This window comes from Erwinia typographi (assembly GCF_000773975.1).
Taxonomy (GTDB): Bacteria; Pseudomonadota; Gammaproteobacteria; order Enterobacterales; family Enterobacteriaceae; genus Erwinia; species Erwinia typographi.
In genome coordinates this window covers 57,672-113,621 of sequence record NZ_JRUQ01000041.1, presented here as the reverse complement: position 1 = coordinate 113,621, position 55,950 = coordinate 57,672, and the positions used below count along the sequence as shown (strand labels likewise).

The window sequence follows — 55,950 nt, the reverse complement described above, 5'->3', positions numbered from 1 at the left end:
TGATGCGCTTCTTCACCGTTAGCGACGCCCGCGAGGCGCGAAAAAGCGTGTTCTACGCTACCGGCTTTATGGGCTATTTCTACTTCCTGACCTTCATCATTGGCTTTGGCGCTATTCTGCTGGTGGGATCCAATCCGGCCTTCAAGGACGCCAGCGGCCTGCTGATCGGCGGCAACAATATGGCGGCCGTGCATCTGGCTGATGCGGTAGGCGGAAGCCTGTTCCTCGGCTTTATCTCTGCCGTTGCCTTCGCCACCATTCTGGCGGTGGTGGCGGGACTGACGCTGGCCGGAGCATCGGCGGTATCGCACGATTTGTATGCCAGCGTGTTCCGCAAAGGTCAGGCAACTGAACGGCAGGAGCTGAAGGTGTCCAAAATCACCGTGGTGGTGCTGGGTTTCGTGGCCATCGCGCTGGGCATTCTGTTCGAGAAGCAGAATATCGCCTTTATGGTTGGGCTGGCGTTCTCAATCGCCGCCAGCTGTAACTTCCCGATTATCCTGCTGTCGATGTACTGGTCGAAGCTGACCACCCGCGGCGCGATGATCGGCGGCTGGCTGGGGCTGCTGACGGCGGTTGTACTGATGGTGCTTGGCCCGACGATCTGGGTGCAGGTATTGGGTAATGCAAAACCGATCTATCCGTATGAGTACCCGGCCCTGTTCTCCATGCTGGCGGCGTTTATCGGCACCTGGCTGTTCTCGGTGACCGACCATTCGGCGTCGGGCGAGCAGGAGCGACAGCGCTTCCAGGCACAGTTTGTTCGTTCACAGACGGGCATCGGGATTGAGGGTGGTAAGGCGCACTAACAGGATGAAGGGCGGATCGAACGATCCGCCCTGCGCATCAGAAATGAACTGAAGCGCCGATATAGGGACCGTCGGCAATCACGTTGTCTTTGCGACCGTCTTTGCCATTCATGGTCATGTATTTATAGCCCACCCGCACATCCACCAGTGAAACAGGCTGGAAGCTGACGCCGCCACTCGCTTCCTGATAGTTGTCGATATGGCTGGAGAAAGCGTCCGGAGAGTAGTAATACTCGCCAAACACGTTAAACAGGCTGGTCACCGGCACCTTCACGCCGCCACCGACCGCTACGGCATAGCCATCTTTGCTGTCCGTTGGGTTGGTAGACATCACTTTCGCGCCAGGGGTCAGGAACACATCGCCAATCGCGATGTTGTAGCCCAGCCCCAGGCTTTCTACGTTGCCGTCATGATCGCTGCGCAGCCAGTCGCCCGACAGGGCGAAGCCCGGAGAGTCTGTACCCAGGCCGACGCGTAGGTGGGTGTAATCCTGACCGACGTCAACGCCGCCATCGATTGCCTGCGCGGACCCAGCCAGCGCCAGAAGCGCCAGTGCGCCTGCGGTAGTTGCCACTGCTTTCATTTTTTATTCTCCTGATGATGTTACTCACGCCTTGTTCCGGCGGCTTCGCAGAGTAAACCAACTGCCAGCTGAATAATATGAGACAGCGCGTCAACAGCTCAGAATTTAGTTAACATTACAAACCGTGGGTAACAGGATGTGTCGCTCACACCGTTACCCACATCAAATGGCCGATAGCCGGGGCAATCACCACCGTTACGACGCCTGAAAGCATCATCACCAGGCTCGACACCACGCCCTATTCCTGGCCGATTTCATACGCGCGCGCGGTCCCGGCTCCGTGAGAAGCCGCCCCGAACCCAGCGCCCTTCGCCATCCCCTGTTTTACCGCCAGACGGATAAACAGCAGGTCGCCCACCGCCATGCCAAACACGCCGGTGATCACCACAAACAGCGCCACCAGATCTGGCTGCCCGCCGAGCTGTTTGGCCGCCGCCAGGGCAAAGGGCGTGGTGATGGAGCGCACGGCAAGGCTACGCTGGATCTCCTCCGGCAGCGCCATTAAGCGCGCCAGCCAGACGGAGCTGAACACCGCCACGGCGGTTACGGTAAGCACGCCCGCCGTCAGGGACATCCAGTGACGACGGATAATCGCCATGTTTTCATAGACCGGCACCGCAAAGGCCAGCGTGGCCGGGCCGAGCAGCCAGAGCAGCCAGTGGCTTTCGCCAATATAGTCCTGCCATGAAATATGGGTCACCAGCAGCAGCGCCACCAGCACCATCGGCGTCATCACCAGCGGCATCAGCAGCAGTCTGTGCCAGCGCCGATAGAGCCGTTTGTTAAGGAAGTAGACGCAAAGCGTGGCAATCAGGCAGAGCAGGCTGAGGGCAAAATCATTCATCACGGTTCCCCTGTTTCCGCTTTGCCAGCCAGATCTCAAAGCGATAAACGCGCTCGACGACCAGCGCAGTGGCGGCCAGCACCAGCAGCGTGCTGATGCCGATAACCAGCATGATGCGCCAGCCCTCCACCCGCAGAAGCTGCGAGTAATTGATCACCGCCACCACCGCCGGAACAAAGAACAGCAGCATTTCAGCCAGCAGCCAGCGCGACCCGGCTTTCACCCAGCCCAGCGGCAAAACCCGCAGCATAATCAGCGCCAGCAGCAGCAACATGCCGACGATGTTGGCCGGCAGCGGCAGGTGAAATCCGTCGACCAACAGCTGAGCCAGTAAAAAGAACGCAATATAAAGGACAACCTGTACTGGAACCTGAACACGTTGCAGCCAGCCCGTTCTTCGCGGACGTAATGCTAACGCCATGACGACATCTCCCCAAATAGTGTAGCCCTAGTATAAATCGGTAACAAAGAGTGAAAAAAATGACTTAATATTATTAAAACTATGCCTTACAGGAATGTTTATGGACGTCCGAGCCCTGCGTTATTTCGTCGAAGTGGTCCGCCAGCAAAGCTTTACCCGGGCGGCAGAGCAGCTGTTTGTTACTCAGCCCACCATCAGCAAGATGTTGCGCCAGCTGGAAGATGAGCTGGGCTGTACGCTGCTGATTCGTGAGGGCCGCAAGCTCCATCTGACTGATACCGGGCAGGCGGTCTATCAGCGCGGACTGACCATCCTCCAGGAGTTTAAGCAGCTGGAAGCCGAGATCAGCGATATCAATGACTTAAAAACCGGTGAGCTGCGACTGGGCATCCCGCCGATGGTGGGGATGCAGATCGCGGGGTCGATTTCCGCCTTTCGCCATCGCTACCCCGGCGTGGAGCTGAAGATTTCAGAGTTTGGCGGCTTAACGGTGCAGCAGGCGGTCCTCTCCGGCGCGCTGGATATTGCCATGACGGCACTGCCGGTGGCGGAAGACCTGCCGCTGAATGCTCTGCCGTTAATGAGCCACCCGCTGTGCGTGCTGGTGCCGCGCACTACCGAGTGGCTGCGGCGGTCGCATATTCCGATTGCCGAGCTGGCCGGACATCCGATCCTGATTTATAACGAAGAGTTTTCACTGAACCGACAGCTGATGCGTGCTTTCCAGGCCAGCGGCTTTGCGCCGCAGATTGCGGTGCGCAGCGGCCAGTGGGATTTTCTGGCAGCAATGGTTCAGGCCGGGATGGGCATAGCGATCCTGCCTGAGCCGATTTGCCAGCGGCTGGATAAGAGTCACCTGCTGTGGCTGCCGCTGGAGTCCGATCTGGTGTGGAAGCTGGGGTTGATCTGGCGGGAGGGGAGCTATCTGTCGAAAAGCGCCCAGGCATGGATAGCCTGCTGCCGTGAATTCTGGCCTGGCGAAGCGCCGAGGTTATCGGTCGGCTCCCGAACCTGAGGGCCCTGACAGCGCTCACACTTTTGGTTTTTCGCTGAAACTTGTCCTTGAGCGGACAAAAAACCATCGGCTAAGCTAGCGACATGCACAGGGCAATGACGCCCGTTCAAATCACATGGAGTGAGGGCATGTCACGGGATACTCAGGCTTTATGCTTTCCTTTTACCGTTTATCAGACGCAAAACCGCATGGACGATCGCCGGGCTGATGATATGTACTGCGGCGATCTGACTGAACGCCAGTTGAAAGAGGTCTTTCGTCTTGAGAAAATTTTTGGAAAAATCGATCCCTGGACTCTGGAAAGGACTGATTTCCCCATCAGCAATTTTGCCGTCATCCGCCATAAAATGACCCACGCCGAGGTAGCGCAGAGGCTTTTCGATGAGTTCCGTCGCGATTCCTGGCCCTTCAGCTTTTTAGGCTATCGCCAGCTATTCCTGGATATGGTCAATCATTTCCAGTGCGGCTGCGGCAGACCGTTCAGCAGCAGCCTGCTGAACTTTGCCTACAAGAATCAGATTGAAAGCGATCTTTCGTCGGTAAACAGTTCCTGGTTAAAAATAAAAAATGTACTAACTGCGAATATTGTGTGGGATAAAGGGTATTACCCTGACAAATTAAAAAATCAATTAACCCTTGCGGTAAGTAACAGTGTCCTGCCAAGATTTGACCGCTGGAAGGATAATATTAATGGATTAGGCATGTCAGTTCATGGAGTTTATGCAACGCACATAACGCTTCGTTCATTGCTGGTTGAAGAAAAAAACTACCGGGCAGTGGTACATTATAAGGGACAGGATCACTTTGGGCTGGACAACCGTGACATTATGAGTCCAAAGTTCCATCACCTCAATATCTTCAGAATCTGGTTCGTTTTACAACGTTGGCAAAAATTTGCTTACAGACCTTTCATGACCAATATGGAAGCAACGATAACCATTGAAGGTAAGCTGTGCTAAATGAAAAATTCAAAGAAAACAATAACACTACTCCTCTTGCTCGCCATTATTATTTCTGTTTCATTTATACTTCTGAGACCAACCAGAATTATTTCCGTACATACCGATGGCTCATCCAGTTTTATTGTAGTAGCGAACCCTCCGATAACCGATATGGGTAAAATAAACTGGTGGAGAGAAAACAAGAAGTTACTGCAAGAAAAATACGGCACGCCTGTTATTAGAGAAAATGGAACTTCGTCAGAGATAATTTGGGACTTTGATACAGGATATCAGCTAAAAAAAACCAGAGACAATGGATTTTTCCCAGACGATGACGTTGACTATTTATACTGTTTTGAAGATAAAAAGAGTGAAGCCAACTGCTTAGACAAAAAAAATCAAATTATGAGCATTATTAAGACCAGGAATGATGTTTACATCATCAATACCAACAATGCTGAATACCATGAAGTTAATGGTGTTTTAACTGAACAATGATCTCAATATCTTCAGAATCTGGTTCGTTTTACAACGTTGGCAAAAATTTGCTTACAGACCTTTCATGACCAATATGGAAGCGACAGTAACTATTACAGGAAAAAGAAATTAAAATGACAATTATCAAAAGGATGACTGTAGTAGCCATTGTCATATTTCTATTGTTTTACGTCAGTTACTGGATATTAATACCGACTGAAATCATAGCTGTTCATCCACATGGAACATCTCGAATCATTCTTGTAAAAAACTTCCCGTTAACCGTTAATGGCAAAGTTAAGTGGTGGAAGGAAAATAAAAAATTACTAAAAGATAAGTATGACACCCCATTCATTAGAGATGACGGCTCCTACTCCGTAACTATATGGGATATCGGGAAGGGCTATCAGATTAAAAAGCCAAGAGATAACACCTTTTTCCCTGACCATGACACTGAGTATTTATTTTGCTTTGAAGAAATGAAGGTTGAAGCTAACTGCGTAGACAAAGAAAATCAGATTATGTATATAGCAAAAACGCGAGAGGGTGTATTGATGGTTACGGCCAATAATGAGATGTACCAGGAAACCAACGGTAGGCTAATCAAGAGCAGCATAACCATTAAATAGTTTATCTGACTAACAGGGAGCCTCTTTATCTGCGCATATTATCGAAAGCCTGACGGTTTTATGGCCCAGCGGCAGAGGGTTCTGAAGCTTATGACGCAGGCATCGACTGGCAAATCAGGTATCCGCAGCACGAATGCTGCGGAAAAATTCAGGCGGGAGAAGTGACACAGCGTGCGTTCCCCCTCCCCGGCCTGATGACTAAAACAGCCAGATAGCGGCTTTCCCCTGCCCCTACTCTTCCTTCTCGATCAGCAGCGCTTCAAGCAAATCAAGATCGTGCAGCAGCTTCTGCATCGTCTCGTTGCTGATCTTTTGCGTGGCGCGCAGATGATACAGTTCGGCACGCTCAGCTCGCAGCGCGGTCAGGCGGAAGCGCCGTTCAAGATTTTCCGCATACAGTGAGCGCTCCATATCCTCTTTGCCCACCACCCGACGACGCAGGTTGCCGCTGACCCTGGAGCTGACCTCTTTCACCAGTTCCAGATCGATATTCTCTTCCGTGTCGGCGGCCAGACGCTCTTCCATTTTGTGCAGGCTCTCAATGGCCGTGCCTGCCATCACCGCTCTGGCCATCTGCACCTCATGACGATGAGCGGTTTTATCCATCCCCTGGATGCCGCGCAGCAGCAGCGGCAGCACCACCACGCCCACCAGCAGCGAAAACAGAATCACGCCGGTTGCCAGGAATACCAGCTCGTAGCGCGCCGGGAAGGCATCGCCATTGCTCATAAATAGCGGAATAGAGAGCACGCCCGCCAGGGTAATAGCGCCGCGAACACCGGCAAATGAGGCAATCAGCAGCTCGCGCAGCGAATAGCTGGTGAACTCCATCGGCTTGTTCTTCATCACACGCTTGCTGATCAGCTGCATCATCCACAGCCAGCCAAAGCGCACCACCATCAGCGCGGCGTAAATCAGCACCACCGACATCACCAGCATCCACAAGTCCACGTTCGGATCGGCATTAGCCTCAGTGACGGACATTTGCAGAATAACCGGCAGCTGTAGCCCTAACATCAGGAACACCATGCCGTTAAACACAAACTCCAGCATCTGCCAGACGCTGTTAGCCCGCAGGCGCATCGCCAGCGGCGCCTGGCGGATAATCCCGGAACGGGTGATGGTCATGCCCGCCGCCACCGAAGCCAGAATGCCGGAGACGCCGATATGTTCCGCAATCAGATAGGAGGCAAAGGGCAGCAGCAGCAGCAGCACGGTTTGCGTCGCCGGGTCGTCCCCGCTCCAGCGGCTGACCAGCCGCAGCGACTTGCCGTACAGCCAGCAGATAGCGATCCCGGCCAGCAGACCGCCAATCGCCACTTTCATAAACTCAATGGTCGCGCCCGAGACGGTAAACACCATGGTGCCCATCGCCACGGCCACCGCAAACTTCAGGGAAACCAGGCCAGACGCATCGTTCATCAGCGCCTCGCCCTGCAAAATAGACATGATTTTTTTCGGTATCCGCCCCTCTCCTACGATACCGGAGAGCGCCACGGCATCGGTAGGCGACAGCACCGCCGCCAGCGCAAAGGCCGGGAGCAGCGGAATACCCGGCACCAGCCAGTAAATCAGATAGCCAATTCCCACCACCGTGATCAGCACCAGCACCAGCGCCAGGCCGATAATCTCGCGCCCGTGGTGCAGGAACTCGCTGGTAGGGGTTTTCCAGCCGTCTGCAAACAGCAGCGGCGGGATAAACAGCACCAGGAACAGCTCGGGATCGAAGTCGACATGCAGGCCAAACGTCGGCCAGGCGAGCAGTGCGCCCATCGCGATCTGCACCAACGGCAGAGGAATTTGAAAGGGGATAATACGAGCGGCCACGCCGGAGAGCGACACCATCAGCGTTAAAATCAGAATGGTAAAGAAGATTTCCATGTTTTCCTTATCTGTCTTCCTGGTAAATACAAAAGGTCCAGACAGAATAAACGGCCTGTCTTAGTGGATAGTAAAACAAAAATGCAAAGGGTTTAAAAACAGGAAGTGCGTTAGCGGGGAAGAAATCAGAAAATCAGCAAAAAATCAGGGGCCGACTGGCGGCCCCTGAGCAGATCAGATAGCCCAGCCGCCCGCGTAGAAGGCCACCAGCGCTACCGCGATGATCACCGTACCAGCGTTAAGCTTGCGCCACTCGCCCGCAAAGATGCGGCCAATCACCAGTGAACCAAAACCAAGCATAATGCCGGTCACAATGTTGCAGGTCAGCACGATAAAGACGGCGGCCAGCAGGCCGGACATCGCATCGACAAAATCATTAAAATCGATTTTCGACACGTTGCTCAGCATCAGCAGGCCAACGTACATCAGCGCCGGTGCCGTGGCGTAGCCGGGTACCAGATAAGCCAGCGGCGAGAGGAACAGGATCAGCAGGAAAAGAATGCCAACCACCAGCGCGGTGAGGCCGGTTTTGCCGCCCGCTGCCGTCCCTGCCGCAGATTCGATATACACTGCCGCAGGCGCGCCGCCAACCAGACCAGAGAAGATGCTGCTGACCGAGTCGGTAGTCAGTGCTTTGCCGCCGTTGATGATCTGGTTGTCTTTGTCCAGCAGGTTCGCCTGCCCCGCAACGGCGCGGATGGTGCCGGTAGCATCGAAGACCGCCGTCATCACCAGCGCCAGAACGCTTGGCAATACCGCAGGCTTCAGAGCGCCAAGGATATCCAGGCTGAACACTAGCGAGTTACCGTTGGCATCGGACAGGGAAGGCATGGCGAACAGCCCCTGATACTTCACCGCCGGATCAAAAATCAGCCCAAGAATAGAGATAACGATGATGGTCAGCAGAATGCCGCCGGGTACGCGCAGTTTTTCCAGACCGAAAATCACCGCCAGGCCAATCATTGACATGATCACCGGAAACGAAGCGAAGTCACCGAGCGCTACCGGCAGGCCAGGCGCCGGGTTCTTCACCACCAGGCCCACGCCGTCGGCGGCAATCAGCAGCAGGAACAGGCCAATACCGACGCCAGTCCCGTGGGCGACGCCCATCGGCAGGTTGCGCAAAATCCACGCGCGAATGCCGGTTGCCGAAATGATGGTAAACAGGACGCCCATCAGGAATACCGCGCCCAGCGCTACCGGCACGCTGATATGCTGCCCCAGCACCAGGCTGAAGGCGGTAAATGCGGTCAGTGAGATGGCGCAGCCAATTGCCATTGGCAGGTTGGCCCACAGGCCCATAATCAGCGAGCCAAAGCCCGCGACCAGGCAGGTAGAAACGAAGACGGCCGTCGGTGGAAAACCGGCTTTACCCAGCATAGAGGGTACGACAATCACCGAATAGACCATGGCAAGGAAGGTGGTAAGGCCGGCTAAAATTTCCTGGCGGACGGAACTGCCGCGCGCGGAAATTTTAAACCAGCTGTCCAGTGAACCACCGGGCTGATGAGAAGGAGTCGACATAGTGAAAAATCCCCTGAGATTTCTTATGAGTTATTAATGCGTGGCGCATGAAGCAGAGCTCGTTCAACGTTCAACCATCCCAGGACGCACTGTTCACAGACCGCAAAAGCCCCCAAGCCGGGAAGCGATCGGAAAAAAGGCAAACGTTTACTACACCACGCATAAAGCTGCACTGTTTTAAAGGCAAACGATTATCCAGCCTTTATTAGTGCATTTTCAACTCCTGTTGGTGCATATATTTGCACTAACCCTGAGCCAGACCCTGGCGACTAACGCAACGTCGCCTGCTGTGGAGACTCTACCCATCCGGCCTGCGCCGCCGTAATAGCAATTTCTTATGGTTTTAGCGGCCAGCGCTGAGCCTGAAACGAGGAAGCAGGGTGCGGAAAAAATATTTCACTGCAACTCGACTGCGCCTCCCTTCTGCAGGGCGCGCTGCCAGGCCGCACGGCTTTGCACCTTTGCCAGCCAGGCTTGAATAGAGGGGGAGTTTGCCGCACCGCCGCGGGCGCTGAGCGCCTGTAGTGGAAAGCTCATCTGCACATCGGCAATGCTGAACTGTGGGCCAGCGAACCACGGATGGCTGACCAGATGCTGCTCGATAAACTCGCGATGAGTAGCCAGCTGCTTATTCAGATAGCCCTTCTGCACGCCCTTGCCAAAGGCGTTGCCCACCGGGCGCAGCAACCAGGGAACCGGCGGTTTGCCCATCCGGCTGAAGATCAGCTTCATCACCAGCAGCGGCATCAGCGACCCTTCGGCATAATGCAGCCAGTAACGAGACAGCAACCGGGCCTCTTCATCAATAAGTTTCAGCCTGCTTTCTGCGTCATATCGTTCCGTCAGGTACTCAAGGATCGCGCCAGATTCGGCAATCACCAGATTTTTGTCGGTGATAACCGGGGATTTACCCAAAGGATGTACTTTTTTTAGCGCTTCCGGAGCCAGCATCGTCGCTTCGCGCTGATAGAGTTTAATTTGATAAGGCACTTCCAGCTCTTCCAGCATCCAGAGCACCCGCTGCGATCGGGAGTTATTCAGGTGGTGAACGGTGATCATACTCTACCCTTCTGTTAAGCGGAGAATGAGTAGTATAGACCTCCACGCACATGCCGAAGAGAAACCGCCAGCGTTTCACTCCTCCCCGGATTTCAGCAGGATAGCGCCGGTTCCACGCTCGCTCAGTCGGTCGTCCGGGTTACGCAGCGGGCAATCCTGCATCGACAGGCAGCCGCAGCCAATGCAGCCGTCCAGATCGTCCCGCAGCCTGATCAGGGTTTCAATCCGCTGGTCAAGCTCTTCACGCCACTTCTCCGACAGCATCTTCCACTCCCTGGGCGACATGCGATGACCGGCTGGCAGCTGCGTCAAATGCTCACCGATAGTCGCCAGCGGGATGCCGATGCGCTGAGCGATTTTGACAATAGCCACCCGACGCAGCACGTCACGATGGTAGCGCCGCTGGTTACCGGCGTTACGGAAACTGCTGATTAACCCTTTGCTTTCATAGAAATGCAGAGCGGAAACCGCCACGCCGCAGCGCTGGGCCACGTCACCAGGCGTCAGTTCGCGCTTGCTGGAACCGCTGAGACTTTTTTTCATTTAGCTCTTTACCTCAAGTTAACTTGAGGAATTATACTCAGCAACCATTGAGAAGACGACATGAAATTTCTCACCAGGGAGAAGACCTGTATGCATGACGATATCATCCACACCCTTACCGACTGGATTGAAGGCAACCTTGATAAAACGCTGTCGATTGATGAAGTGGCGGCAAAATCGGGCTATTCGAAGTGGCATTTACAGCGGATGTTCCGCACGGTGACCAAACAGACGCTGGGCGACTATATCCGCGTACGTCGCCTGACGCTGGCGGCTGAAGCACTGCGCCAGACGCAGCGCCCGGTTTTTGATATCGCCATGCAGTATGGCTACGATTCGCAGCAGACGTTCTCCCGCGTGTTTCGCCGCCAGTTTTCGCAAACGCCGACGGCCTATCGTCACACCATGCGCCGGCAGTCGCTGAGCCGTCAGCCGGGCTACAGTTTTGACTGTAGCGATTTTGCCCACGCCGCCTTCCCTAAAGCAGCGGATAAAAGCCACTGTCCCACCCAGCTGTAATCAAGTTCAGGCCAGGTTGCGGATTGGCGGCCCGGCCTTTGGACCTTGCCCCCATAAAGACGGCGAGAAATACCAGCCGCCGCCCAGTTCCTTAATGTGGTACATCGCCGCATCGGCCTGAGCGATCATCGCCTCTCCTGAACTGTGGTTTTTTGCCAGCGCCACGCCGATGCTCAGCGACTGCGCCACCGCGGTGCCGTTATCCAGCCGGACAGGTTCCCGCATCGCTTCAATAACGTTTCCGGCGACTCTGGCCGCCTGTTCGCCGCTCTCAATGCCTGACAGCAGGACGGCAAATTCATCGCCGCCCAGGCGGGCAACCAGATCGCCTTTCCGCAACCTTGCACGCAGGCGCAAAGCCGTTTCCACCAGCACTCGATCGCCAGCGGCATGACCATAGGTATCATTGACTTCTTTAAATCTGTCGCCATCAATAAACAGCACCGCTACCTGACAGGCCGTCTGCGGGCTGCTCATCATTTTTTTCAGCTCCAGCTCAAACGCCCTGCGGTTAGGCAAGCCGGTTAGCTCATCGTGCAGCGCCTGATGGACCAGGCTATCGTTTTCACGCTGTAAATGGTTCTGCCAGCTCGACAGTTCGTTCAGCAGGCTGTTGAAATCACCGCTCAGCTTATCCAGTTCGGCAATAGAGGAGGAAGGCACTCGCCGCGAGAAAGAGCGGCGTTTGCGGACATCATGAGCCACGGAAGTGATATTTTGCAGGCCAGCCAGGATGCCGGAATGCATCCGATGCGACAGCCAGAACGCCAGCAGCGCGGTCACCATCAGGCTGCCGCTCAGCCATTTCACCGCCCGGCTCAGAAAGTGCAAAATCCGGCTGGCATCGCCGGTCAACCACACCTGACCGATCTCGCGCTGGCCGTCAATAATGGGGACTTTCAGCGGCTGTGGAAACAGCCAGTGGGTAACCAGCTTTGCAATGCCTTCAGGGCTTTTGGCGCCGGGTGAAGGCCAGTTAATCAGTACCCGGTTATGGGCATCAATAATTCTGGCACGGCTAAACTGCGCGGTAGCACCGATATTCCGCACTATTTCAGCGGCGGTCCCGGTATCCCCGGAGCTGACAGCCCGCTGCACGCTGTAACCAATAGTGGTCGCTACCAGCTGGAGATTATTTTCCGCGTAACTGCGTAGGGCAAACATTGAGAGCGCCGACAGCGAGATGCCGCTGAACGTCATCGACACCAGGATGATCACCAGATGGATGCGCTGCAAACTTTTCCGCAGCGTTGGCAGCGTTTTTTTGGCGCCTCGCCCAGGCGTCGCTCCCTCTTCAGCATCGTCAGACATGCTTCTACCCCCTCTCCCGCCCCTGGCGTTAGCTTTGCGCACGCATTCTCTGGGTAAAAGCAGCCAGCATTAATCATTAAAAATTGATATTAGCTGTCATTTACCGTCTCAAAATTCAGCTAACTTACTTATATTAAATATAAAATGACTCTTTATTTTTCATAGCCACCTCATTAACTGACGAGAATAAGAACGGTATCGACTGGCTGGTAGCAGATATAAGGATTATTCCTGATAATCCTGAATGGCTTTGTAAACCTCAGTAAATAAACGAGTAATAATGAAGCGCGGCAAAAACTACCATACCAGGTCTAAATTTTGTTCAAATTTTAAAATCGAGTGATATAATGTGACCGACATCACACTTCTATGACCTGTTACGTCAGTTCAGATGAACAGCAACCTGGCAACTTTTCGTCTGTCCCGGTGATGCCACGACCTCTTGTCAGGGCAGAATTTCTCGGAGTTTTAAGAATATGGGTACCTTAACCGCTAGCCTGGTGATGGCAAGATGGGAACTGGTTAGTGCAGTCATGATGTTCTTTGCCAGTACCGTAAATGTGAAATGCCGTCAGGCAAGCCACCGCGGCATCGCCTTTGTATTCACGGGCGTAGGCATCGGTATGTCATGCTGGTTCGTCACCGGACTGTTGGGCATCACTCTGAGCATGGAAAACCTGTACAACTTCTGGCATATCACGAAAGACGTGTTTGTCGAAGTAATGAGCCACACGCCGCCCGATTACCCAATGCCCTGATAACAGATGAGCCGTTCTCCCTGAGGAGATACGGCTCGTTAGTGCTCAGACTTTTTTGAGCGCTGCAGGCAGCGGCGTCACCTCACCAGACCTTTCAGGCAGCATGGCGGCTTTACGATCCTGCACCCACATATCTCCCATCATTTTATCCAGTCCCATATCCAGGCCTGTCACCATCCCGGCGCCCGGCGTAAAGGTCAGCTCACCGAAGTAGATCTGCCCCTCGTCGATATACCAGTCCACGCGCACATAGTCGAAATCGCTGGCCAGCTTTTTGCTCAGGCCCAGCGCTTTTTCCAGCGTTTCCCTGTCACCACTGATATCCAACCCTGTATCGCGTATCTTGTAGAAACACTGTTGCAGGCTGTTCACATAGAAATTCATCGACAAAGGCGCATTGCCGCAGCGGTTATAGATAACCTGAAGCACATACTCAAAGTTGCCATCTTTCTTATTAAACATATGGAACTTGTAGTCGGTAGCGGCTAACTTGCCGTCACCCACATACTGCTCAACCAGAATACGCGGCTTAATATAGCGGTAGTGGATCTCCCGCGACTGATTGGAGAAGTCCCGCTTCAGCCACTCCTCGCAACGCCTGACCAACAGCTGCTTCTGGATACAGTCCGGCTCTTCGAGGAAAATTTCAACCATGCCGGAACCGTGGTTTGCCTTAATAACGGTATTTTTTAGGGATTTAAGCCCCAGCAGGGTCATCGGATCGGCCGACTCATGCAGCAGCGGAATTAAATACTCGTCACCGATCGTTTTTGCTATGTAATCACGGACCAAAATTTTATCTGAAAGGTTGCCGTAACGAATGTAGTCTCCGGTGACAAATTTCCGATACATAATCTTCTCGTTAAAAAGTTTTGGCTGATGAATATTGGGTAACCGCTTAAATTTATGAAAATAATGTATTCTGTCCTGATAAGACCAGGGCATTTTCTTGAGCAGGTATAAGAGGCCTTTTCTCAACTCTGCCTTTAGTTTTAACATTTTCAACCTCATCTGTAGGTTTTGTAGTTGAGTGAGGAAAGCTGCAGTTTAAGAATGACGGCATTCTTAAAGAAGTAGTTCATTACGGTCAGGGAGAGCAGTTCTGTCACCAGCACGCTCCAGGCTGCGCCTGTTAACCCCCAGAAACGGATAAAGATCCAGTTGGTCGCCACGCTAATTACCACCAGTACAAGAACCTTGACCAGCAGATAATTAAAACCACCTTCCTTTACCATATAGCGGTAAGCTACTGTTCCCATTGCCGAAAAACAGGTTGCTAACGACAGTACCGTAACGAGATTTCCCGATTGTGTGTAGTCATGCCCATAGAGAGTAGTGACGATCTTTTCGCCATACAGCGCGACGATAAGCAGCATCAAAAATGAGACAGTCATTACATAGCCATTCAGCCTTGCGGCCAGTTTTACAGCCACATCCGAGCGCTCTCTGAAAATCTCAGAGAAACTGGAAGTGATGATCGCTACCGGGATAAAAATCCACGAAGCGGAAATAGTATTGACGGCAGTAAACAACCCAAGGTCATGTACTGACCCCACCCCGAGCAGAAAAAATTGCGACAGCTTGACCTGTATGGAGATGAACACGCTGGAGATAGCCAGCGGCAATCCGGCGTGGAACAGGTAGCGCAAATAGTTTCTGTGCTTACGCTTAGGCGGTTTACTGATGCTGTTAAGCTGGTAAAACCGACTGCGCTTAATCATGTAAGGCACCAGGGTCACCGCAACGATGGAGAATGAGAGCAGCAAAGGACTCAGTTTTAGCCAGGCAACAAGGAAGCTAATGGCAAAGCTGATGACCATTCCCGTGGCGTTCGCTATCGTGTTCATCCGCGATTCCAGTCGCGCATTGTTATAAACACTGAAAATATCCTGGGTCACAAACATCGCTGACAAAAAAGACGCGATGGCGAAAATCAGGAAGTTTTCCCGCATTTCGAGCCAGACATAGATTAATACCGGTACGGACAGACATAACAACAGTGCCATACGCAGCTGTTTGGCGACGGCCATCAGCCGAATCCCTTTTGGCGCACTTTTGCTGATACTTTTAAACAGAATTGTTTCAGTACCGAAAATAGCCACAGTCTGCACAATGGAAAAAAGTGATGCAGAAAATGCTATTTGCCCGAATATGGAAGGGCCAAAGGACTTTGCGACATAGGATGTGACAAATATCACACCGAATACGGAAATGACTTTTTCCAACATCATCCATATGGCGTTAGACATAGCGCTGTGATTCATCTGAGCATCCTTTTTAAAACTAATCACTTATTGCAGTAACTCTGCACATCCTTGTCGAAACGGGAAAGTCATCCGCCAAAATAACTCGACGAAAAAATGGAACTGATTTTTTATAATGCGGAATATTCTTAATCCGCTGTTATTTTAAATGTGTTTTTTTCCAATTTACGAACGTTGAGAAATCTCTGATTTAAACCGGTCTTAATTTCTTGTAATCAATTCCACCCATTGCTCTTCAACGATGGTTATCATGACACAGTTTCTGCGACCCACCTGCTGGAGAATTCTGAATTACTCGCTGGCCTTGCTGCTGCCATGAAACGAATTTATAACAAAAACTCGCATATCGAAAGCTCGCCAGGGGCTTTAGAAATAAAATAGGAGAATTCCCATGATGATATTTCTTCATAATCACTTAACGTAATCCTTGCAATTCAAATCGCGTACTTAACAACACTGCTCTAATTTATGGGGTAATCAGATCCATCAATTATTGCAGTTATTCTCATCACATTACAGTTAAGAAAGGGAAGAGCATTTATGAGAAAGTCACGTTATACAGAAGATCAAATCACCAGTGCCATTAAAGCATCTGAATGCGGTGTAAAGGTGAAAGAAATCTGCGATGAACTTGGGATCTCAGAGGCAACCTTCTACAGCTGGAAGAAGAAATACTCCGGACTTTCATCTGAAGACGGTAGAAAAATCAAGGAATTAGAAGACAAGGTGCATAATATAGAGCGCGAGCTCCAGACCCTCAACTCGGACAAAGAGATGTTGCAAAGCGTAGTGAAAAACTTCTTTACTACCAATGACAAACGCCAGGCAGTTAATTACCTACAGGATACCTTTGAGATCGGGACTCGCCGCAGCTGCCGCCTGCTGGATATTAGTCGAAGCGTTTACCATTATCCGTACAATGTGGAAAATCATTAATTGAGATCTACTGCACATCGCTATTTTTCTTGCAGGTCCAATTAAAATATTCCCATTGCTAATTGAAAATTACGGATCGATTTCAGGAAAACATTTTTCCTTGATGAATTAATTGCCATCATTGTCCCCTTTTAAGCTGTATCTTTATTAGACACCAGCTGAAAACACATCTATTTCAATCCCTTCTGAGCGCATTTATCTTTGTCCGCAAAGATAAATGCCCCTTTTCTAACATTAAGCCCACTTACCGATAGAGCAAAAAACAGACAGAGTGCTTCACGTTTCGTAAAACTGTTCCATTCATCACTGGTTCATGAACTTCACCTTTCGGCAAATTACGTCTGTCTGACAACGGCCAGCCATTTGGCTTAAATCGCACATTCTGGCGCCTTTTAGCTTATCTACGTATCATCTCGCTGCCGGCCATCCTGTAGCAATGCTTAACGTTAGTAATAGAAATGCCTGGAAAACGTTAACGATCTTCATCCTGACTTCGCTACCACTAATGCTTTTGACCTTTTCCAGTGGCTTTACTCAGGTTTCGCTAAACCGGGAATTTGAGTTAATCGTGGCTTTCTATTTAAAAAGCCGTCTCAAAATTGCGCTATTTCCCTTTCAGTAGCGCCGGTACACTGTCCAAAAAGTCGCACAATATGTTTAGCGATTATTCTTATAGCGGAACAATAACGGACTGTGCCAGGACAAATAGCCGACAACAGGGGCAGAGTATGATTCGGCATAGTCTTAAAAAGGCGGTTTTTATCACAAAATTGACATCATAAAGGCCAGCTTTACGGCCAGCTCAGAAAGAAGTTTTGCAGGAGAAATAGGTGAATCTGTCAGGCAATCAATTCATTTGCTGACAACCACTTCGGTGATAACGGGCTGCGGTTTGATGCGGGTGGCTACTACCACGCCAGCCACAAGACAAAGGATGCCGGAAAGGGTCAGTAAAGGCGGCCAACTCTGGCGTACCAGGAAGGTATAGGCCAGCCCAGCCAGAATTTCGAACACGATTAGCGGACCGACCAGCACGGTCGGCAACCTCTGGCTCGCTTCATTCCAGCACCACGCGCCCAGCCAGGAGCACAGCAGCCCTATGGCGATCATCAGCGGGACAAAGACCTCAGGACGAGGCCCAAACGGCAGCGCAAAGTCAGGTCGAGTCAGATGCAGCTGCGCGCCCACCAGCAGATAGCCGATTGCCGCCAGCGGCAGCGTGGCGATACCCTGAGCGGTTGCCCAGGTGGTAGCCTTACTCTGCGGATGCTCGCGCAGCCAGCGGGCATTGCGTAACGGATACCATGTCCAGCAGATCACCGCCATCAGGGCCAGTGCAATGCCGCTAAGGTAGCGCCATAGATCGCTCTGTTGCAAACTTCCCCGCCATTCGGCAACGTTTACCAGCACCAGTCCCCCGGCAACCAACATCAGCGCGGGGATAAGCTTGCGCCAGGCCAGCCGACCTTCATGCCTGCCATAAAACACGTTGGCGGCAATCGAGATAACCACCGGCAGCGTGCCGATAATCATCGTAGAGACCGGCGCGCCGGTGCGCTGAATAGCATTAGCCAGAAAAGTGTAATAGAGGAGATTGCCCACCAGCGCCAGTTTGAGCGCTTCTGTCCAGTCGCTGCGCGAAAGCTGCCGCAATCGCTTTACATCCCGCCAGGCCAGCGGTAAGGCGATAAGGCCAAAAGCCAGATAGCGTCCCACTGACTGTAGCGCCCCCGGATAGTCAGGAACCAGGAGCGGTCCGACAAAAATTAAGCCCCACATCATCCCTGCGGCCAGAGCAAACAGCACACCTGCATAGAGAGAAACCGGCACGTTAGATCCCATCGTTGGCTGCACAGCTTCTCAGCTTACGATGTTTCGCCAGGCCAATCCAACCTGAGCGATTTTCGCTGCCGCTTTTCCTCAACGGCGGCGCAAATTAAACGCCTGTTAAACCGTTTTAAGTAAACCTTAACCGGCGCTAAGGCGTTGAGGAAAGGTTGAGTAAGCGCGTGTTTGACTGTCGTTTTCAGTCTGGAGTGGTCATCATGCCAGTAAGCGCCCTTGCTCCTCGTCAGGACAGCAGCCTGACCTTTTTTCTGTCCCTGATCTCTGGAAAATTTAAGCCGGGTAAGCTGTGGTATGACCCAGAGTACCGCGTCAAATATCTGTTCCGCTCGCTGGCCTGGCCAGTAGACACATGGAAAATGGTCACCACCATTGTCCGGGAACCGCTAATGCGCGAGATCCTGCCGGTGCAGCACACGCTGCCCAGCAAAATTCACCGCCCCTACCTTTACAGCGGCATGTCGATGGCCGCGCGTACCCATGCCATCATCAGCCACTATCAGTATGTTAAACAGCTCTCATCACCACGCCTGCATCAGGCGATGCTGACCCCGCAGGGCGTAGAGTTGATGAACTTTTCAGGAAAGAGTGGCGAGACGTTTACCGTTACGTTGGCCTGCACCGGCCGCTGTGAAAGAGAGGGCGAAGTGAACTTGCTGTTTCGCCGCAACGGCGTGCAGCTGGCGATGGTGACGTTTGCGGTGACGGTCATTAACGGGGAAAAAGTGGCAATTGTCGGCGGCATCCAGGGTGCCCATCGCGACACGCCGCATGAGCTGATCCGCGAGGCCACCAAGTCCTGTTACGGGCTGTTCCCCAAACGCATACTGATGGAAGCTCTGACGCTGATTTGCGCCGCCACCGACATTAAGAAGCTGGAGGCGGTCAGCGACAACGGACACATTTTCCGCAGCCTGCGCTATCGCCTGAAAAAACGTAGCCTGTTTCACGCCAGCTATAACGAGTTCTGGGAGACGCTGAACGCGCAGCCGCTAAGCGACAAGCTGTATCAACTGCCGCTCAGCTTTGTCCGTAAGCCGCTGGAAGAGATCGCCAGTAAAAAACGCTCGGAATACCGTAAGCGCTACGAGCTGCTGGATTTAATGCGCGAGCAGTTTTCTCAGACGATTGCATAAAGTGAAGGAGGAGCAGCCTTAAGCCGCTGTGGCTACTTGTTCTCTTTTTCCACGTCGTCGATCTTCCAGCCTGAAGCCTCCTTATGGAGCGTCACCAGCAGCAGTTGCCGATCGGCAGGATCGTTACCCAACGTGACGTCGCCAGAGGCGGTTGTACCGTCCAGGGTAAAGTGCCCGACGCTGACGTGATCCACCCAGGAATCACTGTAGTCCTGATCCTGAAGGAAAAAGTCATCGTCCATGCCGTCAGGACTTTTAATCAGCACGTTGATTTTGTCCAGTAAGCCGGTCGTAACATAGGTTTTGAGCAGCGGATCGTGCTCATCAATCGGACTCTCATCCTTGCTCAAGGCCGTGAGATACCAGCTATAAAAGTTTTTGCTGACCGTTTCAGGATCGCTCCTGTGTTCCGCCGCCATCACATGCAAAGCCAGGAGCGCTATGCACGGCGCCAGTAACCATCTTTTCATCTAATGCTATCTCTGCCCAGTAAGCCCACAATGCCCAGCTAATTTACCCTTTCAAGCTATTATCTGAGCAGGTTTCTGCGTTATTTTTAGTAAATGTTTATACTTCATGCGACTGAAGCCAGCGGATTATCACCGCCGCCAGCGCCTTCGGCTGCTCCAGCGGCACCATATGCCCTGCGTTCTCAATGACTTGCAGCGTTGCGCCGGGAATGTTATCGGCAAGAATCTGAGATTCCCGCAGCGTTCTCATCCGATCGTCTGCGGCGGCAATAACCAGCGTTGGACAGGCTATCTGCGCCAACAGTCCGCTATCATCGGGCCGCGCCATCAGCAGCTGACGGCAATACGTTTCTTTGCCTGCACGTACGCTCATGGCGTGGATCTGCTGCTGCAAACGCTGGTCATCAGCGCGCTGATCGCTGAGCGAAAGCGCAATGGCTTTGTGGCCCAGCCCGCGAAATGTCCCGCTGGCCGCCAGCAGCGTTCTGGCGGTGGCGGCTTTAAAGGCCTGCGTCTGTTCGCTGTCCTGCTGGCTGGAGGTCGCAATCAGGATTAGCCGCTCTACGCGTTCCGGCGCCTGACGAATCATCTCCCGCGCAACGTATCCCCCCATAGAAAAACCCACCAGCGTAAAGCGGGCCGGAGCCTGGGCCAGAACCCGCGCGGCCATTTCCGCCAGCGAGGCATCCTGCGACAAATCACCGTACACCAGCGGGCCGTAAGGGGCCAAATCTTCAGTCATTGCCTGCCATAGCCCGGCGTCACACATCACGCCAGGCAGTAAAACCATAGCCACCATTGTGCCGTCCCGATGAACCTGTTCGCAACGAGAATAGCAGGCCTCAAGGCTCTCTTTCAGCGTTTTTTAAGGCCTGAGTGGCAAAGACTCCCCGGCGGCGTCATAGCGCTGCCGGGCGGAGCGAAACTGGTCGCCAGAAGCAATAACCCATGACCAGATCGGCAGCATATTGACCAGCAGCCCCTTTCCAAGCGGGGTAATGGCATATTCCACCCGCGGGCGTTTTTCCTGATAGTCCTGCCGGGTTATCAGCCCGTCGCGCTCGAGCTGGCGCAGCGTGCGTGTCAACATACGCTGCGTCACCTCTTCTAATTTTCGGGCAATCTCCGCATGGCGTAGCGGGCCTTCAGTTCCCAGCAGATGTAGAATCCCAAGCGACCAGCGATTTCCCGCATGGGTCAAAATTTCTCGCTTCAAGCCGTCATCGTCATCACTCAGTGTTGCGCACACTGTTTTAGAAAATTGCAGCAAAGCGTCTTCATCCCACTCCATAGTGCTCTCCGGTATCATTGGTGTGCCTAATTGTTCCCCGTAGCACTGCATGTCAGGCTGTCTGGACATTACAGGAGAACCCGACATGATGAATACCCCTTATCACTTTCATTCTATTTTAGTGCTTGGCGCAGGTGAACTGGGTCTGTCCGTGCTGCGAGCGCTCAGTCTGCAGCGTCCGCAGCAGCCCGAAACTCAGATTAGCGTGCTGCTGAAGGCGGGATCTGTTCACAGCAGTTCCGCCGAGAAACTCGCCAGGCTGGAAGAGCTGTCCGCGCTGGGCGTTAAGCCGCTGACCGGCGATCTCCATCAGCAGTCCATCAAAGAGCTGGCTGAACTCTTTCGCCCCTTTGATGCGGTTATCAACTGTAGCGGCTTTGTGGGCGGCGCGGGTACGCAGCTTAAAATTACGCAAGCCGTACTGGATGCAGGCATTAAGCGCTACTTTCCCTGGCAGTTTGGCGTGGACTATGACGTTGTGGGAAAAGGCAGTGGCCAGCAGGTTTGGGACGAGCAGTTGGAGGTTCGCCACCTTTTACGCGCTCAGCACGAAACGGAATGGGTGATTGTGTCTACCGGCCTGTTCACCAGCTACCTGTTTGAACCGTCTTTTGGCGTCGTCGATGCGCGGACCAAAACAGTTTTTGCACTGGGAGACTGGCAGAATGCGGTGACGGTAACCACGCCAGAGGATATTGGCCGACTGACGGCGAAAATTTTCTTTCACCAGCCCCGGCTACGTAATCAGGCGGTTTATATTGCCGGTGATACGCTGAGCTGGCAGCGCCTGGCTGAGCTGATGGAACAGAAATGGGCGACGCCGGTGACCAAAACGCTGCTGAGCGTGGATAAGCTCAGGGAAGAGGCAGAGACCAGACCGGACGATGCCGCAGCAAAATACCGGCTGGCTTTCGCCCGCAAAACGGGAATTGCCTGGGATAAATCGACCAGCTATAACGCCCGTCAGGGCATTGCGGTAACGGATGTCGAACAGTGGCTGGCGGCGCGTACCCGTAGCGAAAATCGTTGATCTCAAGCGGAGTTTCACCGCCGTCAATCATTGCGCCAACCAGACTCGCACTGCGCCATGACCAACGTTCAGCCCGGCTGGCGCAGTGCGAAAAGCATTCCCAGCGTTTCAACCAGCAGATGCGCCGCCAGATAGGATGTGGCACCGGTCGGCACATCCAGCTGTGGGTTAACCTCCACCAGATCGAGGCCGATAATGTCCATGCGCTGTAGCAATACTTGCAGGGCGTCGCGCAGCTCGTCGTAGCGCATACCGTTGGGCTCAGCTGAGGCGCATCCCGGCACCAGTGAAAAATCCAGCACGTCGATATCAATACTGATATAGCACTTTTCCCCGGCGGGTAAATGCTTCAGCTGTTCGATAAACGGCTGCTGCCGGAACGCCGCCATGGGAATGATGTGACTCCCCTGCTGCCTGGCGTCACTGACCTCCGAGGGCCGCACGCGCAGGCTGCGAATGCCTACCTGAGTCAGGCTCTGGACGTGCTCCAGCGCCGCGACGTGGCGAAAGGGCTGACCATTACTGAAATGCACGCCGTGGGTGGCGGGCGCAAAATCGAGATGGGCATCGAACTGCACCACATGTACCGGCTCCTGAATCCCACGGATTAGCGGATAGGAGACGGAGTGATCGCCGCCCAGCGCCAGAGGAATAGCCCCGCGCTGTCGAATCATCTGCACCAGGGTGCTGATATTGTCATGGGTGCCGATCACATGGGTGGGCAGCACATCAACATCGCCGACATCCACCAGGCGGCCTTGCGAGATCACATCCGTCAGGAAATGCTGGTCGCGCTGGATGTCGTAAAAACCGGTACTGGCAAAACGCATTGAGTGCTCACGCAGCGAGCGCGGCGCAAAGCGCGTACCCGGTTGCCAGGGCGATCCCTCATCAAAGGGCACGCCAAAAACCGCCACATCAGCCCGCAGTTCACTGAGCACATCGCAATAATCTGCGCGTAAAAAGGTGGGAATGCCGCTAAAGGCGCGGTTAAGGCGCTCACTACCGCGCATATTACTGCTCATAAAAAGCCTCATTATTCAGAACGGGCTGCAACAGCGCCCGGGTACGCGGATGGCTGGGATGGCGGAAAATATCGGCGGTCGCCCCTTGTTCAACAATCCTTCCCTCCTCCATCACGATCAGCCGATCGGCAACCTCACGAGCGAAACTCATTTCATGCGTGACGATAATCATCGTCATGCCTTCCTGCGCCAGCTGTTTCATCACCTGCAGCACTTCGCCGGTCAGCTCAGGATCGAGCGCGGAAGTCGGCTCATCAAACAGCATCACTTCCGGCTGCAAGGCCAGCGCGCGCGCAATGGCGATACGCTGTTTCTGTCCGCCAGACAGACTGTTCGGCATTGAATCCGCCTTGTGCAGCAGGCCGACTTTCTCTAACAGTTCGCGCGCGCGCGTTTCGGCGTAGTGACGACTCTGCTTAAGAATTTTGTGCGGCCCAATCGCGACGTTGTCGAGAATGCGCAGGTGGGGAAACAGGTTAAACGACTGAAAGACCATGCCAACCTGACGGCGTAAGAGATTCAGGGCATTTTCCTCCAGCAGTTCCCCCTGCTGCATCAGCATCTGCCCGCACAGGCGGAGGCTGCCTTTTTCCGCCACCTCCAGGCCATTACAGCAGCGCAGGAAGGTACTTTTCCCCGATCCGCTTGGACCGATGATCACCACCACTTCGCCGCGCTGAACCGCAAGTGAAACACCGTGCAACACCTGATGGTCGCCGAAGCGTTTCTCCAGCGCCACGGCCTCAACAATCGCCGTACTCATTGCACCATGCCTCCCGCCCGAAGTTTTTTCTCCACTGCGCGCAGCAGCAACATGGTGCTGCTGGTCATCAGCAGATAAATAAAGGCAATCACGAGATAGACCTCCAGCGAGCGGTAGGAAACGCTGATCACTTTCTGCCCTTCGTGCATCAAATCGTGAATGGTCACCAGGGAAACCAGCGCCGAGTTTTTCGTCAGGGCGATAAACTCATTCGCCAGCGGCGGCACCATGCGCACCAGCGCCTGCGGTAAAATAATCAGCCGCATCGCCTGGCCGGATGACATCCCCATCGAACGCGCCGCTTCGCTTTGCCCGCGATCGATCGAGAGGATCGCCCCGCGCACCAGTTCCGAGACATAAGCCGCGGAATAGCAGCCGAGGCCGATAATGCCGCAGACAAAAGCCGGAATGACGATATTGAAATAGGGCAGCCCGAAATAGAGGATAAATAGCTGAACCAGCAGCGGCGTTCCGCGTACCAGAACCACATAGGCGTTGCACAACCACCACACCGCTTTATGGCGGGAAGAGATCCTTCCCAGACCAATTAACGTGCCGAGGCAGCAGCTGATCGCCAGGGCGCAAAGGGTCACTTCGATAGTGACCCACGCGCCGGAGAGCAGTTCAGGCAGGCTGGCCAACGCCGGGGTGAAATCAAGCGAAAGCATCGTCACCTCTGATCATTTAGCGCCAGTGCCGAACCACTTTTTCATTAACGCATCATAAGTGCCGTCGGCGCGAATCGCCTTCAGAGCCGTATTCAGCTGCTGGCGCAGCTCTGGCTCATTTTTACTGACCGCAATACCGTAATCCTCCTGGGTCAGCGGTTCGGAGAGCACTTCAGTAGTGCCGCGCGTTTTGCTGTAGAGCAGCGCCGCTGGCTTGCCGGAGACCACGGCATCGGCCCGCCCCGCTTCAAGCGAGTTAAACATCTCTTCATTCTTCTCGACCTCAACCCGCTGCACGGTAGGGTACTGCTCAGTGAGCAGATTCACCGATTTCGTGCCAACCTGTACCGCTACCCGCTTGCCGGCTATATCTTTCGGCGATGTTATCCGCTTATCCCCTTTTTTCACCATCACCACCAGTCCGGCGGTGAAGTAAGGATCGGTGAAATCCACCACTTTTTTGCGGTCGTCGGTGATATAGATGGCGGACAACACGATGTCCTGACGCCCCGACAGCACCGATGGGATCATCGCTTTGAAGTCCATATCGGTATAAACCAGCGGGCGTCCGATTTTCTTCGCCAGCGCATCGGCCAGGTCGACATCAAAACCGGTGCGCTGGTTGTTGTTCATATACTCCATAGGAGGAAATGTGGGATCGATCGCCACGCGAATGGGATCGGCAGCCTGAGTAACGCCGGAAAACAGCGCCAGGGTAAGAGACGTACCTAACAGTAGCGAACGAAATGTCATACATCCTCCGAAAAGTTAGCCATTGCTGTCACAGTAACCGGCGCGAATTGCCGCACCGATGAAATTCAGTACCAGACGGCCTGCGGTCATACAGGAGATCTGGTGGACATCTTTCTCCGGCTGGATCTCAACGATATCCATGCCGATAACCCGTCCTTTCTTCACTAAGCCATGAATCAGTTTTCGGGCCTGAACAAAAGTCACTCCGCCCGGCGCAGGTCCGGCCACGGCGGGCATCACTGACGGATCGAAACCATCAGCATCAATAGTCAGGTAGTAACGGCCGCCAGCAGGGATTTGCTCCAGCACGGCATCCATTCCGCGATCGTGCAGTTCATAGGCGGTAATAATGCGTGCGCCCCAGGCTCGGGCGTAATCGGCCTCTTCCTGACGGGCGCTGCCTGAAGCACGCATTCCAATCTGGATAATGTCTTTCACAAAGGGGAGCTCAGAAGCGCGACGCATCGGGCTGGACAGGCCATCTTTCACGCCGTTGACCTCATCACGCCAGTCCAGGTGCGCATCGAGATGGACGATGGTGATCGGCCCCTGCTCGTCAAACGCTCGTAGAATCGGATTGGTAATGCCGTGATCGCCGCCGAGCACGATGGGAATCGCGCCCGCCGCCAGGATCTTACGCACCGCCTGTTCCGCCCTGACAAAATGGCCGCGCGGCTCGGTCAGATCGGCTGGCACATCGCCGCAGTCGACGAAGCGAATGTCATCGCGCCCCTGTAGCAGAGGGCCATCAATATCAAAATCGAAACGTTCAGGACCGCGGATCACCCGATCGGAAGCCTGGCGGATCGCCGTTGGCGCCCGCACCTGGTCGTTGTTGTAATCCTGCGGGGTATAGGCCGCGCCGTAGGGCATGCCAAGTACGGCAAAATGGGCGCTAAGGTTATCAAGATCGAGCGCAAGTTCTGAAAACAACAATGATTTATGATTAGTTTGCGGTGCAACGGTCAGTGGCAAAGACATGGTAGTTTCCCGGTGTTGGCAATGTGTGGTACTGATAGCAGTCTATTGGCCTGCCGCGGCGGAAAAAACCGATCATCTTTGCAATCACGGTTACGGAAATAACAACAATGAAAACACGAACCTTAAATGAAAAGGATTTACGCGCCCTGAGAATATTCTGCGCGGTGGCCCAGTCTGGCGGATTTTCTGCTGCTGAAAAGGTACTCAATATGACCAAGTCCACCATTAGCCGCCAGATCAAAGCGATTGAGGAGACGCTCGGCACGCCCTTATGTACACGCGGACCAAAAGGGTTCGAACTCACCGAGGCCGGGCAGTCTGCCCTGCTCTACGCCAGAGAGGCGCTCAATGCGCTGGATCGTATCTTCCCGGCGCTGGACGCCAGTCGCGGGGTGATCTCAGGCTCGCTGGTCATGGGGATTACCGATAATGTGATTGGTCATGCGCAATCGCACCTGCCGCAGGCGCTGCGCGCCATGCAGAAGCTGGCGCCGGATGTCCGCCTGACGCTAAGCGTTATGGCGGGAACACAACTGATTCAGGCACTGCTGGATCGCAGGCTGGATATGGCGGTAAAAGGCGTTATGGAGTATCAGAAAAGCCCGTCGCTGCGTTATGTCGAGCTTTACGAGGAGAGCCACAGTATTTACACCCTGGCAGGCAACGAAGCGCGTTTCCGCCAGCTTCCGCTGGTATGGCGGGCGCAGCAGCCCTTTGTGGAACAGGCGCTCGCCCAGTTTCACTTTGGCAGAGGCCCGGAAGCGGTAGGCATTGAAGCCGTGGCGATGCTGGTTGCCTCAGGCGATGTGGTGGGCATTTTACCTAATCATTATGCCGAGCTGATGCAGGCGCGTTTCCCGCTGGTGCGTATTCCACATTCACCGGTCTGGACGGTACAACATTATGTCGTTACCCATGCCGCTTACCCGGTCTCGCCAGCGGTGGAATTTATGATCGAAGAATTGCGGCGGGCGCAGCAGTTTATTCTGTGAGTAATTTTGGTCGCGACAAGGAGCGCAATAAGCAGGGCTTATTATAAGAAGGCCGTGCTGCCGCGCTGTCATCATATTTTACTATCTCGCTGCTATTCCAACTGACCCCGTATCGATCCCCCCTCATCTGTGAGTTACCTCTTATTTACATCATTTAAACCTTCCATTAACTGGATAAAAATAATGCACCGTCGCTATAGTTGTTTTGTTTAATAAAATCAGGTTGTACATGGTACAACAAAACGGATGATTTATGGAAACAGTTAACGCACCCCATCTGCCGGTCAGACCAGACTGGCTGGCACTGCATCACGAAGCAGCCCTGTCCCCGGAACAGCCGGTAGTGGATGCCCATCATCATTTGTGGGATCGCCAGTCTGGCCGCTATCTGACAGGGGAGTTCAGCGCCGATATTCAGGCCTCGGGACATCGAATTCTCTCCTCGGTCTATGTGCAGTGCCGTTCAATGCTGCGCCGCTCGGGGCCGGAAGAACTAAAACCGCTGGGAGAAGTAGAGTTTGCCTGCGGCGCGGCCGCGATGTTTTCCAGCGGGCATTATGGCCATGCGCAGGGGTGCGAAGCGATTGTTGGCGGCGTCAGCCTGACGGCAGGCGAGGCGCTGCAACCCGCCATCGACATGATGATGCAGCAGTCTGCAGGACGACTGCGTGGTATGCGCAACCCACTGGCCTGGCACGCCGATCCGCGCGTGCTTTCCAGCCCGGCCACGCCGCCCGCCGGGCTGGCGGGCAGCGCTGGGTTTCGTCGGGGGGCAGCTTGCCTGGCGCGCAATGGGCTCTCGCTGGATGTCTGGGTTTATCACACTCAGCTGAAGGAAATTGTCGACCTGGCGCGCGCACTCCCCGATCTGCGAATCGTTGTCGATCACTGCGGTGGTCCCATTGGCGTAGGCCCCTGTCAGGGACAGCGCGATGAGGTTTTTTCACACTGGCGAAACGACCTGGCGCAGCTGGCCGCCCTCCCCAATGTCAGCATCAAAATCAGTGGGTTGGGCATGGCGGTCATGGGCTACCCCTTCGCTCAGGCGGCCACTCCCCCCGACTCCCTCACCCTGATGCGGGCCTGGCAACCCTGGTTTGAGACCATTGTCGGGCTGTTCGGCGCAGGTCGCTGCATGTTTGCCAGTAATTTCCCCGTTGATAAAGGCATGTTCAGCTACGGGGTGTTCTGGAATGCCTGCAAGCGCCTGGCGCATCAGGCTTCCCGTGATGAAAAAGACCAATTGTTCTGGCGCACTGCCGCTACAACCTATCGCCTGGCTTCAATGGAGAAGATCAATGACCAGTAAAACTGAGCTGGAGCAGCCTGTCTCTCAGGATACCGCAGGGCCCCTCCCTTACAGCTCCGCCGAGAAGCGTACTCTGGCGCTTGGTGGACTCGGCTGGGCTTTCGAAAGCTACGACTCGTTTCTGCTCTCGCTGCTGCTCCCGGTGCTGGGGGTAGTATTTGGCCTCAACAAAACCGACCTGGGGCTGTTTATCAGCATGACGGCGGGCGGGCAGATCGTTGGCGGCATCCTGTTTGGCTTTATTGCCGACAAAATTGGACGAGTCAAAACGGCGCTGACCTGCATCGCCATCTATTCAATTTTTTCCGCCCTGCTGGCCTTCACCCGCGATCAGCAGACCTTCGCGATGCTGCGTTTCTGCGGCGCGCTCGGTATGGGCGGAATGTGGACCTCCGGCGCAGCGCTGATCGCGGAAACCTGGCGACCGGAGCGTCGCGCGCGCGGCGGCGCACTGATGCAGATGGGGCTGCCGATCGGCGCTATTCTGGCGATCGGCCTGACCGCGCTGGTCACCGCCCTCAACGGCAGTCTGGAACAGGGAGGGTGGCGCTATCTGTTTATGATTGGCGCGCTGCCGGTTTTAATTATGAGCATCGTGGCTTACCACACTCCGGAGTCTCCGGTCTGGCTTGAACGTCAGCGGGTGAAAGAAGCGAGTGGTACGCCCCCCGCGAAGATGGGCAGGCGGAATCTGCAAGGTTTGCTGCTGGCCTTCACCTTCATCTTCTTTATTCAGTACCTGTTCTGGGGGGTGTTTACCTGGACACCCACATACCTGCGTGAAGTGAAGCATCTGGACTTTCTGCACAGCCTGAAATACGTGCTCGCCCTGCAAGCAGGCGCCATTGCGGGCTTTCTGGTGTTCTCACTGCTGGCCGACAAATGGGGTCGCCGCCCGATGTTTCTGATTTATCTGCTGATGGGTTCCCTGGCGGTGACGCTTTATCTGATCACCACACAACCGATAGTGCTGATGATGGCGATCTTTATGGCCGGGTTTGGCGTAAACGGTATTTTTGCCGGTTCGGGACCGTTTCTGGCAGAGATCATTGGTGACACCTCATCGCGCGGTCTGCTGATGGGGCTTGCCTATAACGGCGGTCGGCTGGGCGGATTTATCGCTCCCCTGTTGATCGGCGCCGTAGCCAATGCCGGAGGCTTTACCGCCGGGCTGGCAACCACCGTAGTCGCCTTTCTGGCGGCGATGGTAGTGGTCTGGCGCGCCCCGGAAACGAAAGGTATCAGACTGAAATAATTCACCGTTTCCCGATAAAAATAACGAAACCCTGCGAGGAAATCATGACTGAACAAATCCGTAACGGCGCGCCCGCTCAGGATGCGCTGGAAAAAGAAACCATGCGACGGGTCATCTGGCGTATTCTGCCGTTTTTAGTCGTGAGCTATCTCATTTCTATTATCGATCGCGGCAATATTGGTATGGCGTCGTTGCAGATGAATCACGATCTTGGCCTGAGCAAAGCCACCTTTGGCTTCGCCAGCAGCCTCTATTTTGTGGCTTACTTTCTGTTTGAGGTGCCCAGTAACCTGGCGATGCAGAAGGTGGGCGCCCGATTGTGGATACCGCGCATTATGATCAGTTGGGGCGTAGTGTCGATGTGTATGGCGTTGGTACAGAGCACCACCTCGCTGTATATCGTGCGCTTTCTGCTGGGGGCGGCGGAGGCGGGATTCTTTCCCGGCGTGGTGCTTTATCTTACCTGGTGGATCCCGTCGCGCTACCGTGCCCGCATCATCGCCACCTTTATGGTCTCCATCCCGCTGGCAAATTTTATCGGTTCTCCGCTTTCCGGCCTGATCCTTTCTCTGGATGGCTGGCTGGGACTGCGCGGCTGGCATCTGCTGTTTATTATCGAAGGGTTGCCGGCGGTGCTGCTGGGGATTGCCGCATTTTTTATCCTGCGTGACCGACCGCACCAGGCGAACTGGCTGACCAGCGAGCAGAAGCAGTGGCTGGAAGCCACGCTGGAGGCTGAGCGTCAGCAGCATAAGCACATCGGTCATCAAACCACCTGGCAACTGCTCAAACACCGTCATATCTGGCTGATGGCGCTGATTTATGCCGGAGCCTCCTCAGCGGGCACCACGCTCAGCGTCTGGTCGCCGCAGCTCCTGAAATCTTTCCAGCTCGACAACCTGACTACCGGTCTGATTAATGCGATCCCCTACGGCCTGGCGTCGGTGCTGATGATTGTCTGGGGACGGAGTTCCGACCGCACCAACGAGCGGCGCTGGCACACCGCCCTGACGCTGTTCATGATAGCCATTGGCGTATTCGCTGCCTTTATCAACCTGTCGCTGCCAGCCACGGTGGTGATCCTCAGCGTGATGCTGATTGGCGCTTACGCGATGAAAGGCCCGTTCTGGGCGCTGGCCGCAAGCTGGATGAACAGCACGTCAGCCGCTGCGGGGCTGGCGGCAATTGGTGCAATAGCCAACCTGATTGGCGGCGCGGTGATGGTGAATGCTTACGGCATCATTAATGAACGGACGGGTAGCCACACCCTGGCGATGCTGCCGCTGGCGGGGCTGTGCATGGCTGGAGGCATAGCCGTTCTGGTTATGGGACGCCATTACGGCAGTCAGACTGCGCAGGAAAAACAGATAACAAATTAGCGCGTACGGGAGCGGGTAATCCCGCTCCCAGCGGTCAGCGCTATGCTTCCATGTCGTAAAACTGCTCACAAAACAGTTTACTGGCGCCCAGCTTCAGAGAAAGGCGGCTGGCGGTATTGCTCATCAGCTGGCTGAGACCCTGCTCTTTACGATCTTCGGTCAGGCGTGAAGAAGGGCCGGTCAGCGCCAGCGCGGCAATAAGCTTATCGTTCACGCCAAATACCGGCATGGCAAAGGCGGCGGTGTGGGGATCGCGCGCGCCGGAAGTATAGAGCGGAAGCCGCTGCTCGCCTGCTGGCAAGGCTTCGCCCAGCCCCCAGTGGCGGAGAACTTTGCTGATGGCGGAGCCGTCGAGGGGAAACTGAGAACCGGGCAGGTTACTGTGGCGCAGCCCTTGTGAAGCCTCCGCGCGAAACAGGCAGAGACGCTGTCCGCTCTCAATCACATACCAGCTGGCGCTCTCATGCGTGGCCTGCGACAGCGCCTGGAGTTCCGGCTGAACCACGCTGGCGAGATGGAAAGATTGCTCATACAGCTTACCCAGATAGAGCAGACGAGGGCCAAGCGCATAATTACCATTGTCGTGCCTGACCACATAGTTCATGCGCTCCAGCGAATTCATTAGTCGGTAAACCGTGGTTTTATGATAGCCCGACAGTTGAGCCAGTACGGTCAGCGTCAGGTTCTCCTCTCCGGGACTGAAGCAATCCAGCAAAGCCAGCGCCTTCTCCACAGCGATCACGCCTTCATTACCCATCGTTTTCTCCTTTTCTGATCGCCAGCGAGTTTACCTTAAATTTTGTGAGTTACTTCGTGTTTACATCACAAACGCCAACGCAACGCTGGCTAAAAGGAAATCAACCTCGCTATAGTTATTTTATATTGTACATCTTAGTTTTATAGAGTAAAAACAAAATGGAGAGAATCTATGCCTGCTGCTGAAAAACCGATGATCAACCGTGATGTAGCACGAGTGTCTGCTGAAGAGGTCCGTCAGGCGAAGAAATATCAGGCAGCGATCCTGGCTGATGTCGCTGGCCGCCGCGGCACGCTACATGGCCGCATCAAGCCACTGGCACCGCAAATGACGCTGGCGGGACCGGCCATTACGGTGGAAGTGCGCCCGGGAGACAATCTGGCGATTCACGCCGCGATGGCGATTGCTCAACCCGGAGATATCTTAGTGGTCGATGGTAAAGGTGATTTGAGCTGCGCACTGCTGGGCGAAATCATGGCCACGCAGGCGCAGGCCAGCGGCATCGCCGGCATCATCATTGATGGCGCCGTGCGTGATGCCGATACGCTGAGCAAGCAGAACTACCCGATTTTCGCCGCAGGTCTTAACCCGTGCGGCCCCACCAAATTTATTCCGGGCCGGGTCAATTACCCCATTTCCATTGCCGGTGCTTCAGTTCAGGCTGGCGACCTGGTGGTGGGAGATATTGATGGCGTGGTAGTCATTCCGCGTGACGAAGTGCAGACCATCATCGCGCTGGCGAAAGAGAAGCTTGCCGGAGAAACCAAACGTATTGCGGCGATTCACGAAGGCGATCTGCGCCCGCACTGGCTGGATGGCGCACTGCGTAAGGCTGGGATGCTGACCGACGGAGAGACGCTGTAATGAACCACAAAAAAGTAGTGCTGATCACCGGCAGCGATCTGGCCGGGGAGGCGCTGACCATGCTGCATGACTACGAGCTGGTCTTTGCCGGACGACAACCCACGGAAGAGATGTTGATCTCTTTGTGCCAGCAGCATAACCCGGTCGCGATACTGCTACGCTATGGCAAAATAAGCGCCAAAATCATGGACGCGGCGCCCGCGCTCAAAGTTATCTCCAAGCACGGCAGCGGTATTGACGTGATCGACCAGGCCGCGGCCGCGGAACGAAACATTATCGTCTGTTCCGCACCGGGAGCGAATGCGGCCGCGGTCTCAGAGCACGCCTGGGCGTTGATTCTGGCCTGCGCCAAATCGGTGATCCCACTCGACAAGCGTCTGCGCGAGGGCTATTGGGACAAGTCCACCCACAAATCGATCGAGCTTGAAGGGCTAACCCTGGGATTGATTGGCCTGGGCGCCATCGGCTCACGGGTGGCTAACGTTGGTCACGCTTTCGGTATGAAGGTGCAGGCTTACGATCCGTACGCCAAAACGCTGCCCCCGTCATGCGAGCGCAAAGCGACATTGAACGAGCTGCTGGCCGAAGCCGATGTGATTTCATTGCACTGCCCGCTGACCGAACAGAATCGCGGAATGATTAACGCGGCCAGTTTAGCGCAGTGCAAGCGCGGTGCTATTTTAGTCAACACGGCGCGCGGTGGGTTGATTGACGATCGGGCGCTGATCGCGGCATTAGCCGACGGCACTCTGAGCTACGCCGCGCTCGACAGTTTCACCACTGAGCCGTTGAGCGCTCCGCACATCTGGCAGTCGATCGACAACGTCATTATTTCTCCCCATATTGGCGGCGTCAGCCAGGCTTCCTACGTGAAAATGGGCACGGTGGCTGCCGGGAATGTGCTTCAGGCGCTCGGCGACAGGCGCCGTGAGAAAGAGGCTTCCTCATGAACTGGCTCACGACGCCCGAAGTGCGCGAGGCTGAGGTATTCACCCGACTGCCGGCTGCCTTCAGACAACCTGACCTCAGCAATAGCTGGGCACTCGCCAACCGTGGCGGACAGCCTGTCGATTCGTTTCTTGAAGGGCCGGTCTGGCATCCGTCCGGCTGTCTGTATGTCGCCGACATTCCCTACGGACGAATTTTCCGCGTTGATAGCGACGGGAGCTGGGAGCTTATCGTTCAGTACGACGGGGAACCCAACGGCATGAAACTGCTCGACCCTGAGACGCTACTGATTACCGACTATAAGAACGGGCTTATGGCCCTCTCCCTCCCCGAACGCCGCGTGCGCCCCTGGCTGACCCGCCGCAACAGCGAGAGCTTTCGCGGTGTCAACGACCTGACGCTGGATAGCCGCGGCAATATCTGGTTCACCGATCAGGGGCAGACCGGTCTGCATGATCCCACCGGGCGGGTCTACCGGCTGTCCCGTGACGGCAGGCTGGATTTACTGCTGGATAACTGCCCCAGTCCGAATGGGCTGGTGTTATCGCCAGACGAAAAAACACTCTATGTAGCGATGACCCGCGGCAACTGCATCTGGCGCGTGCCGCTCCAGGCAGACGGTTCAGTCAGCAAGGTGGGCCAGTTCTTTACCTCGTACGGTCCCAGCGGCCCGGACGGGCTGGCGATGACGGCTAAGGGCGAGTTGCTGATTGCCAACCCCGGGCTGGGACGCGTCTGGCTGCTGAACGAGCTGGCAGAACCGATGCTGATCGTCACCAGTCCGGCCGGACGCTCCACCACCAACCTCTGTTTTGGCGGTGAAAACCGGCAGCAGCTGTTTATCACTGAATCAATCAGCGGCGCAATTCTGCGCTGTGACCTGGCCACGCCGGGTGCCTTTATTCCTTACCTCACCGCTCCAGCCACTTAAAAACAGCGGCGCCAGAGAGCGCCATGGAGAGACTAATGGCCCTACATACCACAACGGACTCTGTCTCCGGCGAGCCGCAGCGCCTGCGCCAGCAGGGGATGAGCCCGCTTGAAATGGAACGAAGCGAGCACGCCGCGGCAAAAGCCTTCCGTCGGATTCTGCCGTTTATCTTTATCTGCTATGTCGTCAGCTATCTGGACCGGACCAACGTCAGCTTCGCCGCGCTGGGGATGAATGCGGATCTCGGTATTACCGCCGAACAGTTTGGCTTTGGCGCCGGTATGTTCTTCATCGGCTACTTCCTGTTTGAAATCCCCAGCAATCTGGTCATGCAGAAGGTGGGAGCGCGAGTCTGGATTGCGCGCATCATGGTCTCCTGGGGGCTTATCTCGATGGCTACGGCCTTTGTCACCGGCCCGGTGAGCTTTGCAATTGCACGCTTTTGCCTCGGCATGGCGGAAGCTGGCTTTACGCCGGGGATCTACCTTTTTTTTACCTGGTGGTTCCCTGGTAGCTGGCGGGCAAAAATTACCGCGGCGTTCCTGGTCGGCATCCCGGTGGCCAATATTATTGGTTCCCCGGTTTCCGGCGCGCTGATGCAGCTGACAAGCCACGAAACCCTTCGCAACTGGCAGTGGCTGCTGATGCTGGAGGGGCTTCCCGCCGTGCTGCTCGGCATTCTCTGCCTGTTCTACCTTGACGACCGTCCTGAGAAAGCTAAATGGTTGAACAGTGAAGAGAAGAACCTGCTACAGCGCCGACTGGACGCTGAACAGCAACAGATTGCCGCGAAGCACGGTTCCAGCATGAGAGCCGCGCTGTACAATCCGCTGCTCTGGCTGCTGGCCTTCATTAATTTTTGCGGAATTGTCGGTTCGATTGGCGTGGGTTTATGGATGCCGCAGATTATTAAGCAGCTGGGCGTCAGCCATACCCTGACCGGCTTTCTGACGGCATTGCCCTATCTGTGCGGCGCTTTAATTATGCTGGTTTGGGCGCGCCAGGCGAACGCATCGACACAGCGTATTCGCTGGATCGGCGGTGCGCTGCTGATGGCCGCAGTGGCGCTGGCTTGCAGCGCGCTGGTCAGCGTGCCGGTGGTGAAAATGCTGGCACTCTGCCTCACCGTCAGCGGTATTCTGGCGTTTCAGGCTTCGTTCTGGGCCCTGCCGACGGGGATTTTTACCGGAAATGCAGCGGCTGGCGGTCTGGCTACCATCGTGTCGGTGGGCAATCTTGGCGGCTTTTTTGGTCCATCGCTGATTGGCTACGTTCGCCAGATGACCGGCGGTTTTATGTGGGCGCTGCTGGCGGTGTCGCTGGTGCTGCTGATCGGTGCGGTGGCCGTTACCGCAGTGCGCGACCCTTATCGTAATGAACAATAGGGTCAGGTAATCAGACCAGACCAACCCTCACCCGCCTGTCTCGACTTTGCCAGCATCAGACTTTACCGCTGGTATCCCTGACCTGCAACGTGACGGGCAGGATCGTCCGGCTGACCGCGACCTGCGGATTATTGATACGGGTTAACAACGCTCTCGCTGCCGCCTGACCAAGCTCACGCTTAGGTTGGTCGACGGTAGTGAGACCTTTCTCCTGCAATCGCGCCAGGGCGCTAAAATACCCGCCGAAAGCATCATCAAAACCACATACCGAAATATCATCCGGCACCGACATCCCCTGCTCGATCAGGCCGTTAATCACTTCAAGCGCCACAATATCATTCGCCGCCAGTACGGCGGTGGGCTGCGGCTGGCACTGCAATAGCTGTGCTACCACCTTTTTGCCGCTGCTGCCCTGATAGTCCCCTTCGATCAAATAACCGGGATGGACAGGAAAATTCAGACGCTGCATACCAGCCAGCCAGGCCTCCTTACGCTCCCGCGCGGTGGAGGATTGCGCCGGGCCGGTAATACAGGCGATGCGGCGATGCCCCAGACCATGCAGATGCGCCAGCAGCAGGTTAATCGCCTGGACGTTATCCGGGCCGATGTAATCGCCCTTCAGTGTTGCCGGCATACGATTAACAAAAACGCAGGGCGGCCCATTTTTCAGCAGCTTGCGCGAAGCTTCGCTCAGGGTTTGCGACACCAGAATCAATCCATCTATATGGCGATCCAGTAGTGAGCCAATCAGCGTCTGCTGGCGCTGGCTGTTCTCATCGGTATTGCACAGGAACAGCGTATAGCCAGCCGCGCTGACGATTTCATCGATCCCCTTCACGATAGCCGGAAACAGCGGGTTGGTGATATCCGCCACCAGCACGCCAAGGGTCATGGACTGTTGAGTGCGCAGCGCGCGGGCGATAGTCGAAACGCGGTAGCCCAGTTTCTCAGCGGTATCGAGAATAAGTCGTTTGTTTTCCGGGCTGACATAGCCCTTTCCAGCCAGCGCACGGCTGACGGTGGAGCGGGACATGCCCGATTCACGAGCAATATCCGCCAGCGTTGCGCGGCTGCCAGCGGATTGCGTCACTCTCTTCTTCATGCCAGTCCCTCGTTTACAGACTCTACGATCATACCGGATTGCGCTGAAAAATTGAACTGGGATCGATCTCACATTCAGCCGCCTGAAAGTTCGTTAGTTTAAAAAGCAGGCACGATAATGATGCTCTGCTTTGCGCTGGCTACCCCAGCGCTTCTTTTGCCCTAAATGTGGGATCGTTACCACAATAATACTGTTTATTATCAGAAGGTAAAATGAAAAGAACGGTGAAATTAACCAGCCTCAGGGAAGCGATCGGCACCGTCAGCGATGGCGAACGCATTGCGCTGGGCGGCTTTGCTATCTATCAACGGCCTATGGCCCTGGCGGCCGAGCTGGTTCGTCAGCACAAGAAGCAGCTAACGCTGGTCGGTATCGTCAACGGTATTGAGGCCGACCTGCTGATTGGTGGCGGCGTGCTGCGCAGTATCGAGACATCTTACGTGGGGCTGGAACGCTTTGGCCTGGCGCGTAATTTCCGCCGCGCCGCCGAAGGCGGCACCCTGAAAACGGTGGATTACCCGGAGCTGATCGCCTGGGATCGCTTTCGTGCTTCACAAGAAGGCCTGCCCTTCTGGCCCTGTACCTTTCTCGGCGGCAGCGGAGTGGCGGCCAGCAACCCGGAAATCGTCCCGTTCGTCTGCCCGGTTTCCGCCAGTAAAATGTGGGCCGTACCGCCCGCCAGCCCCGATGTGGTGTTGGTGCACGCGCCGCTGGGCGACGAATACGGCAACGTCGCCTTTCACAACCGCAAAATGCTGCCGCAGAGCGCCGATATTACCCTGACGCGTAGCTGCGACAGGGTCATTGTCAGCGTAGAGAAAATTGTCAGCCCGCAGCAGCTCAGCCGCCAGCCGCATCTGGTGGAGATCCCGGCTTTCCGCACCACGCATATTGTTGAGGTGCCTTTTGGCGCGCATCCCACGTCCGTGCCGGGGATCTACGACTGCGACGAGCGTGCATTTTTGGATTATGTCAGCGCCAGCGCCACGCCGCAGAGTTTTGCGCAATGGCTGCACCAACACGTTAACGGCCTCGCCGATCATCAGGCGTATCTCGACCAGCTTGGAAGCGCTCGCCTTCTGGCTCTGCGCAATATGGAGATCCCACAATGAAGCGTCCCGCCTGTACCCAGGAAGAGCTGATCGCCATTCTGCTGGCGAAACAGATGCGCAATGGCGAGGTTGGCTTTACGGGTCTCGCCACCGGCAGCGCCGCCGCGCTTTATATCACCGGCATTCCGCTGGCGGCGATGGCGTTTGCCCAGCAGACCCATGCCCCCGACCTGACCATTCTGCTGGCGGGGTGGTGCATCAATCCCGATCTCAGCCAGCTCCGGGCATTGCCCTCGGCGGAATTTGATAACGCCTTACAAAATCTCCCCTGCGAGGCGCAGATGCAGGCCTACCCCGGCCACTATGCGGTACGGCGCGGAGATGTCGATTTTGGTTTTGGTTCCGGCGCGCAGGTAGACGCTGAGGGCAATATCAACAGTACCTGCATTGGCGATAGCCAGCAGCCGCGCGTGCGTCTGGTGGGTTCCATTCTGTTGCCCGAGCATATGACCTGTTTTGGTCGCGAATACCTGATGATGCCCAGCCATCAGGCACGCACCTTTGTCGAAAAGGTCGACTATGTTTCCGGCGTCGGCTGGCCCGGCGGCCAGTCAGGACGAGAGGCGCTCGGCCTGCGCCATGGCGGCCCGCAGTGGATTGTCACCCCTAAGGCGATATTTGATTTTGATCGCCAGCTCGGTCGGGCTCGTCTGCACAGCATTCATCCCGGCGTATCGCCAGAGGAGGTGCGCGCCAGCACCGGTTTCAGCATACAAACCACCGATGTGCCGACCACGCCCTGGCCCACCGCCGGGGAACTTTCTCTGCTGCGCCAGGTGGTGAACCCGCATGGCGCTCTGATCCCCCATTACAATGAGGCATAACGATGAAAAGTAAAATCACCACGCTCAGTGCGGCCGTGGCGCGCATTCCCGATGGCGCCAGTATCGCGCTGGGCGGTTCGCTGCTGCGCCGCCAGCCGATGTCGCTGGTCCATGAGCTGGTTCGCCAGGGTAAGCACGACCTCACCCTGCTGACCTGGGCCACGACCCTGGCGACCGATATGCTGGCGGCCAGCGGGGCAATCCGGCGCTGGGAAGGGATTTATGCCGGTTTCTTCCGCCATGGCCTGGCGCCAAACTTCCGCCGCGCGGTACAAAGCGGGCAAATCGACACCCATGATTATTCAGAGTCCGCTTTCGTCGCCCGTTTTCGTGCCGCCGCTATGGGGCTGCCGTTTCTGCCGTCCAAAGCGCTGCTCGGCACCGGTATGGCAGGTAAAAGTCCCGAAGAGATTAAACCGCTGAGCTGTCCGTTCAGCGGTCAACCGCTGCTGGCGCTGAAGGCGGCCGATACCGATTTTACCCTGCTCCACGGTTACGCAGCCGATGAATATGGCAATGTGCAGTGGCCGGTAGTCCGCGATAGCGATGATATCGATCAGATGATGGCGTCGGCGTCAAAACGGCTGATCGTCACCGTGGAAAAGATTATTCCGCACCAGCAGGTACGCCAGCGACCGGCTCTTACCTATATCCCGCACACGCTGGTGGAAGCCCTGATTGAGGTGCCGTATGGCGCGCACCCCACCGCTACCGACGGGTTTTACGATGAGGATGAAGCCGCTCTAAAACACTGGCTGGCGGCGTCGGTCACGCCAGGAGGAGCCGCCAGCTGGCTGGAAGAGTATGTTTTCAGCTGCCCGGAACGCAGCCAGTACGTGGAAAAAGTCGGGTCGCTTAGCGCCCTGAAAGCCTTTGACGTTGAGCGGGAGTTTTAATCATGACGCAGAAAAACTACACCACCGAAGAGCTGATGATCTGCGCTATCGCTCATGAATTGCAGGATGATGAGCTGGGTTTTGTCGGCCTGGGCACTGCCGCCCGCGCTTTTACTCTCGCCGTAGGCATACCTATCGCCGCGGCCCGTCTGGCGCAGTTGCTCCATGCGCCCGGCTTTTCAATTTACTGGGGCAATCTGCTGACGCCAGCGTTAGACAGCATCCCCGAAGCGCTGCTACAGGATGCCTATACTCGCTGGCCTGCGGCGGCGTCGCCCCAGGATGTCGGCTATAAGATCGATATGGTGACGCGCGGTCGTTTTGATGTCTCATTCGAGTCCGCCCCGCAGGTCGATCGATACGGCAACCTGAACATCACCGAAATTGGCGGCAGCCAGCCGCCGAAAACCCGTCTGGTGGGTTGCCTGGCGCAAACCGAACATATGGCCTTTATTAAACGCCCTATTATTGTCACCGATCTCACGCCGCGCGCCTTCGTGCCGAAAGTAGATTTTATCACCAGCGTGGGCTATCTCGACGGCGGCGACAGCCGTGCGAAACTTGGGCTGCCGGGACCAGGACCGGCGTTGTGCGTCACCGATAAAGCGATTTTCGACTTCCATCCGCAATCGAAGCAAATGCGCCTGCGCTCAATCCATCCGGGTGAGACGCTGGGAAGCGTGCTCGACGCCATGAGTTTTGAGCCGGTGATTGAGGGCGCGCCGCCACAGACCGCTGAGCCTGGCGCGCATGAAATACAGTTGATTCGTGAGAAGATTGATCCCTTTGGCACGCTTTATCAGCTAAAAGCGTCCTGAATGGAGGGGCGCAGCAGGCGCTGCGCCCGGCGCATTCCACAGAGGCAGGCAGCGATTTCTGACACAGATCACGCCTTTATCACGCGGCCGGTCGACCCCCGAATAATCAACTTCATCGGAAAGATTTTCTGTTTCGGCTTAGGCAGGCTTTTCTGGCGGATAATTTTCATCACCAGCGAAGTGGCCGCCGCGCCCATTTCGCGACGCGGCAGGGCAATAGTGGTGAGATTGATCGGTGAAAAGGAGGCCATTTCAATGTCATCCAGCCCAATCAGCGACAGATCCTGGGGAATGCGTAACCCCTGCTCGTGCGCGGCGTTCATCACGCCGATGGCGCTCATATCGTTGGCCGCCAGAATAGCCGTCGGGCGCGGCTCCAGAGCAAACAGCTGCTTCGCTGCGCTATAACCGCCGCTGACATGATAATCCCCCTGCGCCACATATTCCGGGTTAAGCGGCAGCTGACAGGCACGCAGCGTAGTCATATATGCCTCATAGCGCTCATCAGCAGTGGACGAGTCCCGCGGCCCGCGGATTAAAGCAATATGCTGGTGTCCCAGCCCAACCAGGTGTTTCACCGCTGCGCCAATTCCTTCCTCATTATTGGCGCCCACGTAATTATCGTTGTGCTTCAGCGAGCGACGCTGGATCATCGCGTAAGGCGTGTTGCCATTTTCCAGTAAAGCCCGCACCTCCGGCTGTTCGCAATACTGGGAGAGCAGCACCAGACCGTCAACGCGGCGATCCAGCAGGACCCGCATCTGCGCCAGCTGCTTATCCAGTTGACCATCGGTATTGCAGACCAGCAGGCTGCACTGCTCGCGATCGGCAACATCTTCAATACCGCGCAGGAAATCAGGTGAAGAGGGGTTGGCGATATCCGCCAGCAGCACCCCCAGGGTAAACGTGCGCTGCATACGCAGGGAGCGAGCCACCACCGAAACCCGATAGCCAAGCCTGTCGGCCGTAGCCTGCACCCGCTGGCGAGTGGATTCTTTGACGATGGTTTTGCCACTCAGCGCATTGGAGACCGTTGAAACCGCCACGCCCGCCTCACGCGCCACGTCAAAGATAGACACTTTGCCACTGCCAGTATGGGCTTTGCTTTGCGGGGGCTTTCTGGTCATTAGGCAACATCCTGACTTTCGTAAAGGCATAAAAGAGTGAGACGATTATTACATAAGCGTCAAAAGGAAAAAAAACGTTTTTACTGCGGCGGGCCAGGCGTCAGGCCAGAGGGGCGTGCAGCCCCTCTGGCGCTGTATTAACGACTTTTTATCAGTAGGCTGTCGTTGCGGGCTTTGCCCGCTGCTTCGAAATCCTTCTCGTCATGCAGATCGCGATGCATAGTTTCGCCGGTGCCCAGCGCGCAGAAACCGGTGACCACGCCAGAAATAATGATCATCCAGGCAATTGGCCAGAAACCACCGCCTGCCCAGGCGACCAGCGCGGTGGCGACCATCGGCGTAAAGCCGCCAAACACGCCAGCCAGCTGCGACCCCACCGAAACGCCGGTGTAACGCACCTCGGTTGAGAACATCTCCGAGAGGTAGCAGGGTTCGATGCTGTACATAGAGCCGATAACAAAGCTGTAGCCAAGGATCAGCGCCAGATAAGCGCCCCAGACGGTGCCGCTGTCCACCAGCCAGTAAAACGGATAAGCCAGCAGGCAGGAACCAAAAGAGCCGATCAGGAAGACCGCACGGCGGCCGATTTTGTCAGACAAAATGCCCCAGAGCGGAAAGGCGATTAACCCGGTAGCGGCTGCCACCATCACGCCGGTCAGAATGGTGCTGCTCGGCATATTGAATTTCGACGTGGTGTACTGCAACACATAGCTGATGATCAGGTAACCCACCACGCTTTCGCTGATGCGCAGGCCAGCAGCAAGGAAAATCTGGCGGGAAAACTTTTTAAATACCTGAACAATCGGCAGGCTGGTGCTTTCGCGCTCCTGTAGCATCTTTTTGAACATCGGCGGCTCTTCGATCTTCATACGAATAATGATACCGATCGCCATCAGGATAATGCTGGCAAGGAAAGGCGCACGCCAGCCCCAGTCAAGGAAGACCTCTTTCGGCAACATAGAGGCAAGCGCAAAGGAACCGGTGGCGCAAAGCACGCCCAGCACGTTACCCAGTTGCACAAAGGTGCCGTAGAAACCTCGCTTCTGCTTCGGCGCATACTCAATCATCATGGTGGTGGCGCCGCCCCACTCTCCGCCCACCGCCAGTCCCTGGATCAGACGAATGATGATCAGCAAAACAGGCGCGGCGAGGCCGATGGTTTCATAAGTTGGCAGCAGGCCGATAACCACAGTGGCGATCCCCATAATACTGACGGAGGCGATCAGCATCCTTTTTCGGCCGACCGTGTCGCCATAATGGCCGAAAATCACCGCGCCGATTGGGCGTGTGACGAAGGCGACGCCGAGAGTGGCAAAAGAGACAATGGTGGCTACGGTTGGCGACAGTTCGGTAAAGAACAAATGCGGAAAGACCAGCGCCGCCGCCGCGCCATAGATAAAGTAATCATAAAACTCGATAAATGTTCCTATCAGGCTGGCGAAGGCCACCCGGCTCAGCTGTTTCTTATCGACGCTGTCACTGGTCGGCTGATGAGTCATGCTGTTCATTGTATTTCCCCTGGCAGTTGGCTTGTAGGGTACCTTTGGGGTGAGCGAAAGCCCGCTCGCCCCTGGGTGCGTGGTTTTGTAGTGAGGTAAAAAGACCTGTTACAGCCGGAAGCAGGCCTGAGTTAAAAAGAGGTGCGTATTAAAGTTGTATTCTGCAGCTTGCCCAACCGACCGCGGTGCGTTCCCCATGCTGGTTCTCCGCCCAGACATGAAACTTCACCACGTCTTGCTGCATCTCATCGATCACCGCTTTACAGGTAATGGTGTCGTTACGGTAAACCGGCCTGATATAGGCCATTTTTATCCAGCCGGAGGTGTGCCAGCTGGGACCGGCGAAGCTCGCCAGCATTTCGGCAATCCAGCAGGTTTCCATCATTCCCTGCGCCAGGGTGTCACGGAATCCGGCTTTTAGCGCCACTTCGATATCGGTGTGAATGTTGTACCACTGGGTGTTGCCGCCCGAGAACACCGTCATCTGCCCCTGCTCAGGCCGTTTCTGTAACGGCTGCACCGGCGTGCCTGGCGTCATATCCAGCCGGGCCTGTCTTAGCGGCGCGACATCCTCAGGCCACACGGGATCGATATGCCCCGCCAGTGGCGTTTTCGCGGCGTTGCCGGTGCCAAGCTGGATATCGTCAGGAATACGCATGATCTCAGTGCTGATCTGGCGTACATACGCCTTGCCGCTGTCGGCGTCGCGCGCTTCGGTATCAAAAACCGTGTAGCCTTTGCCACGCTTCATATATTTATCGGTATACCTGCCGGTGTAGCTGAGACGGGCATTAAGCGGCACCGGATTGATAAACCAGATCTCTTCCTTCTGATGCAGCCCAACGGTGCGGCTGGGATCGTAAACGCTGCAAAACAGCGCTACCAGGTCGCGTCCCAGCATCGGCGCAGGCACCCAGGGTGCCTGCGTGCCGACATATTCCGGGCCGTAATCATCGAGGGCAAAGCAGGCGCGGCGGCGGTATGCTTCATCCGCATCGACCCGCAGCGGACCGATTAGCTCATCGACCACCACATTTTCATAGGTAGGTTCACGCAGTTCAGGATTAATGCGAGCCATGCTGTTCTCCTTTCTTAATGCCCCACTCGGCCAATACTTCATCGGTATGCGCGCCCAGCACCGGCGGTGCGCGACGAATCGAGCCCGGGGTATCGGAGAGTGAAACCGTCACGCCGTGAGTGGTATACGTGCCTGCGGTGGGATGTTCGATATCCACCAGTTGGTTGCGCGCCTTCAGCTGCGGGTTCTGTAATACTTCGTCGATGGTGGCGACCGCCGAGCAAGGGACGCCCGCTTTGTCCATCAGCATCACCACTTCATCAGCGGGCAGCGAACGCACCCAGTCAGCCACTATCGCGTCAATGCCGCTATTGTTTGCCAGACGCTGGTGATAATTATTGAAGCGGGCATCCTCCATCAGATCCTGACGCCCCATCGCCTCGATCAGGCGTGAAAACAGCGCGTCAGTGCCTGCTGAAAGGTAGACCCAGCGCCGATCGGCAGTCTGATAGCTATTAACCGGCGCAGAAAAGCGATCGAGGTTGCCGACGCGGCTCATGGTGCGCCCCAGCTGCGCCTGCTCAGGAATAGCGGAGATCAGCATACTGACCGCGCTTTCCAGCAGCGAGGCTTCCACCAGTTGACCACGCCCGGTGGCATGACGCACGTTCAGCGCCCCCAGCGTGCCAATGGTGGCGTACAGCGCCGAGGCGTAATCGACCATAAACGTGCCCGCCATGGTCGGCGGTCCATCCTGCTGACCAGAGATGCTCATAATGCCGCTCATCGCCTGCGCGATCGCATCGAAGCAGGGGCGCTGCGATAGCGGACCGCTCTGACCAAATCCTGAAATCCGCACCATAATCAGCCGGGGATTAAGCTGATGAAGCGTTTCCCAGCCGCAGCCCATTTTTTCCATCGTGCCGGGGCGGAAATTTTCGATCAGCACATCTGCCTTACTAATCAGCTGACGGAGCTGCGCCTGGCCCTCCGCGGAACGGAAGTCGAGCTCAAGGCTACGCTTGTTGCGATTGAACGAAAGAAAGTAGAGGCTTTGATCGTTCAGCTGCGGTTTGTTCTGACGGGTATCCTCACCCTTACCTGTACGCTCGACTTTCACCACGTCAGCGCCCATATCAGCCAGCTGCATCGCGCACAGCGGCCCGGCGATAAAGCGCGATAAGTCGAGGACTTTTAATCCTTCCAGTGAACCGGTCATCACAGTACCTCCGGTGAATGTGTGGTGCGGCCGACAGCGGCATCGACCAAATGGGCGAAAGCCACCATGCCGGGGTCGTCCAGACCAACCGAGCGTTCGGCGAACATACGCGCCCGTCCTATTTTGTTGGGTTGCTGACGCCAGCTTTCCAGCGCCGCGCCCACCGCCTGCGGCGCTACGGTCGGCCAGCTTTCCGGCGGCTGCGTTTTCAGCGCCTGGATTAAGGCATCGATAGCATCGAGTACGGTTTTATCGCCGAGGCTGGCGCCGCCCCGCGCCATCAGCGCGGCCAGCACGGCTTCCAGCATCGCTGGAATCGCCTGGGGTTCGAGGGTTTTCGCTGATGAGCTCTGCTTTGCCGCAGTCAGCAACGCGACGCCCAGCAAGGTCCCGAAACTGGAGCCAGAGGCGCGGACGCAAGCCATTGATGCCGCCTGAAACACGGCGGAAATATCCTGCGGCACGGTAGCCAGCGAGGCTTCGGTCAGGCGAGCGCACTTTTCCAGCGTGGCACCTAAATCGCCATCGCCCAGCTGACCGTCGAGCCGGTTCAATTCTTCCGCTGCGGCTTTTGCCCGACTACAGCAGCGCAGCAGCACGGCGCACAGTTGTTCTGCGTTCAGGCTCATGACGCATTACTCCACCAGGGGGAAGCGACCGGGGCGTTCAGTAAAGATTCCAGTTCATCGTCCAGTTTCAGCAGGGTCAGCGAGGCGCCCGCCATTTCCATTGACGTGGCATAACGTCCGATTTGCGGCGGGCTAACGCTGATGTTATGACCGAGCAATCCAGCCCGAACCTGACGCCAGAGGATAAACAGTTCCTCCAGCGGCGTGGCGCCCAGGGAGTTCAGCATCACCGCAACGCGATCGCCAGCCCGAATATCGCCGTCTTGCAGCAGCGTGTTGAGCATCTCGTCGGCAAGCGTATCGGCTGCCAGCAACGGCCCGCGATGAATACCCGGCTCGCCGTGGATACCCATGCCAAACTCCATTTCGTTATCGGCCAGGGTGAAGGTGGGTTTTCCCGCCTCCGGCACGGTGCAGGGCAGCAGCGCCACACCGATAGTGACGGTGTTATCCAGCGCGCGTTGAGCAATCTCCGCTACCTGATCCAGCGTAGCGTCCGGCTGTTCCGCTTTTGCGCCTGCGATTTTGTAGGCGTAAATCAGCCCGGCGACCCCGCGCCGTTTCTGGCGCTCGTCGCGCCGGGCGGAGCCTACATCATCACAGGCCAGCACGGTGCGGGTTGCAATCCCTTCCGCTTCCAGCATTTCGCTCGCCATGGCGAAATTCATTTTGTCGCCGCCGTAATTGCCAAACAGCAGCAGCACGCCTTTCCCGGTGTTGGCCGCGCGTATCGCGTCCATACAATCCATGACCGCAGGCCCGGCGAACACGTTGCCAACGGCGCAGGCGTCCAGCAAGCCCGTGCCGACGTAACCGGCAAAGGTCGGCAGGTGCCCGCTGCCTCCACCGGAAACGATCCCCGGTTTGCTGTTAGCTGGCGTGGCGCGCGTGATTACCCGACCCGCTTCGCCCGACTGCGCGTACAGATGAGGAAAGGCCAGGCACATGCCTTCCAGCGCTTCATCAGCGTAGTTTTCCGGGTTGTTAAGGATTTTTTTCATCATTTTCTCCCGGTGATTTAGTAATTCAGTCCGTCTTTGTTTTCGAACAGGGTGATCGGCGGGTAAGCGCGTTCATCGGTCACCACGTCAATCACCGTGGTGGTGCTGGCGGCAAAAGCGGCTTTCAGCGCCGGCAGGAAATCGGCGGCCTTGTCGATACGAACCCCTTCACACCCGCAGGCTCGCGCCACGGCGGCATGATCTACCGCAGCAAAATCGCAGGCGTCGGTGTAGCCGCCGAACAACGCTTTTTCCGCATGTTTTTCATAACCGAGGATCTGATTGTTAAGCACCACCAGCACCACGTTGATCCCCATACGGCGCGCGGTTTCCAGCTCTGACCAGACATGAGCAAATCCTCCGTCCCCAACCAGCGCAAATACCGGCGCTTCCGGGCAGGCTACTTTAGCGCCCAGCGCATAGGGGAAGCCCCAGCCAAGCCCTGCCAGACCGCGCGGCGTCACAAAGCGGCTGCCGACGGCCCGTGAGGTCAGGAAGTTGGCGACCCACACCGAGGAGTAGCTGGCATCCGCTACGACGACGGTTTCCGACGTCAGCACGCTGTCGAGATCGCGCATCAGGCGCTCAGGGCGCAGGGGCGAAGCGTCCAGATTCAAGGTGTTACTGACTTCCGCCTGCCAGCGCTCGTGTCCGGCCGCAATGCGTTTACTCAGTTCAGCACGCTGCTGAGTACGCTTGCTGAGGTCGTGTTTTTGCAGGGCCGCGCTGAGCGCCTCCAGCGTCAGGCGGGCGTCGCCAACCAGTCGCAGCGCGTCGTAATTACGCCCCACTTCCTGACCGTCGATATCCAGATGGATGTAGCGGGCGTTCTCTGGATAGAGCGTCCAGCTGTCAGTGCCGTTCTGATTGGTGCGGTTGCCGATCATCAGGATGACATCCGCCTCGGTGACCAGCTCGCGCAGATAACGTGTGCGACCGCGCTCGCCCATGAAGTAGCCAACCACCCCGACGGAGAGTGGATGCGTTTCATCCACGCTCCCTTTGCCCATCGCCGTCGTCGCCACCGCCAGGCTGCCGCGCTCCTGTAAATCCGCCAGCGCGGCGGAAGCGTCAGAGAGATGAACGCCACCGCCAGCGATAACCAGCGGCGCGCGGGCGGTAGCCAGCAGTTTTGCCGCCTCATTGACAGCGTCCGGGGCCGCAACGCTGCGATCCAGCGGAAAGTGACCGAGTGACGCCGTGCGCTTACCTGACGCCCCGGTAGCCTGTTCATTAAACAGATCGATAGGGATAATCAGCACTGCCGGCCCAGCCCGGCCTGAGGTGGCTGCGGTAAAGGCCATATCAACGTAATCTTCAAGCCGGTCGATTTCGCTGACGCGTTTGGTCCATTTTGCGACGCCCTTAAAGAGTTCCAGGTGGTCAAGTTCCTGGAAGGCGTTTTTATCGACCATCTGGCGATGCACGTCCTGAACGATAGCGACCACTGGCACCGAGGCTTTAAAACTTTCAGCCAGTCCGGCGACCAACAGTGTTGCCGCCGGACCATTTTGCGCGGTAACCACGCCGGGCTTATGCGAGAGACGGGCATAAGCGTCGGCCATATAGCTGCCCGCATTTTCAGCGCGATAGCCGATCTGACGAATTCCGTACTGCGGGGTAGCCAGAAACAGGGCGGCCGGAATGCTTTGCCCGAAAATAACCTCAACCCCGTGACGTTTCAGGGCAGCAGCGACGATATGCGCCCCAGATTTCCCCTGTTGCTTGCTTTGTTCAGCACTCATGATGTCTCCCATAGTGTTTTAAAGGCGGCTTTTTCGCCGCTGTTCCGGCCGAATACAACAACCTGTTAACCAATGATTAACTTATAGTCACTCTCACATAAAAACGTTTTTAATAAAAACGTTTTTATTGCGTTTTGTCGGGCAGGATCACGGAATAAAAAATGTGCAGTGCGGAAAGTTACGTGCAACCTTTTGAATAAAAATGGGTTCTTTTTACCGGTGGCGACACGTCTGTTTGGAGAGATTTGTGAGGCGCTTCACGAACAGCTTGAGCGTTGCGGAGGAGCGAAAGTCCTGATTATTCCCTGCTCTCAGGAAAGAGACATCCGCCATTGCGGATCAGCGCCTTCACCTCTTCGCTAACCTGCACGGGGCTTTGACTTAATCGGGCAACGAATTCCTGACTGTGCCGCACGTACGACTGCGAATCATGCTTCGCGCTCCACAGGATAATGCTAAGCATGACAGGAATGAGGTCCAGGCCCTTATCGGTCAGACTGTAGAGATCCTTACGCCTGTCGTTGGGGCTGGGCGTTTTCGAGAGAATGCCCTGCTCCTCAAGAGAGGCAAGGCGGGACGCAAGGACATTGGTTGCAATCCCCTCTTCCGATTTCAGGAACTCGCCATAGGTCTTTTTGCCATCAAAAACAATGTCGCGAATGATCAAGAGCGACCACCGGTCGCCGAAGATCTCCACGCCGTAGTTCACTGCGCAGTGGGACCGAAGGTCTTTTTTACATGTCGTCTTCATAGCCAGATCTTAACATAACTTGCTTGTCGCAAGTAAAATTTCATCATTCACTTGCATTTTGCAAGCTAAATACCCAACATGGCCTCTACGTTGAGCGCGGTCGTAGGACCGCCTCGGTAGTCCATAAACGATCGTCCTCAATAAGTAAGGAACTTGACATGAAAATCGGCTTTATCGGTGCCGGGCCCGTCGCCCAAACGATCGCCAAACACGCCCTGTTGGTCGGTCACCAGGTTGTCCTTAGCAACACGCGTGGGCCTGAGTCGCTCGCTGGCCTTGTAGCGGAGTTGGGCTCTGGTGCTACCGCCGGAACGGCGAAAGAGGCTGCGGAGCAGGATCTCGTGGTGCTTGCCGTCAAATGGTGGCACGTACAGGCGGCATTGTTTTCGGTAGGCGACTGGAGAGGCCGGGTCCTCGTGGATACAACCAACCGCATTGCCAGCATTGAGCCTTTGGCGCTAGGTGACATAACCGGCCGGACGTCGAGCGAGATCGTTGCCGATCTCGCCCCCGGAGCGAAAGTCGTTAAGGCATTTAATACCGTTCCAGTATCCTGGATTGCAGATTTTTCGGCGTCAAAGCGGAAGACGGCGTTTTTTGTGTCCGGGGATGATGCCGACGCCAAAAAGGCGGTCAGCAACCTCATTGAGGAGTTCGGTTTTTACAGTCTCGATCTGGGTTCTCTCGCTGAAGGCGGCCGACTCCAGCAAACCGGCGGACCGCTTGTGGGGGTCAATCTTACGTTCAATGAACGGTTCGTCCTTCCTACCATCGACTGAGCTGCCGAGCATGGCGGTTCACAATGGGCTGTCTTTACTGCTTATTGTGGCCGCCGCACCGCTCAGGATTTATCAAGGAGATCAAGAAAGCGGATGACTTCTGGTTTGCGAACGGCGGAAGGCGCAACATTCAGAATGAACCAGACCAACGGCAGCGCCGGAAGGTTGATGTTGTTCTCTACCCTCAGGCCAGCCGCAAAGCATTGAGCGAGCGGCGCAATGGCAATGCCTGATTCTACCGCTGTGTGGATAGCGTTGAGGCTGGGACTGGTCACAATGACCTCCCATTTACGCCCTGCGTTGTTTAGCGTATTAAGCGCAGCGCGGCGGTACACGCACCCATCAGGGAACAATGCCAGGGGCACGGGCTTATCACTGTCTGAAATTAACCAGGGATCGCCTGCCCAGATCAACTGATCACCGCCAATGATCTTGTCGGTTGAATTTTCATCCAGAGATTTGGCGAGAACCACATCATAGCCCCCAGACTCCGCGCCTTTCAGCAGCTCATCAGTGATGCCGACATGGATCTCCAGACGAACATTTTTACTGCACTGATGATAGCGCCGTAATACCGGAGGGAGCCAGTGGCAGGCCAGATCATCACTGGCTGCAACGGATAAATGGCCGGGACGGCTGTCTGTCAGCAACCGTAGATGGGCATCCTGCGCCAGCTGGAGCATGGAGCGGGCATAGTCCAGCAGCATCACTCCGTCTTCGGTCAGAGCAACCGATCGCGTCGAGCGTCTGAACAGCGTTTTCCCGATCCGATCTTCCAGCCGTTTGATCTGCTGGCTGATAGTGGACTGAGTAAGATTCAGCTGTCTGGCTGCAATCGTGAAGCTTGAACAGTCAGCAACGGTGACAAAGGCATTGATGATCTCAAGTTCAAAAACGGCGGCGTGATTCATTACCATTCCAAATTAATTTAGCCATATAATATTAATTTAACAAATATATTCATCGAATGTCAGAATGCAATTCCTTATTCAGTCAATTCAGGTGATTTTATGTTTGAAGGATTTGAGGATACAAACATCACGCTGCGATCCGGACTCACCTTGCGTGTACGCATCGGAGGGGAAGGGAAACCCGTATTACTTTTGCATGGCTACCCACAAACCTCTGCCTGTTGGCATAAGGTGGCTCCGTCGCTGGTTGATCGGGGATTCAGAGTGATCGCTCCCGATTTAAGGGGTTATGGTCGCTCTGATAAACCTGTCTCCGATGCGAAACATCTGACTTATTCAAAAAGAACGATGGCGGAAGATCAGGTCAGCCTGATGCAGGAGCTGGGCTACAGTCGTTTTTTACTGGCAGGCCATGACCGCGGCGCCAGAGTAGCCTTCCGCACCGCCCTTGATTATCCTGAAGCCGTCGAAATGCTGGCGCTACTGGACATAGCGCCGACAGATGAAATGTATGCTCGTACGGATCGGGATTTCGCGACCGGATATTACCACTGGTTTTTCTTGATACAGCCTTCGCCATTGCCTGAAAGATTAATCGGCGCCGACCCTGACTTTTATCTCAGAAGTAAGCTTGCGGCGTGGGGAAGAAGCGGTACCGACGTTTATTCTCAGGAAGCCGTATCTGAATACCTTCAGGCTTTCCGGGATCCGGTCAGTATTCATGCGACCTGTGAAGACTACCGTGCGTCAGCAACGATCGATTTAGAGCATGATGCCGCTGATGCCGATAAAAAAATTAACATGCCCTTGCTGGCGCTGTGGGGAGCGAAAGGGCTGGTAGGAAAACTGTATGACGTTGAAAAACTATGGCGTAAGCGCGCGCATCATGTGGTGGGAAAGGGGTTGCCAGCAGGACATTTTCTGCCTGAGGAAGTGCCTGACGAAACCGCTGAAGCGCTGATTCATTTCTTCAAAAATCAGCCTTAACGGCCAGAAATTCGGACATCCCCCTTGGGCGAATAAGCCTGCAAGGTAAGGCCTCGTCATCTACCATGAGGCCTTACCATCCTTACAATGAAATTATCCCTTTTAAGCGGACACGACCTCGCTGCGGGCCGCATTTCCGGTCATCAGGCTGACCATCTCGCTTTCATCCATATTCCCGCCAGTACGCTCATCCACAATGCGTCCCTGATACATAATCAGGCAGCGGTCAACCAGCGCCTGTAATTCAGGTAAATCGGTGGAATAAACCAGTACCGAACCGCCGTCCCCGACAAACTGACGAATCGCATGATAGATAATTTCCTTGGTGCCCACATCTACGCCGCGAGTGGGATCGTACAGGAGCAACGTTTTCGCACCGGACAACAATGCCCGCGCTATCAGCGCTTTTTGCTGATTACCGCCCGAGAGCGCGCCAATTTTGAAGTTGAGGTAGCGCTGGCTCAATTCCACCTGCTGCGCCACGCTGGAAATGGCTACCCTCTCCTTTTCTCTGTTGACCATACCAAGCCGGGTAAAACGCGAGAGTACTGAAGGCGTTACATTGGCGGCGGTGGAAAGTGAAGGGAAAATGCCTTCACTTTTACGATCTTCAGGGACAAATGCGATACCACTGTGCGCACTCAGCGCTTCACGAGGATTACGCAAGGTGACCACCTTCCCCTGTAGAACCATTTGTCCGGCGCTCGCCGGCATCAGTCCGGCCAGAGAGCGAAAGAGTTCGCGTTGCCCCTGCCCCTCCAGCGCCGCCACCCCCAGAATTTCACCGTCGTGCAGTTCAAAAGAAACGTCCTGAAAGGCTACGCCGCATAAATCATTGGTGACCAGTCGTTGATTGCGCGTGGTCGGCAACTCGCGGCTGTGCGCCTGAGTGGCCTGACCGGCTCGCCGCCCCACCATCAGGGCGAAAATATCGTCATTGGTCACCTGTTGCAGATTTACCGTATCGATACTTTTGCCGCTGCGCAGTACCGTGGCATGGCTGGCTATTTCACGGATTTCGGCCAGACGATGAGAGATGTAGAGTACCGAGGAGCCAAGCGCGGTCAAGCGATGCACCAAACGAAACAGCCAGTCTACGTCCGCCAGAGCGCCGGTCGGTTCATCCAGAATCAGTAATTTGGGATTCAGATGCATCGCCCGCACGATCTCAACCCGCTGTCGTGCGGCAAGCGAAAGGTTCTCTACCGCAATGTCAGGCGCTATATCGAACACATCGTGGTTGTGGAGAATCGCTTCCGTCTGCTGCTGCATGCGTTTTTTTGCTGGCATACCAAGCGTATTTTTAAGCGCGTGCGGCAGAAAAAAATTCTGCGCCACGCTTAGATTGGGCAGCAGACTGAGTTCCTGAAACGCCGTGCTGACGCCAAGCATGCGGGCATGGTGGAGCGAGCGGGGAGCATAAATTTCCCCGTCCATGGTCATGCTACCGCTATCAGGCGAAACCACGCCGGAGAGAATTTTCACCAGCGTCGATTTTCCTGCCCCGTTTTCACCCAAAATGGCTTGTACCTGACCAGGCTGTAAAGTCATCGTGACTTTTTCCAACGCGACGGTAGGACCGTATGATTTGGCTACGGCTAAAAGTTGGATCTCTTTAGACATGGCGTGTTGCATAGCGCGACTCCTGTGGCCCGATGACTGCTGACCATCGGGCTCTCTTCTGGCAAGATTACGGTTTCACGGTCGGCGTGACTTTGGTCAGTTTGTACTGATCGGGCGCGGCCTGACAGCGGTCGCAGTTGATACCGGGTTCGTCAGCGGCTTTAACAATCTGCTCCGGCAGCGGCTGAATAGTCGTCCCCGGCGTGGGGATGCCTTTCAGCGCCGAATCTAACGAGATTTCTGGCAGATAAACAGGATGATAAATTTCCGCAGAGAAGCCCTCTGGTACCATGTTGCCCGGGAAGACGTTGCATCCATCGGTGATTTTTCCGTCTTTACACAGCTTCATTTGATCGGCCGTCACCCAGGGAAGGGGATATTCAATGTTGGTTGGCGGCAGATTACGTTTTCCCGTCAGCACTTCCATCATCAACTTAAAGGCATAGCCTGCCGTCGCCGGAGGAGAACCCGCCGATACGCCACTTAGCCCACGTTGACGATAATCACTGTTTAAGAAGCCCAATCTGAAGCCGTTCATGTTCTCGCCCATGATAGGGATCATTTTTCCTTTACGATCCGCAACGGCGTTCAGCACTCCCGCCTCGCCCAGCTCGGACCAAATGCCGTTCACGTCAGGATGGGCGACCAGTGCTTTAGCCGTTTCACGCTGGCTGATACGATCGTCCCAGTAGCCGTAAAACTCGGAGACAATCTGGATGTCAGGGTATTGTTTAAAGATATGCATTGCACCGTCGTAATGACGTTTATCCACCGACGTGCCCGGCACCCCGCGGTTCATGAAAATCTTACCCTTGCCGCCTAATTCATTGACCAACTCCTGGGCCATATTTTCTCCGGCGCCAGCCGAAATATAGCTAATGTTATAAGCACATTTTTCCGTCACCGTGGAATCAAACATAAAGAACTTTACGCCCTGGCTACAGCCGCGACGGACCACTCGATTTAAAGCCGTAGGCGAAATAGGGAAGCTAATAATCCCATCGGCCTTACTGGCGATCATACTTTCATAAGCAGATATTTGAGCCTGTGGGTCAGTACCGGAAATAACCTCGGTCAGGTCCACCATTTTGTCATAGGGCGGCGTTTTTGCCAGCGACTTAATAATATTCGCCGTCTCGCTCATCCAGTTATTTCCACTGTAGCTTAAGCTTAAAAATATTTTATATTTTTTTGGCTGTTCCTCGGCATTGACATTAGCAGCGAAACAGAGCGCAGCCATGATTGCGACGGCCGAAACCGCGCATTTCTTAAAATGCTTTAATAAAGACATGATGACTCCAGATAAAGTGAAGTTAGATGTTAAGTGTTACTGGCGTTTTGAAAAATCACCTACTCTTTTTGAGAGAATTAATATTGAATTAATTGATCCCGACTGGAATAACAACGCCACCAGGATAATCAGCCCTGAAACAATCAATCGCCATCCCTGGTCTAATCCCGTCGCGGCGATCATTGAATCGACCGTAGTCAAAAATAAGGTTCCAGCCAGCGTGCCAATAAATTTCCCCTTTCCGCCAAGAATCGACGATCCGCCCACCACCACGGCAGCAATGGACGGCAGCAAATAGGGATCGCCCATCCTTAACGTGGCG

At 55.4% G+C, this 55,950-nt stretch carries 56 protein-coding genes and 2 pseudogenes (2 of these 58 running past the window's edge); 25 read left to right on the top strand and 33 right to left on the bottom strand.

What is annotated here, in order from left to right; all coding sequences use genetic code 11:
• A protein-coding gene (gene actP / locus NG99_RS14810; protein WP_034894363.1) for a cation/acetate symporter ActP crosses the window boundary here: on the top strand, positions 1–809 show its 3' portion. Its footprint begins 850 nt before the window's first position; 809 of the gene's 1,659 nt are visible here — the last part of the coding sequence; the start codon falls outside the window, past its left edge; its stop codon occupies positions 807–809.
• Positions 810–846: 37 nt separating this feature from the next.
• Here actP and NG99_RS14805 read toward each other — a convergent pair whose 3' ends face one another.
• The 3 genes and pseudogenes from NG99_RS14805 to NG99_RS14795 form a co-directional block, all read right to left on the bottom strand.
• Positions 847–1,392, bottom strand: coding sequence for a YfaZ family outer membrane protein (locus tag NG99_RS14805; RefSeq protein WP_034894360.1), 546 nt, complete (start codon positions 1,390–1,392; stop codon positions 847–849).
• 145 nt (positions 1,393–1,537) lie between these two features.
• Positions 1,538–2,236, bottom strand: a pseudogene (locus NG99_RS14800) (LrgB family protein).
• Positions 2,229–2,657 (bottom strand): CidA/LrgA family protein, encoded by a 429-nt coding sequence (locus tag NG99_RS14795; protein ID WP_034894358.1) that lies wholly within the window; start codon positions 2,655–2,657, stop codon positions 2,229–2,231. Before NG99_RS14795 ends, NG99_RS14800 begins: the two are co-directional and overlap by 8 nt.
• Before the next feature lie 100 nt (positions 2,658–2,757).
• Here NG99_RS14795 and NG99_RS14790 point away from each other — a divergent pair, with 100 nt between their 5' ends.
• The 5 genes and pseudogenes from NG99_RS14790 (at position 2,758) to NG99_RS14775 (ending at position 5,719) form a co-directional block, all read left to right on the top strand.
• On the top strand, positions 2,758–3,672 hold the full coding sequence (locus tag NG99_RS14790) for a LysR family transcriptional regulator (protein WP_034894355.1): 915 nt from the start codon (positions 2,758–2,760) through the stop codon (positions 3,670–3,672).
• Between the two features lie 128 nt (positions 3,673–3,800).
• Positions 3,801–4,631, top strand: a complete 831-nt coding sequence (locus NG99_RS14785) for a DUF3289 family protein (RefSeq protein WP_034894352.1) — start codon at positions 3,801–3,803, stop codon at positions 4,629–4,631.
• Positions 4,632–5,111, top strand: a complete 480-nt coding sequence (locus tag NG99_RS14780) for a DUF943 family protein (protein WP_052130724.1) — start codon at positions 4,632–4,634, stop codon at positions 5,109–5,111.
• Positions 5,107–5,223: pseudogene (locus NG99_RS28300) on the top strand (DUF3289 family protein); the annotation flags it as partial. The gene NG99_RS14780 and the pseudogene NG99_RS28300, both read left to right, overlap by 5 nt.
• A gap of 1 nt (position 5,224) precedes the next feature.
• On the top strand, positions 5,225–5,719 hold the full coding sequence (locus tag NG99_RS14775; protein ID WP_034894350.1) for a DUF943 family protein: 495 nt from the start codon (positions 5,225–5,227) through the stop codon (positions 5,717–5,719).
• Between the two features lie 231 nt (positions 5,720–5,950).
• Here the strand turns inward: NG99_RS14775 and NG99_RS14770 are convergent, their stop codons facing one another.
• The 4 genes from NG99_RS14770 to soxR form a co-directional block, all read right to left on the bottom strand.
• On the bottom strand, positions 5,951–7,600 hold the full coding sequence (locus tag NG99_RS14770; RefSeq protein WP_034894347.1) for a Na+/H+ antiporter: 1,650 nt from the start codon (positions 7,598–7,600) through the stop codon (positions 5,951–5,953).
• 174 nt (positions 7,601–7,774) lie between these two features.
• Complete coding sequence (locus NG99_RS14765; RefSeq protein ID WP_034894343.1) at positions 7,775–9,124, bottom strand: NCS2 family permease; 1,350 nt, start codon at positions 9,122–9,124, stop codon at positions 7,775–7,777.
• 396 nt (positions 9,125–9,520) lie between these two features.
• Positions 9,521–10,183, bottom strand: coding sequence for a glutathione S-transferase family protein (locus NG99_RS14760; protein WP_034894340.1), 663 nt, complete (start codon positions 10,181–10,183; stop codon positions 9,521–9,523).
• Positions 10,184–10,258: 75 nt separating this feature from the next.
• Positions 10,259–10,726 carry a redox-sensitive transcriptional activator SoxR gene (soxR, locus tag NG99_RS14755; RefSeq protein ID WP_034894337.1) on the bottom strand — a complete coding sequence of 156 codons (468 nt, stop codon included), beginning with the start codon at positions 10,724–10,726 and terminating at the stop codon, positions 10,259–10,261.
• A 90-nt stretch (positions 10,727–10,816) separates the two neighbouring features.
• Here soxR and soxS point away from each other — a divergent pair, with 90 nt between their 5' ends.
• Entirely contained in the window at positions 10,817–11,245 is a 429-nt protein-coding gene (gene soxS, locus NG99_RS14750; RefSeq protein WP_034894334.1) for a superoxide response transcriptional regulator SoxS, read from the top strand.
• A 6-nt stretch (positions 11,246–11,251) separates the two neighbouring features.
• On the opposite strand, the gene NG99_RS14745 is transcribed toward soxS, so the two are convergent.
• On the bottom strand, positions 11,252–12,556 hold the full coding sequence (locus NG99_RS14745) for a diguanylate cyclase domain-containing protein (RefSeq protein ID WP_052130723.1): 1,305 nt from the start codon (positions 12,554–12,556) through the stop codon (positions 11,252–11,254).
• 476 nt (positions 12,557–13,032) lie between these two features.
• Between NG99_RS14745 and NG99_RS14740 the strand changes: the two genes are divergently transcribed.
• Complete coding sequence (locus NG99_RS14740; protein WP_034894331.1) at positions 13,033–13,314, top strand: YjcB family protein; 282 nt, start codon at positions 13,033–13,035, stop codon at positions 13,312–13,314.
• 45 nt (positions 13,315–13,359) lie between these two features.
• Here NG99_RS14740 and NG99_RS14735 read toward each other — a convergent pair whose 3' ends face one another.
• Complete coding sequence (locus NG99_RS14735) at positions 13,360–14,313, bottom strand: ATP-grasp fold amidoligase family protein (RefSeq protein ID WP_034894329.1); 954 nt, start codon at positions 14,311–14,313, stop codon at positions 13,360–13,362.
• An 8-nt stretch (positions 14,314–14,321) separates the two neighbouring features.
• On the bottom strand, positions 14,322–15,578 hold the full coding sequence (locus NG99_RS14730) for an MATE family efflux transporter (protein WP_034894326.1): 1,257 nt from the start codon (positions 15,576–15,578) through the stop codon (positions 14,322–14,324).
• A 540-nt stretch (positions 15,579–16,118) separates the two neighbouring features.
• Between NG99_RS14730 and NG99_RS14725 the strand changes: the two genes are divergently transcribed.
• The gene (locus NG99_RS14725) at positions 16,119–16,514 is read left to right on the top strand and encodes a transposase (protein ID WP_034894323.1); all 396 of its coding nucleotides are present in this window, start codon (positions 16,119–16,121) and stop codon (positions 16,512–16,514) included.
• Positions 16,515–17,366: 852 nt separating this feature from the next.
• On the opposite strand, the gene NG99_RS14720 is transcribed toward NG99_RS14725, so the two are convergent.
• Entirely contained in the window at positions 17,367–18,356 is a 990-nt protein-coding gene (locus NG99_RS14720; RefSeq protein ID WP_034894319.1) for a DMT family transporter, read from the bottom strand.
• A 203-nt stretch (positions 18,357–18,559) separates the two neighbouring features.
• Between NG99_RS14720 and NG99_RS14715 the strand changes: the two genes are divergently transcribed.
• A complete protein-coding gene (locus NG99_RS14715; protein ID WP_034894316.1) occupies positions 18,560–19,495 on the top strand; it encodes a VirK/YbjX family protein in 936 nt (311 codons plus the stop codon).
• A 32-nt stretch (positions 19,496–19,527) separates the two neighbouring features.
• On the opposite strand, the gene NG99_RS14710 is transcribed toward NG99_RS14715, so the two are convergent.
• From NG99_RS14710 to NG99_RS14700, 3 genes are all read right to left on the bottom strand, one after another.
• Positions 19,528–19,965 (bottom strand): DUF3828 domain-containing protein, encoded by a 438-nt coding sequence (locus NG99_RS14710; protein ID WP_034894313.1) that lies wholly within the window; start codon positions 19,963–19,965, stop codon positions 19,528–19,530.
• 97 nt (positions 19,966–20,062) lie between these two features.
• Positions 20,063–20,764 (bottom strand): alpha/beta fold hydrolase, encoded by a 702-nt coding sequence (locus tag NG99_RS14705; RefSeq protein ID WP_198138787.1) that lies wholly within the window; start codon positions 20,762–20,764, stop codon positions 20,063–20,065.
• Positions 20,765–20,830: 66 nt separating this feature from the next.
• Positions 20,831–21,256 carry a winged helix-turn-helix transcriptional regulator gene (locus NG99_RS14700; protein ID WP_034894310.1) on the bottom strand — a complete coding sequence of 142 codons (426 nt, stop codon included), beginning with the start codon at positions 21,254–21,256 and terminating at the stop codon, positions 20,831–20,833.
• An 85-nt stretch (positions 21,257–21,341) separates the two neighbouring features.
• On the opposite strand from NG99_RS14700, the gene NG99_RS14695 reads away from it, so the two are divergent.
• Complete coding sequence (locus NG99_RS14695; RefSeq protein WP_034894306.1) at positions 21,342–22,286, top strand: aromatic alcohol reductase; 945 nt, start codon at positions 21,342–21,344, stop codon at positions 22,284–22,286.
• Between the two features lie 68 nt (positions 22,287–22,354).
• Here NG99_RS14695 and NG99_RS14690 read toward each other — a convergent pair whose 3' ends face one another.
• The 5 genes from NG99_RS14690 to NG99_RS14670 are packed head-to-tail and all read right to left on the bottom strand — an operon-like array spanning position 22,355 to position 26,476.
• Positions 22,355–23,311, bottom strand: a complete 957-nt coding sequence (locus NG99_RS14690; RefSeq protein ID WP_034894304.1) for an agmatinase — start codon at positions 23,309–23,311, stop codon at positions 22,355–22,357.
• Positions 23,301–24,074 carry an amino acid ABC transporter ATP-binding protein gene (locus tag NG99_RS14685; protein ID WP_034894301.1) on the bottom strand — a complete coding sequence of 258 codons (774 nt, stop codon included), beginning with the start codon at positions 24,072–24,074 and terminating at the stop codon, positions 23,301–23,303. Before NG99_RS14685 ends, NG99_RS14690 begins: the two co-directional genes overlap by 11 nt.
• Positions 24,071–24,742, bottom strand: a complete 672-nt coding sequence (locus tag NG99_RS14680; RefSeq protein WP_034894298.1) for an amino acid ABC transporter permease — start codon at positions 24,740–24,742, stop codon at positions 24,071–24,073. The genes NG99_RS14685 and NG99_RS14680 overlap by 4 nt, the downstream gene beginning before the upstream one ends.
• 12 nt (positions 24,743–24,754) lie before the next feature.
• A complete protein-coding gene (locus tag NG99_RS14675; protein WP_034894295.1) occupies positions 24,755–25,495 on the bottom strand; it encodes a transporter substrate-binding domain-containing protein in 741 nt (246 codons plus the stop codon).
• A 15-nt stretch (positions 25,496–25,510) separates the two neighbouring features.
• Positions 25,511–26,476 (bottom strand): agmatinase, encoded by a 966-nt coding sequence (locus tag NG99_RS14670; protein WP_034894293.1) that lies wholly within the window; start codon positions 26,474–26,476, stop codon positions 25,511–25,513.
• Between the two features lie 107 nt (positions 26,477–26,583).
• Between NG99_RS14670 and NG99_RS14665 the strand changes: the two genes are divergently transcribed.
• The 4 genes from NG99_RS14665 (at position 26,584) to NG99_RS14650 (ending at position 31,411) form a co-directional block, all read left to right on the top strand.
• The gene (locus tag NG99_RS14665; RefSeq protein WP_034894290.1) at positions 26,584–27,468 is read left to right on the top strand and encodes a LysR family transcriptional regulator; all 885 of its coding nucleotides are present in this window, start codon (positions 26,584–26,586) and stop codon (positions 27,466–27,468) included.
• Between the two features lie 253 nt (positions 27,469–27,721).
• Entirely contained in the window at positions 27,722–28,777 is a 1,056-nt protein-coding gene (locus tag NG99_RS14660; protein WP_034894287.1) for an amidohydrolase family protein, read from the top strand.
• Positions 28,767–30,032 (top strand): MFS transporter, encoded by a 1,266-nt coding sequence (locus tag NG99_RS14655; protein WP_034894284.1) that lies wholly within the window; start codon positions 28,767–28,769, stop codon positions 30,030–30,032. The genes NG99_RS14660 and NG99_RS14655 overlap by 11 nt, the downstream gene beginning before the upstream one ends.
• Positions 30,033–30,076: 44 nt before the next feature.
• A complete protein-coding gene (locus NG99_RS14650; RefSeq protein WP_034894282.1) occupies positions 30,077–31,411 on the top strand; it encodes an MFS transporter in 1,335 nt (444 codons plus the stop codon).
• 40 nt (positions 31,412–31,451) lie between these two features.
• Here NG99_RS14650 and NG99_RS14645 read toward each other — a convergent pair whose 3' ends face one another.
• On the bottom strand, positions 31,452–32,168 hold the full coding sequence (locus NG99_RS14645) for an IclR family transcriptional regulator (RefSeq protein WP_034894279.1): 717 nt from the start codon (positions 32,166–32,168) through the stop codon (positions 31,452–31,454).
• 171 nt (positions 32,169–32,339) lie between these two features.
• On the opposite strand from NG99_RS14645, the gene NG99_RS14640 reads away from it, so the two are divergent.
• The 4 genes from NG99_RS14640 to NG99_RS14625 are packed head-to-tail and all read left to right on the top strand — an operon-like array spanning position 32,340 to position 36,296.
• On the top strand, positions 32,340–33,032 hold the full coding sequence (locus NG99_RS14640; RefSeq protein ID WP_034894276.1) for an RraA family protein: 693 nt from the start codon (positions 32,340–32,342) through the stop codon (positions 33,030–33,032).
• Complete coding sequence (locus NG99_RS14635) at positions 33,032–33,982, top strand: hydroxyacid dehydrogenase (protein ID WP_034894273.1); 951 nt, start codon at positions 33,032–33,034, stop codon at positions 33,980–33,982. The genes NG99_RS14640 and NG99_RS14635 overlap by 1 nt, the downstream gene beginning before the upstream one ends.
• Positions 33,979–34,911: an SMP-30/gluconolactonase/LRE family protein gene (locus NG99_RS14630; RefSeq protein WP_034894270.1), complete on the top strand. Its 933-nt coding sequence runs from the start codon at positions 33,979–33,981 to the stop codon at positions 34,909–34,911. Before NG99_RS14635 ends, NG99_RS14630 begins: the two co-directional genes overlap by 4 nt.
• A gap of 35 nt (positions 34,912–34,946) precedes the next feature.
• Positions 34,947–36,296 (top strand): MFS transporter, encoded by a 1,350-nt coding sequence (locus tag NG99_RS14625; protein WP_034894267.1) that lies wholly within the window; start codon positions 34,947–34,949, stop codon positions 36,294–36,296.
• Between the two features lie 55 nt (positions 36,297–36,351).
• On the opposite strand, the gene NG99_RS14620 is transcribed toward NG99_RS14625, so the two are convergent.
• Positions 36,352–37,398, bottom strand: a complete 1,047-nt coding sequence (locus tag NG99_RS14620) for a LacI family DNA-binding transcriptional regulator (protein WP_034894264.1) — start codon at positions 37,396–37,398, stop codon at positions 36,352–36,354.
• Positions 37,399–37,610: 212 nt separating this feature from the next.
• Here NG99_RS14620 and NG99_RS14615 point away from each other — a divergent pair, with 212 nt between their 5' ends.
• Genes NG99_RS14615 through NG99_RS14600 form a run of 4 tightly spaced genes read left to right on the top strand, consistent with a single transcriptional unit; the run spans position 37,611 to position 41,048 of the window.
• Positions 37,611–38,510 (top strand): CoA transferase subunit A, encoded by a 900-nt coding sequence (locus NG99_RS14615; protein ID WP_052130722.1) that lies wholly within the window; start codon positions 37,611–37,613, stop codon positions 38,508–38,510.
• Positions 38,507–39,334 (top strand): CoA-transferase, encoded by an 828-nt coding sequence (locus NG99_RS14610; RefSeq protein ID WP_052130721.1) that lies wholly within the window; start codon positions 38,507–38,509, stop codon positions 39,332–39,334. Before NG99_RS14615 ends, NG99_RS14610 begins: the two co-directional genes overlap by 4 nt.
• 2 nt (positions 39,335–39,336) lie before the next feature.
• Complete coding sequence (locus NG99_RS14605; protein WP_034894261.1) at positions 39,337–40,230, top strand: CoA transferase subunit A; 894 nt, start codon at positions 39,337–39,339, stop codon at positions 40,228–40,230.
• A gap of 2 nt (positions 40,231–40,232) precedes the next feature.
• Positions 40,233–41,048 carry a hypothetical protein gene (locus NG99_RS14600; protein WP_034894258.1) on the top strand — a complete coding sequence of 272 codons (816 nt, stop codon included), beginning with the start codon at positions 40,233–40,235 and terminating at the stop codon, positions 41,046–41,048.
• Between the two features lie 68 nt (positions 41,049–41,116).
• Here NG99_RS14600 and NG99_RS14595 read toward each other — a convergent pair whose 3' ends face one another.
• From NG99_RS14595 to NG99_RS14560, 8 genes are all read right to left on the bottom strand, one after another.
• Positions 41,117–42,175 (bottom strand): LacI family DNA-binding transcriptional regulator, encoded by a 1,059-nt coding sequence (locus NG99_RS14595; protein WP_034894255.1) that lies wholly within the window; start codon positions 42,173–42,175, stop codon positions 41,117–41,119.
• A gap of 137 nt (positions 42,176–42,312) precedes the next feature.
• On the bottom strand, positions 42,313–43,683 hold the full coding sequence (locus NG99_RS14590) for an MFS transporter (RefSeq protein ID WP_052130720.1): 1,371 nt from the start codon (positions 43,681–43,683) through the stop codon (positions 42,313–42,315).
• 139 nt (positions 43,684–43,822) lie between these two features.
• Complete coding sequence (locus NG99_RS14585; protein WP_034894253.1) at positions 43,823–44,752, bottom strand: MaoC family dehydratase; 930 nt, start codon at positions 44,750–44,752, stop codon at positions 43,823–43,825.
• On the bottom strand, positions 44,739–45,911 hold the full coding sequence (locus NG99_RS14580) for a CaiB/BaiF CoA transferase family protein (RefSeq protein WP_034894249.1): 1,173 nt from the start codon (positions 45,909–45,911) through the stop codon (positions 44,739–44,741). Before NG99_RS14580 ends, NG99_RS14585 begins: the two co-directional genes overlap by 14 nt.
• Positions 45,911–46,540: a DAK2 domain-containing protein gene (locus NG99_RS14575; protein WP_052130719.1), complete on the bottom strand. Its 630-nt coding sequence runs from the start codon at positions 46,538–46,540 to the stop codon at positions 45,911–45,913. Before NG99_RS14575 ends, NG99_RS14580 begins: the two co-directional genes overlap by 1 nt.
• A complete protein-coding gene (locus NG99_RS14570) occupies positions 46,537–47,544 on the bottom strand; it encodes a dihydroxyacetone kinase subunit DhaK (RefSeq protein ID WP_232298308.1) in 1,008 nt (335 codons plus the stop codon). Before NG99_RS14570 ends, NG99_RS14575 begins: the two co-directional genes overlap by 4 nt.
• Positions 47,545–47,558: 14 nt before the next feature.
• A complete protein-coding gene (locus NG99_RS14565; protein ID WP_034894244.1) occupies positions 47,559–49,286 on the bottom strand; it encodes an acetolactate synthase catalytic subunit in 1,728 nt (575 codons plus the stop codon).
• Positions 49,287–49,584: 298 nt separating this feature from the next.
• Positions 49,585–50,037 carry a winged helix-turn-helix transcriptional regulator gene (locus tag NG99_RS14560; protein WP_034894241.1) on the bottom strand — a complete coding sequence of 151 codons (453 nt, stop codon included), beginning with the start codon at positions 50,035–50,037 and terminating at the stop codon, positions 49,585–49,587.
• Between the two features lie 158 nt (positions 50,038–50,195).
• Here NG99_RS14560 and NG99_RS14555 point away from each other — a divergent pair, with 158 nt between their 5' ends.
• The gene (locus tag NG99_RS14555) at positions 50,196–50,816 is read left to right on the top strand and encodes an NADPH-dependent F420 reductase (protein ID WP_052130718.1); all 621 of its coding nucleotides are present in this window, start codon (positions 50,196–50,198) and stop codon (positions 50,814–50,816) included.
• Between the two features lie 62 nt (positions 50,817–50,878).
• On the opposite strand, the gene NG99_RS14550 is transcribed toward NG99_RS14555, so the two are convergent.
• A complete protein-coding gene (locus NG99_RS14550; RefSeq protein WP_052130717.1) occupies positions 50,879–51,727 on the bottom strand; it encodes a LysR family transcriptional regulator in 849 nt (282 codons plus the stop codon).
• Positions 51,728–51,826: 99 nt separating this feature from the next.
• On the opposite strand from NG99_RS14550, the gene NG99_RS14545 reads away from it, so the two are divergent.
• Positions 51,827–52,714 carry an alpha/beta fold hydrolase gene (locus NG99_RS14545; RefSeq protein WP_034894239.1) on the top strand — a complete coding sequence of 296 codons (888 nt, stop codon included), beginning with the start codon at positions 51,827–51,829 and terminating at the stop codon, positions 52,712–52,714.
• A gap of 102 nt (positions 52,715–52,816) precedes the next feature.
• Here the strand turns inward: NG99_RS14545 and NG99_RS14540 are convergent, their stop codons facing one another.
• The 3 genes from NG99_RS14540 to NG99_RS14530 all read right to left on the bottom strand — a co-directional run.
• Complete coding sequence (locus NG99_RS14540; RefSeq protein WP_052130716.1) at positions 52,817–54,349, bottom strand: sugar ABC transporter ATP-binding protein; 1,533 nt, start codon at positions 54,347–54,349, stop codon at positions 52,817–52,819.
• 55 nt (positions 54,350–54,404) lie between these two features.
• Positions 54,405–55,577 carry a sugar ABC transporter substrate-binding protein gene (locus NG99_RS14535; protein ID WP_269745684.1) on the bottom strand — a complete coding sequence of 391 codons (1,173 nt, stop codon included), beginning with the start codon at positions 55,575–55,577 and terminating at the stop codon, positions 54,405–54,407.
• Between the two features lie 87 nt (positions 55,578–55,664).
• Positions 55,665–55,950: the 3' portion of an ABC transporter permease gene (locus tag NG99_RS14530; protein WP_034894233.1), read on the bottom strand. The gene runs 752 nt beyond the window's last position; the window shows 286 of its 1,038 coding nt (coding positions 753–1,038); its start codon lies beyond the right edge, outside the window; it ends in the stop codon at positions 55,665–55,667.

Excerpts from the sequence above, each read along its gene's own strand:
- NG99_RS14560 (WP_034894241.1), bottom strand. The coding sequence starts at position 50,037 with ATGAAGACGACATGTAAAAAAGACCTTCGGTCCCACTGCGCAGTGAAC.
- NG99_RS14725 (WP_034894323.1), top strand. The coding sequence starts at position 16,119 with ATGAGAAAGTCACGTTATACAGAAGATCAAATCACCAGTGCCATTAAA.
- NG99_RS14615 (WP_052130722.1), top strand. The coding sequence starts at position 37,611 with ATGAAAAGAACGGTGAAATTAACCAGCCTCAGGGAAGCGATCGGCACC.
- NG99_RS14625 (WP_034894267.1), top strand. The coding sequence starts at position 34,947 with ATGGCCCTACATACCACAACGGACTCTGTCTCCGGCGAGCCGCAGCGC.
- NG99_RS14805 (WP_034894360.1), bottom strand. The coding sequence starts at position 1,392 with ATGAAAGCAGTGGCAACTACCGCAGGCGCACTGGCGCTTCTGGCGCTG.
- NG99_RS14640 (WP_034894276.1), top strand. The coding sequence starts at position 32,340 with ATGCCTGCTGCTGAAAAACCGATGATCAACCGTGATGTAGCACGAGTG.
- NG99_RS14700 (WP_034894310.1), bottom strand. The coding sequence starts at position 21,256 with ATGGAGTGGGATGAAGACGCTTTGCTGCAATTTTCTAAAACAGTGTGC.
- NG99_RS14685 (WP_034894301.1), bottom strand. The coding sequence starts at position 24,074 with ATGAGTACGGCGATTGTTGAGGCCGTGGCGCTGGAGAAACGCTTCGGC.
- NG99_RS14760 (WP_034894340.1), bottom strand. The coding sequence starts at position 10,183 with ATGATCACCGTTCACCACCTGAATAACTCCCGATCGCAGCGGGTGCTC.
- NG99_RS14645 (WP_034894279.1), bottom strand. The coding sequence starts at position 32,168 with ATGGGTAATGAAGGCGTGATCGCTGTGGAGAAGGCGCTGGCTTTGCTG.
- NG99_RS14545 (WP_034894239.1), top strand. The coding sequence starts at position 51,827 with ATGTTTGAAGGATTTGAGGATACAAACATCACGCTGCGATCCGGACTC.
- NG99_RS14780 (WP_052130724.1), top strand. The coding sequence starts at position 4,632 with ATGAAAAATTCAAAGAAAACAATAACACTACTCCTCTTGCTCGCCATT.
- NG99_RS14595 (WP_034894255.1), bottom strand. The coding sequence starts at position 42,175 with ATGACCAGAAAGCCCCCGCAAAGCAAAGCCCATACTGGCAGTGGCAAA.
- NG99_RS14790 (WP_034894355.1), top strand. The coding sequence starts at position 2,758 with ATGGACGTCCGAGCCCTGCGTTATTTCGTCGAAGTGGTCCGCCAGCAA.
- NG99_RS14635 (WP_034894273.1), top strand. The coding sequence starts at position 33,032 with ATGAACCACAAAAAAGTAGTGCTGATCACCGGCAGCGATCTGGCCGGG.
- NG99_RS14670 (WP_034894293.1), bottom strand. The coding sequence starts at position 26,476 with ATGTCTTTGCCACTGACCGTTGCACCGCAAACTAATCATAAATCATTG.
- NG99_RS14585 (WP_034894253.1), bottom strand. The coding sequence starts at position 44,752 with ATGGCTCGCATTAATCCTGAACTGCGTGAACCTACCTATGAAAATGTG.
- NG99_RS14550 (WP_052130717.1), bottom strand. The coding sequence starts at position 51,727 with ATGAATCACGCCGCCGTTTTTGAACTTGAGATCATCAATGCCTTTGTC.
- NG99_RS14540 (WP_052130716.1), bottom strand. The coding sequence starts at position 54,349 with ATGCAACACGCCATGTCTAAAGAGATCCAACTTTTAGCCGTAGCCAAA.
- NG99_RS14695 (WP_034894306.1), top strand. The coding sequence starts at position 21,342 with ATGATGAATACCCCTTATCACTTTCATTCTATTTTAGTGCTTGGCGCA.
- NG99_RS14605 (WP_034894261.1), top strand. The coding sequence starts at position 39,337 with ATGAAAAGTAAAATCACCACGCTCAGTGCGGCCGTGGCGCGCATTCCC.
- NG99_RS14655 (WP_034894284.1), top strand. The coding sequence starts at position 28,767 with ATGACCAGTAAAACTGAGCTGGAGCAGCCTGTCTCTCAGGATACCGCA.
- NG99_RS14590 (WP_052130720.1), bottom strand. The coding sequence starts at position 43,683 with ATGAACAGCATGACTCATCAGCCGACCAGTGACAGCGTCGATAAGAAA.
- NG99_RS14675 (WP_034894295.1), bottom strand. The coding sequence starts at position 25,495 with ATGACATTTCGTTCGCTACTGTTAGGTACGTCTCTTACCCTGGCGCTG.
- NG99_RS14730 (WP_034894326.1), bottom strand. The coding sequence starts at position 15,578 with ATGAATCACAGCGCTATGTCTAACGCCATATGGATGATGTTGGAAAAA.
- soxR (WP_034894337.1), bottom strand. The coding sequence starts at position 10,726 with ATGAAAAAAAGTCTCAGCGGTTCCAGCAAGCGCGAACTGACGCCTGGT.
- NG99_RS14715 (WP_034894316.1), top strand. The coding sequence starts at position 18,560 with ATGCCAGTAAGCGCCCTTGCTCCTCGTCAGGACAGCAGCCTGACCTTT.
- NG99_RS14650 (WP_034894282.1), top strand. The coding sequence starts at position 30,077 with ATGACTGAACAAATCCGTAACGGCGCGCCCGCTCAGGATGCGCTGGAA.
- NG99_RS14770 (WP_034894347.1), bottom strand. The coding sequence starts at position 7,600 with ATGGAAATCTTCTTTACCATTCTGATTTTAACGCTGATGGTGTCGCTC.
- NG99_RS14570 (WP_232298308.1), bottom strand. The coding sequence starts at position 47,544 with ATGATGAAAAAAATCCTTAACAACCCGGAAAACTACGCTGATGAAGCG.
- soxS (WP_034894334.1), top strand. The coding sequence starts at position 10,817 with ATGCATGACGATATCATCCACACCCTTACCGACTGGATTGAAGGCAAC.
- NG99_RS14620 (WP_034894264.1), bottom strand. The coding sequence starts at position 37,398 with ATGAAGAAGAGAGTGACGCAATCCGCTGGCAGCCGCGCAACGCTGGCG.
- NG99_RS14580 (WP_034894249.1), bottom strand. The coding sequence starts at position 45,911 with ATGACCGGTTCACTGGAAGGATTAAAAGTCCTCGACTTATCGCGCTTT.
- NG99_RS14665 (WP_034894290.1), top strand. The coding sequence starts at position 26,584 with ATGAAAACACGAACCTTAAATGAAAAGGATTTACGCGCCCTGAGAATA.
- NG99_RS14555 (WP_052130718.1), top strand. The coding sequence starts at position 50,196 with ATGAAAATCGGCTTTATCGGTGCCGGGCCCGTCGCCCAAACGATCGCC.
- NG99_RS14710 (WP_034894313.1), bottom strand. The coding sequence starts at position 19,965 with ATGAAAAGATGGTTACTGGCGCCGTGCATAGCGCTCCTGGCTTTGCAT.
- NG99_RS14785 (WP_034894352.1), top strand. The coding sequence starts at position 3,801 with ATGTCACGGGATACTCAGGCTTTATGCTTTCCTTTTACCGTTTATCAG.
- NG99_RS14765 (WP_034894343.1), bottom strand. The coding sequence starts at position 9,124 with ATGTCGACTCCTTCTCATCAGCCCGGTGGTTCACTGGACAGCTGGTTT.
- NG99_RS14720 (WP_034894319.1), bottom strand. The coding sequence starts at position 18,356 with ATGGGATCTAACGTGCCGGTTTCTCTCTATGCAGGTGTGCTGTTTGCT.
- NG99_RS14735 (WP_034894329.1), bottom strand. The coding sequence starts at position 14,313 with ATGTTAAAACTAAAGGCAGAGTTGAGAAAAGGCCTCTTATACCTGCTC.
- NG99_RS14565 (WP_034894244.1), bottom strand. The coding sequence starts at position 49,286 with ATGAGTGCTGAACAAAGCAAGCAACAGGGGAAATCTGGGGCGCATATC.
- NG99_RS14660 (WP_034894287.1), top strand. The coding sequence starts at position 27,722 with ATGGAAACAGTTAACGCACCCCATCTGCCGGTCAGACCAGACTGGCTG.
- NG99_RS14690 (WP_034894304.1), bottom strand. The coding sequence starts at position 23,311 with ATGAGCAGTAATATGCGCGGTAGTGAGCGCCTTAACCGCGCCTTTAGC.
- NG99_RS14740 (WP_034894331.1), top strand. The coding sequence starts at position 13,033 with ATGGGTACCTTAACCGCTAGCCTGGTGATGGCAAGATGGGAACTGGTT.
- NG99_RS14680 (WP_034894298.1), bottom strand. The coding sequence starts at position 24,742 with ATGCTTTCGCTTGATTTCACCCCGGCGTTGGCCAGCCTGCCTGAACTG.
- NG99_RS14600 (WP_034894258.1), top strand. The coding sequence starts at position 40,233 with ATGACGCAGAAAAACTACACCACCGAAGAGCTGATGATCTGCGCTATC.
- NG99_RS14795 (WP_034894358.1), bottom strand. The coding sequence starts at position 2,657 with ATGGCGTTAGCATTACGTCCGCGAAGAACGGGCTGGCTGCAACGTGTT.
- NG99_RS14575 (WP_052130719.1), bottom strand. The coding sequence starts at position 46,540 with ATGAGCCTGAACGCAGAACAACTGTGCGCCGTGCTGCTGCGCTGCTGT.
- NG99_RS14610 (WP_052130721.1), top strand. The coding sequence starts at position 38,507 with ATGAAGCGTCCCGCCTGTACCCAGGAAGAGCTGATCGCCATTCTGCTG.
- NG99_RS14745 (WP_052130723.1), bottom strand. The coding sequence starts at position 12,556 with ATGTCTGACGATGCTGAAGAGGGAGCGACGCCTGGGCGAGGCGCCAAA.
- NG99_RS14535 (WP_269745684.1), bottom strand. The coding sequence starts at position 55,577 with ATGGCTGCGCTCTGTTTCGCTGCTAATGTCAATGCCGAGGAACAGCCA.
- NG99_RS14775 (WP_034894350.1), top strand. The coding sequence starts at position 5,225 with ATGACAATTATCAAAAGGATGACTGTAGTAGCCATTGTCATATTTCTA.
- NG99_RS14630 (WP_034894270.1), top strand. The coding sequence starts at position 33,979 with ATGAACTGGCTCACGACGCCCGAAGTGCGCGAGGCTGAGGTATTCACC.
- NG99_RS14705 (WP_198138787.1), bottom strand. The coding sequence starts at position 20,764 with ATGGTGGCTATGGTTTTACTGCCTGGCGTGATGTGTGACGCCGGGCTA.